Source organism: Dietzia sp. PP-33 (assembly GCF_033790845.1).
In the GTDB taxonomy this organism is placed as follows: Bacteria; Actinomycetota; Actinomycetes; order Mycobacteriales; family Mycobacteriaceae; genus Dietzia.
This window is the reverse complement of sequence record NZ_JAMYEI010000002.1, coordinates 226903-282157: the sequence shown is the minus strand read 5'-3', so window position 1 is coordinate 282157 and position 55255 is coordinate 226903. Positions and strand designations below refer to the sequence as shown.

Annotated in this window: 56 protein-coding genes; 20 read left to right on the top strand and 36 right to left on the bottom strand. The window is 69.8% G+C overall.

What is annotated here, in order from left to right; genetic code table 11:
* Nucleotides 1-2: 2 nt before the first annotated feature.
* The 6 genes from NJE57_RS05430 to NJE57_RS05405 all read right to left on the bottom strand — a co-directional run bounded on the left by NJE57_RS05430 (nucleotide 3) and on the right by NJE57_RS05405 (nucleotide 6787).
* Complete coding sequence (locus NJE57_RS05430; RefSeq protein WP_319027382.1) at nucleotides 3-1622, bottom strand: ATP-binding protein; 1620 nt, start codon at nucleotides 1620-1622, stop codon at nucleotides 3-5.
* Entirely contained in the window at nucleotides 1619-2260 is a 642-nt protein-coding gene (locus NJE57_RS05425) for a hypothetical protein (protein WP_319027381.1), read from the bottom strand. Before NJE57_RS05425 ends, NJE57_RS05430 begins: the two co-directional genes overlap by 4 nt.
* A 157-nt stretch (nucleotides 2261-2417) precedes the next feature.
* The gene (locus tag NJE57_RS05420) at nucleotides 2418-4244 is read right to left on the bottom strand and encodes a phosphoenolpyruvate carboxykinase (GTP) (protein WP_319027380.1); all 1827 of its coding nucleotides are present in this window, start codon (nucleotides 4242-4244) and stop codon (nucleotides 2418-2420) included.
* Between the two features lie 112 nt (nucleotides 4245-4356).
* Entirely contained in the window at nucleotides 4357-4770 is a 414-nt protein-coding gene (locus NJE57_RS05415; protein WP_319027379.1) for a DUF6802 family protein, read from the bottom strand.
* The gene (locus tag NJE57_RS05410; RefSeq protein WP_319027378.1) at nucleotides 4767-6155 is read right to left on the bottom strand and encodes a hypothetical protein; all 1389 of its coding nucleotides are present in this window, start codon (nucleotides 6153-6155) and stop codon (nucleotides 4767-4769) included. The genes NJE57_RS05415 and NJE57_RS05410 overlap by 4 nt, the downstream gene beginning before the upstream one ends.
* A complete protein-coding gene (locus NJE57_RS05405) occupies nucleotides 6152-6787 on the bottom strand; it encodes a hypothetical protein (protein WP_319027377.1) in 636 nt (211 codons plus the stop codon). Before NJE57_RS05405 ends, NJE57_RS05410 begins: the two co-directional genes overlap by 4 nt.
* Before the next feature lie 145 nt (nucleotides 6788-6932).
* Here NJE57_RS05405 and trmB point away from each other — a divergent pair, with 145 nt between their 5' ends.
* The 5 genes from trmB to NJE57_RS05380 all read left to right on the top strand — a co-directional run bounded on the left by trmB (nucleotide 6933) and on the right by NJE57_RS05380 (nucleotide 12775).
* Nucleotides 6933-7688, top strand: coding sequence for a tRNA (guanosine(46)-N7)-methyltransferase TrmB (trmB, locus tag NJE57_RS05400; RefSeq protein WP_319027376.1), 756 nt, complete (start codon nucleotides 6933-6935; stop codon nucleotides 7686-7688).
* A 70-nt stretch (nucleotides 7689-7758) separates the two neighbouring features.
* Nucleotides 7759-8433 (top strand): NYN domain-containing protein, encoded by a 675-nt coding sequence (locus NJE57_RS05395; protein ID WP_413464359.1) that lies wholly within the window; start codon nucleotides 7759-7761, stop codon nucleotides 8431-8433.
* 13 nt (nucleotides 8434-8446) lie between these two features.
* Nucleotides 8447-11035: an MMPL family transporter gene (locus tag NJE57_RS05390; RefSeq protein ID WP_319027375.1), complete on the top strand. Its 2589-nt coding sequence runs from the start codon at nucleotides 8447-8449 to the stop codon at nucleotides 11033-11035.
* A 64-nt stretch (nucleotides 11036-11099) separates the two neighbouring features.
* Nucleotides 11100-12407 (top strand): YbhN family protein, encoded by a 1308-nt coding sequence (locus tag NJE57_RS05385; protein ID WP_319027374.1) that lies wholly within the window; start codon nucleotides 11100-11102, stop codon nucleotides 12405-12407.
* A gap of 5 nt (nucleotides 12408-12412) precedes the next feature.
* Entirely contained in the window at nucleotides 12413-12775 is a 363-nt protein-coding gene (locus NJE57_RS05380; protein ID WP_319027373.1) for a DUF3054 domain-containing protein, read from the top strand.
* 25 nt (nucleotides 12776-12800) lie between these two features.
* Here NJE57_RS05380 and NJE57_RS05375 read toward each other — a convergent pair whose 3' ends face one another.
* On the bottom strand, nucleotides 12801-13853 hold the full coding sequence (locus tag NJE57_RS05375) for a glycoside hydrolase family 25 protein (protein ID WP_319027372.1): 1053 nt from the start codon (nucleotides 13851-13853) through the stop codon (nucleotides 12801-12803).
* 222 nt (nucleotides 13854-14075) lie between these two features.
* Here NJE57_RS05375 and NJE57_RS05370 point away from each other — a divergent pair, with 222 nt between their 5' ends.
* A complete protein-coding gene (locus NJE57_RS05370; protein WP_319027371.1) occupies nucleotides 14076-14348 on the top strand; it encodes a hypothetical protein in 273 nt (90 codons plus the stop codon).
* A gap of 41 nt (nucleotides 14349-14389) precedes the next feature.
* Here NJE57_RS05370 and NJE57_RS05365 read toward each other — a convergent pair whose 3' ends face one another.
* Both NJE57_RS05365 and NJE57_RS05360 read right to left on the bottom strand, forming a co-directional pair.
* On the bottom strand, nucleotides 14390-15079 hold the full coding sequence (locus NJE57_RS05365) for a pentapeptide repeat-containing protein (protein WP_319027370.1): 690 nt from the start codon (nucleotides 15077-15079) through the stop codon (nucleotides 14390-14392).
* Between the two features lie 26 nt (nucleotides 15080-15105).
* Nucleotides 15106-15573, bottom strand: coding sequence for a hypothetical protein (locus tag NJE57_RS05360; RefSeq protein WP_319027369.1), 468 nt, complete (start codon nucleotides 15571-15573; stop codon nucleotides 15106-15108).
* A 108-nt stretch (nucleotides 15574-15681) separates the two neighbouring features.
* Between NJE57_RS05360 and NJE57_RS05355 the strand changes: the two genes are divergently transcribed.
* The 7 genes from NJE57_RS05355 (at nucleotide 15682) to NJE57_RS05325 (ending at nucleotide 23848) form a co-directional block, all read left to right on the top strand.
* Nucleotides 15682-16194 (top strand): DUF4395 domain-containing protein, encoded by a 513-nt coding sequence (locus NJE57_RS05355; RefSeq protein ID WP_319027368.1) that lies wholly within the window; start codon nucleotides 15682-15684, stop codon nucleotides 16192-16194.
* 48 nt (nucleotides 16195-16242) lie between these two features.
* A complete protein-coding gene (locus tag NJE57_RS05350) occupies nucleotides 16243-16809 on the top strand; it encodes a hypothetical protein (RefSeq protein WP_319027367.1) in 567 nt (188 codons plus the stop codon).
* 48 nt (nucleotides 16810-16857) lie between these two features.
* Entirely contained in the window at nucleotides 16858-18879 is a 2022-nt protein-coding gene (locus NJE57_RS05345) for a M13 family metallopeptidase (protein ID WP_319027366.1), read from the top strand.
* A gap of 188 nt (nucleotides 18880-19067) precedes the next feature.
* The gene (ctaD, locus tag NJE57_RS05340) at nucleotides 19068-20750 is read left to right on the top strand and encodes a cytochrome c oxidase subunit I (RefSeq protein WP_319027528.1); all 1683 of its coding nucleotides are present in this window, start codon (nucleotides 19068-19070) and stop codon (nucleotides 20748-20750) included.
* Nucleotides 20751-20796: 46 nt separating this feature from the next.
* Nucleotides 20797-21873, top strand: coding sequence for a diacylglycerol kinase (locus tag NJE57_RS05335; RefSeq protein WP_319027365.1), 1077 nt, complete (start codon nucleotides 20797-20799; stop codon nucleotides 21871-21873).
* Nucleotides 21870-22841 (top strand): esterase/lipase family protein, encoded by a 972-nt coding sequence (locus NJE57_RS05330; protein WP_319027364.1) that lies wholly within the window; start codon nucleotides 21870-21872, stop codon nucleotides 22839-22841. The genes NJE57_RS05335 and NJE57_RS05330 overlap by 4 nt, the downstream gene beginning before the upstream one ends.
* Entirely contained in the window at nucleotides 22838-23848 is a 1011-nt protein-coding gene (locus NJE57_RS05325; protein ID WP_319027363.1) for an esterase/lipase family protein, read from the top strand. The genes NJE57_RS05330 and NJE57_RS05325 overlap by 4 nt, the downstream gene beginning before the upstream one ends.
* A 27-nt stretch (nucleotides 23849-23875) precedes the next feature.
* Here the strand turns inward: NJE57_RS05325 and NJE57_RS05320 are convergent, their stop codons facing one another.
* The 4 genes from NJE57_RS05320 to NJE57_RS05305 all read right to left on the bottom strand — a co-directional run bounded on the left by NJE57_RS05320 (nucleotide 23876) and on the right by NJE57_RS05305 (nucleotide 27971).
* Entirely contained in the window at nucleotides 23876-24799 is a 924-nt protein-coding gene (locus NJE57_RS05320) for a L,D-transpeptidase (RefSeq protein ID WP_319027362.1), read from the bottom strand.
* 115 nt (nucleotides 24800-24914) lie between these two features.
* On the bottom strand, nucleotides 24915-25811 hold the full coding sequence (locus NJE57_RS05315) for a L,D-transpeptidase (protein ID WP_319027361.1): 897 nt from the start codon (nucleotides 25809-25811) through the stop codon (nucleotides 24915-24917).
* 527 nt (nucleotides 25812-26338) lie between these two features.
* The gene (locus NJE57_RS05310) at nucleotides 26339-27271 is read right to left on the bottom strand and encodes a hypothetical protein (RefSeq protein ID WP_319027360.1); all 933 of its coding nucleotides are present in this window, start codon (nucleotides 27269-27271) and stop codon (nucleotides 26339-26341) included.
* A gap of 82 nt (nucleotides 27272-27353) precedes the next feature.
* A complete protein-coding gene (locus NJE57_RS05305) occupies nucleotides 27354-27971 on the bottom strand; it encodes a TetR family transcriptional regulator (protein WP_319027359.1) in 618 nt (205 codons plus the stop codon).
* Between the two features lie 97 nt (nucleotides 27972-28068).
* Here NJE57_RS05305 and NJE57_RS05300 point away from each other — a divergent pair, with 97 nt between their 5' ends.
* On the top strand, nucleotides 28069-28620 hold the full coding sequence (locus NJE57_RS05300) for a DUF2020 domain-containing protein (RefSeq protein ID WP_319027358.1): 552 nt from the start codon (nucleotides 28069-28071) through the stop codon (nucleotides 28618-28620).
* Nucleotides 28621-28639: 19 nt separating this feature from the next.
* Here the strand turns inward: NJE57_RS05300 and NJE57_RS05295 are convergent, their stop codons facing one another.
* The 7 genes from NJE57_RS05295 to NJE57_RS05265 form a co-directional block, all read right to left on the bottom strand.
* Entirely contained in the window at nucleotides 28640-28819 is a 180-nt protein-coding gene (locus tag NJE57_RS05295) for a hypothetical protein (RefSeq protein WP_319027527.1), read from the bottom strand.
* Nucleotides 28819-29643, bottom strand: coding sequence for a class E sortase (locus NJE57_RS05290; protein WP_319027357.1), 825 nt, complete (start codon nucleotides 29641-29643; stop codon nucleotides 28819-28821). Before NJE57_RS05290 ends, NJE57_RS05295 begins: the two co-directional genes overlap by 1 nt.
* The gene (locus NJE57_RS05285) at nucleotides 29640-30242 is read right to left on the bottom strand and encodes a TetR/AcrR family transcriptional regulator (protein WP_319027356.1); all 603 of its coding nucleotides are present in this window, start codon (nucleotides 30240-30242) and stop codon (nucleotides 29640-29642) included. Before NJE57_RS05285 ends, NJE57_RS05290 begins: the two co-directional genes overlap by 4 nt.
* Nucleotides 30243-30323: 81 nt before the next feature.
* Entirely contained in the window at nucleotides 30324-30569 is a 246-nt protein-coding gene (locus NJE57_RS05280; protein ID WP_319027355.1) for an antitoxin, read from the bottom strand.
* Nucleotides 30570-30681: 112 nt separating this feature from the next.
* Nucleotides 30682-30969 carry a GlsB/YeaQ/YmgE family stress response membrane protein gene (locus tag NJE57_RS05275; RefSeq protein ID WP_319027354.1) on the bottom strand — a complete coding sequence of 96 codons (288 nt, stop codon included), beginning with the start codon at nucleotides 30967-30969 and terminating at the stop codon, nucleotides 30682-30684.
* Nucleotides 30970-31141: 172 nt separating this feature from the next.
* Nucleotides 31142-31429 carry a GNAT family N-acetyltransferase gene (locus tag NJE57_RS05270; RefSeq protein ID WP_319027353.1) on the bottom strand — a complete coding sequence of 96 codons (288 nt, stop codon included), beginning with the start codon at nucleotides 31427-31429 and terminating at the stop codon, nucleotides 31142-31144.
* The gene (locus NJE57_RS05265; RefSeq protein ID WP_319027352.1) at nucleotides 31426-32322 is read right to left on the bottom strand and encodes a universal stress protein; all 897 of its coding nucleotides are present in this window, start codon (nucleotides 32320-32322) and stop codon (nucleotides 31426-31428) included. The genes NJE57_RS05270 and NJE57_RS05265 overlap by 4 nt, the downstream gene beginning before the upstream one ends.
* Nucleotides 32323-32598: 276 nt before the next feature.
* Between NJE57_RS05265 and NJE57_RS05260 the strand changes: the two genes are divergently transcribed.
* The 4 genes from NJE57_RS05260 (at nucleotide 32599) to NJE57_RS05245 (ending at nucleotide 37659) form a co-directional block, all read left to right on the top strand.
* Nucleotides 32599-33615 carry a pseudouridine synthase gene (locus NJE57_RS05260; RefSeq protein ID WP_319027351.1) on the top strand — a complete coding sequence of 339 codons (1017 nt, stop codon included), beginning with the start codon at nucleotides 32599-32601 and terminating at the stop codon, nucleotides 33613-33615.
* A 27-nt stretch (nucleotides 33616-33642) separates the two neighbouring features.
* On the top strand, nucleotides 33643-34410 hold the full coding sequence (locus NJE57_RS05255) for an ABC transporter ATP-binding protein (protein WP_319027350.1): 768 nt from the start codon (nucleotides 33643-33645) through the stop codon (nucleotides 34408-34410).
* Nucleotides 34410-36995, top strand: coding sequence for an ABC transporter permease (locus NJE57_RS05250; RefSeq protein WP_319027349.1), 2586 nt, complete (start codon nucleotides 34410-34412; stop codon nucleotides 36993-36995). Before NJE57_RS05255 ends, NJE57_RS05250 begins: the two co-directional genes overlap by 1 nt.
* Before the next feature lie 121 nt (nucleotides 36996-37116).
* Complete coding sequence (locus NJE57_RS05245) at nucleotides 37117-37659, top strand: hypothetical protein (protein WP_319027348.1); 543 nt, start codon at nucleotides 37117-37119, stop codon at nucleotides 37657-37659.
* A gap of 36 nt (nucleotides 37660-37695) precedes the next feature.
* Here the strand turns inward: NJE57_RS05245 and NJE57_RS05240 are convergent, their stop codons facing one another.
* From NJE57_RS05240 to NJE57_RS05190, 11 genes are all read right to left on the bottom strand, one after another.
* Complete coding sequence (locus NJE57_RS05240; protein ID WP_319027347.1) at nucleotides 37696-38343, bottom strand: A24 family peptidase; 648 nt, start codon at nucleotides 38341-38343, stop codon at nucleotides 37696-37698.
* A 16-nt stretch (nucleotides 38344-38359) separates the two neighbouring features.
* Nucleotides 38360-39256 carry a type II secretion system F family protein gene (locus tag NJE57_RS05235; RefSeq protein WP_319027346.1) on the bottom strand — a complete coding sequence of 299 codons (897 nt, stop codon included), beginning with the start codon at nucleotides 39254-39256 and terminating at the stop codon, nucleotides 38360-38362.
* A gap of 30 nt (nucleotides 39257-39286) precedes the next feature.
* Complete coding sequence (locus tag NJE57_RS05230) at nucleotides 39287-40243, bottom strand: type II secretion system F family protein (protein WP_319027345.1); 957 nt, start codon at nucleotides 40241-40243, stop codon at nucleotides 39287-39289.
* Complete coding sequence (locus tag NJE57_RS05225; protein WP_319027344.1) at nucleotides 40240-41757, bottom strand: CpaF family protein; 1518 nt, start codon at nucleotides 41755-41757, stop codon at nucleotides 40240-40242. Before NJE57_RS05225 ends, NJE57_RS05230 begins: the two co-directional genes overlap by 4 nt.
* A complete protein-coding gene (locus tag NJE57_RS05220) occupies nucleotides 41754-42995 on the bottom strand; it encodes an AAA family ATPase (RefSeq protein ID WP_319027343.1) in 1242 nt (413 codons plus the stop codon). The genes NJE57_RS05225 and NJE57_RS05220 overlap by 4 nt, the downstream gene beginning before the upstream one ends.
* Entirely contained in the window at nucleotides 42992-43714 is a 723-nt protein-coding gene (locus NJE57_RS05215; protein WP_319027342.1) for a Flp pilus assembly protein CpaB, read from the bottom strand. Before NJE57_RS05215 ends, NJE57_RS05220 begins: the two co-directional genes overlap by 4 nt.
* A 10-nt stretch (nucleotides 43715-43724) precedes the next feature.
* Nucleotides 43725-44624 (bottom strand): pilus assembly protein TadG-related protein, encoded by a 900-nt coding sequence (locus NJE57_RS05210; RefSeq protein WP_319027341.1) that lies wholly within the window; start codon nucleotides 44622-44624, stop codon nucleotides 43725-43727.
* 17 nt (nucleotides 44625-44641) lie between these two features.
* Entirely contained in the window at nucleotides 44642-45028 is a 387-nt protein-coding gene (locus tag NJE57_RS05205) for a TadE/TadG family type IV pilus assembly protein (RefSeq protein WP_319027340.1), read from the bottom strand.
* A gap of 89 nt (nucleotides 45029-45117) precedes the next feature.
* The gene (locus NJE57_RS05200) at nucleotides 45118-45336 is read right to left on the bottom strand and encodes a Flp family type IVb pilin (protein ID WP_319027339.1); all 219 of its coding nucleotides are present in this window, start codon (nucleotides 45334-45336) and stop codon (nucleotides 45118-45120) included.
* Between the two features lie 504 nt (nucleotides 45337-45840).
* A complete protein-coding gene (locus tag NJE57_RS05195) occupies nucleotides 45841-46437 on the bottom strand; it encodes a transcriptional regulator (protein WP_319027338.1) in 597 nt (198 codons plus the stop codon).
* 181 nt (nucleotides 46438-46618) lie between these two features.
* Nucleotides 46619-47860 (bottom strand): acyl-CoA desaturase, encoded by a 1242-nt coding sequence (locus NJE57_RS05190; RefSeq protein WP_319027337.1) that lies wholly within the window; start codon nucleotides 47858-47860, stop codon nucleotides 46619-46621.
* A 300-nt stretch (nucleotides 47861-48160) separates the two neighbouring features.
* Here NJE57_RS05190 and NJE57_RS05185 point away from each other — a divergent pair, with 300 nt between their 5' ends.
* The gene (locus NJE57_RS05185) at nucleotides 48161-48295 is read left to right on the top strand and encodes a hypothetical protein (RefSeq protein WP_319027336.1); all 135 of its coding nucleotides are present in this window, start codon (nucleotides 48161-48163) and stop codon (nucleotides 48293-48295) included.
* 84 nt (nucleotides 48296-48379) lie between these two features.
* On the opposite strand, the gene NJE57_RS05180 is transcribed toward NJE57_RS05185, so the two are convergent.
* Complete coding sequence (locus NJE57_RS05180; RefSeq protein ID WP_319027335.1) at nucleotides 48380-49240, bottom strand: mycofactocin-coupled SDR family oxidoreductase; 861 nt, start codon at nucleotides 49238-49240, stop codon at nucleotides 48380-48382.
* Between the two features lie 101 nt (nucleotides 49241-49341).
* On the opposite strand from NJE57_RS05180, the gene NJE57_RS05175 reads away from it, so the two are divergent.
* Nucleotides 49342-50760: an NYN domain-containing protein gene (locus NJE57_RS05175; RefSeq protein ID WP_319027334.1), complete on the top strand. Its 1419-nt coding sequence runs from the start codon at nucleotides 49342-49344 to the stop codon at nucleotides 50758-50760.
* Between the two features lie 9 nt (nucleotides 50761-50769).
* On the opposite strand, the gene NJE57_RS05170 is transcribed toward NJE57_RS05175, so the two are convergent.
* The 4 genes from NJE57_RS05170 to NJE57_RS05155 form a co-directional block, all read right to left on the bottom strand.
* Nucleotides 50770-52308 (bottom strand): HNH endonuclease, encoded by a 1539-nt coding sequence (locus NJE57_RS05170; RefSeq protein WP_319027333.1) that lies wholly within the window; start codon nucleotides 52306-52308, stop codon nucleotides 50770-50772.
* Between the two features lie 125 nt (nucleotides 52309-52433).
* Nucleotides 52434-52931: an SRPBCC domain-containing protein gene (locus NJE57_RS05165; RefSeq protein WP_319027332.1), complete on the bottom strand. Its 498-nt coding sequence runs from the start codon at nucleotides 52929-52931 to the stop codon at nucleotides 52434-52436.
* Between the two features lie 37 nt (nucleotides 52932-52968).
* Complete coding sequence (locus tag NJE57_RS05160) at nucleotides 52969-54210, bottom strand: alpha/beta hydrolase family protein (RefSeq protein WP_319027331.1); 1242 nt, start codon at nucleotides 54208-54210, stop codon at nucleotides 52969-52971.
* A 98-nt stretch (nucleotides 54211-54308) separates the two neighbouring features.
* Nucleotides 54309-55235 carry a PspA/IM30 family protein gene (locus NJE57_RS05155; protein ID WP_319027330.1) on the bottom strand — a complete coding sequence of 309 codons (927 nt, stop codon included), beginning with the start codon at nucleotides 55233-55235 and terminating at the stop codon, nucleotides 54309-54311.
* Nucleotides 55236-55255 lie beyond the last annotated feature (20 nt).

Below are 55255 nucleotides of genomic sequence, written 5' to 3'. Positions count from 1 at the left end.
CCTCAGGTCGTGTCCCCGGGTCCGCGGTTGCGGCGCCTGCGCACCGCCCCTCTGGGGTCGGCGTTCGTCGTGTCGTCGGTGTCGGTGCCGGCCTCGACGGCGGTCTCGGATTCGGTGGCGGCGACGAAGGGGACGACGATGCAGAACACGGCTCCCCCGCCCTTCGCGTTGTAGACGAACGCCCGGCCTCCGTGCGCGCGCGCGATCGTCGCGACGATAGCCAGCCCCAGGCCGGTTCCACCACGCCCGTCGCGCAACTGCCCGCGAGCGGTGTGGAAGCGCTCGAAGATGCTCTCCTCCTCGCCGGGCGGGACCCCCGGCCCGGTGTCGCGCACCCACCACAGCAGCCGGCGACGGTAGTTCTCGCGGCGGGGTGGTTCGGGCAGCGGGCCGGCCGCCAGGTCGTCGGCGACCGTCGGGTCCCCGGGGGCGATGACCCGGCAGCCGATCTCGATCGGATCGCCCGGGCGGGTGAACCGCACGGCGTTGGAACAGAACTGGACGAGAGCCTGGGTGATCCGGTGCTGGTCCAACAGCGCCACGCCCTCGGCGTACGGCAGTACCGACCACTCACGGTCCGCGATCACATCGATCTTGGCCTCGACGTCCACCACCAGATCGGCGACGTCGGTGGGGGCGGTGCGCAGGAAGTCGGGACGGTCGGCGCGTGCCAGGGTGAGCAGGTCCTCCACGATCCGGGTCATGCGGGACAGCTCGTCCTGCATGATGCGGGTGGTCTCGGCTCGTTCCCGGGGGTCCTCGGGCATGAGGTCCAGGTTCCCCTGGACCACGGTCAGCGGCGTGCGGAGCTCGTGACCGGCGTCGTCGAGGAACTCGCGTTGCGTCCGGTAGGCCTCCTCCACTCGTTCGAGCATGGCGTTGACCGTCTCGGCCAGGGAGACGATCTCGTCCGGACCGTCGGCGGGGACCCGCCGCGACAGGTCCGCCGCGGAGATGGTCTCCGCTGCTTCCCGGATCCGCCGGACGGGCACGAGCATCCGGCCGGCGAGGAACCACGCCACGAGAGCGGTGAGGACCATGCCGCCGGCACCCGTGCCCAGGAGCAGATCGGCGACACGGCCGGTGTCCTCGCGGTTCGGTGCGCCGCTGATGGCGACCACGACGTTCGTCGGCCCAGTCGGGCTGTCCACCCGCGCTTTGCGCCAGCGGATCGTGCCGTCGATGACACCGGAGCCTTCGTCGGACACGAGCCCGATCCGTTGGATCTGGGAGCGCGTGGCCGGCGGGAACAGGGGGTCCTCGTCCGAGGAGAACCTCGAGAGCGTGAACTGCGTGCCCGAGGTCTCGGCGGTCCCCACCAGGAGGAGTTCGGCGGACGGGTACTGCTGGGCCAGATAGGCGCGGATCAACTGCTCGGCCGTGGGGCTCTCCGACTCGAACGACGGCAGGATCCCCGCGCTGACGAAGGTGGAGAAGTCGGCGGCCTCCCGGTTGAGGCGTTGGTCGGTCGAACGCTCGGCGGTCAGGTTGAGCAACTGGAGCGTGAAGACCACCATCGCGGTGAACACCGCCGCAGCGGTGAGCGTGATCCCCAGCGTGATGCGCAGTCGCGCAGAGTTCCACCACCGTGCCGGGCGCGCGGCTCTGAACCGCGGGGTCACTCCGGTGACGAACGGTTGTCGGAGCGGGAGGTGTCCTGGTGGACCTCATAGCCGCGGGAATCGGCGGACGCGTGCGACGGAGGACCGGGGATGCCGGCGTGATCGGGGACTCCGGTGTCCGCGGCGTGCGGCGGTCGGTTCCCGGTGGTCCGGGGTGCGTCGGGATCGCGTGCTGACGTGGAGTCCGCGGCCCCCGTCGGGGGGCCACCGACGATGGTCGCCCGGGCATCCGTCCCGCCGCCGTCCCATTCGTCCGGAGTGGTGTCCGTCGCGGGGGAGGGGGCCTGCTCGGCCGACGGCGGGATGGGGATCTCGTTCGTCCACCGCCCCGCGGCCGGTGCCAGTGGGGGGAGGTCCTTCTCCGGTTCCGGCAGGAGGGAGAGGAAGCCCGGCATCGTTCCCGGAACCCTGACCATGGTCGCGCCGTCCCGTACCGTCAGGTGCGGCTTCGAGCCCTCGATGTCGGTACCACCGAGGTCGCCGGGATCGACCGGGACGGGCGCCGCGACCTCATTCACCACCCGGCCGTTCGTGGGAGCCGTGGCCTCCAGTGGACCGAGGACCACGACGGCAGCCGCGATCCCGAGCCCCCCCGCGATGACGGGGAGGGCCATCAGTCCGACTGCAGCGACCCTCATGTCGCTCCTCCACGCATGCGATCAGTGTATTGATGACGTGGCCACTGTCCCACCTATCGAACATATTGAGAAGAGGGATCGGTCACAAGATCGAGAACGGGCCGCGCCCGGCGAGGGTGCGGCCCGTTCTCAAGGGGACCCACAGGCGGCGTCGGCCTCAGCCGAGCCGCTCCTTGAGTGCGGCGAACTGCTCGTGCACCTCGGCCGGCACCTTGGGGCCGCAGAATTCGAGCCATTCGGTGATGAGCGGGAGTTCGCGGCGCCACTCCTCGGGGTCGATCGCCAGGGACTCCTCGACGTCCTTGATCGGGGTGTCGAGACCGGTGAGGTCGATGTCCGAGGCGCGGGCCGTGAAACCGGCGACGGTCTCGTCCGCCTCGACGCGGCCCTCGATGCGGTCCACGACCCACTTGAGGACCCGGCTGTTCTCGCCGAAGCCGGGCCAGAGGAAGCGGCCGTCCGCGCCCTTGCGGAACCAGTTGACCAGGAACACCTTGGGCATCTGGTCGCCGCCCCTGGCGCCCATGTCCACCCAGTGCTGGAAGTAGTCACCGACGTTGTATCCGATGAACGGCAGCATGGCCATCGGGTCGCGGCGGACCGCCCCGACCTGGCCCTCGGCGGCCGCGGTCTGCCCGGAGGAGAGCGTGGCGCCGATGTAGACACCGTGGTTCCACGAGTGGGCCTCGCTCACCAGTGGGACGGTGTCCGCGCGGCGACCTCCGAAGAGGATGGCGGAGATCGGCACGCCCTCGGGGGAGTTGAACTCGGGGGCGGTGACCGGGCACTGGTCGATCGGGACGCAGTAGCGGGAGTTCGGGTGCGCGGCGTTGCCGGCCCCGCCGTCACCGACCGGGGTCCAGTCGTTGCCGAGCCAGTCGATCAGGTGGTCCGGGGTCCCCTCGAGGTCCTCCCACCACACGTCGAGGTCGTCCGTGAGGGCGACGTTGGTGTAGATGGTGTTGCCGGCCTCCAGCGTCTTCATGGCGTTGGGGTTGGACGAGTAGTTGGTGCCGGGGGCGACCCCGAAGAACCCGAACTCGGGGTTGACGGCGTGGAGGCGACCGTCCTTGCCGAAGCGCATCCAGGCGATGTCGTCACCCACGACCTCGGCGCGCCAGCCCTCGATGGTGGGCTGCAGCATCGCGAGGTTGGTCTTGCCGCACGCGGATGGGAAGGCCGCGGCGATGAAGTAGACCTTGTCCTCCGGCGAGATGAGCTTGAGGATGAGCATGTGCTCGGCCATCCAGCCCTCGTCGCGGGCCATGGCGGAGGCGATGCGCAGGGCGAAGCACTTCTTGCCGAGCAGGGCGTTGCCGCCGTATCCCGAGCCGAAGGACCAGATCTCGCGGGACTCGGGGAAGTGCGTGATGTACTTCTCCTCGTTGCACGGCCACGGCACGTCCTTCTCGCCCGGCTCGAGCGGGGCGCCGACCGAGTGCAGGCCCTTGACGTAGGAGCCGTCCGGACCGATCGTTTCCAGCGCGGCGGTACCCATGCGCGTCATGATCTTCATGGAGACCACGACGTACGCCGAGTCGGTGAGCTCGATGCCGAGCTTCGGGTCCTCGGCCTCGAGCGGGCCCATGCAGTGCGGCACGACGTACATCGTGCGGCCCCGCATGCACCCGCGGTAGAGGCCCTCCATCATGGTGCGCATCTCGGCGGGGTCGCGCCAGTTGTTCGTGGGCCCGGCGCCCTCTTCGGTGGCCGAGCAGATGAACGTGCGCGACTCGACGCGGGCGACGTCCTTCGGGTCCGACTGTGCCAGGAAGGAGTTGGGCTTCTTGGCCTCGTCCAGCTTCACGAAGGTCCCGTGATCCACCAGCTCCGCGGTGAGGCGGTCCCACTCCGCGTCGGAGCCGTCCGCGAAGACGACCCGGTCCGGCTGGGTCAGATCGGCCACCTCCGCGATCCACGCGAGCATCTCCGCGTGATCGGTTGGCGCCTGACCCTCGAGGCCGGGAATGGTAGTGGTGGTCATCACAGCTCCTCGCGCATGGTGCATGGTATCGGTCACAGCCTATCGTCAACCCGGTGGTCTCGCCGCTTCCCGGCCCCGGAAACGGCCCCGACGTGAGCAATCCCTCAACTTTTTAGATGTGACCGTGGTCGGTGCGTTCCCATCGGGCGGGTGCCGGCGACGATTCCGGCGATCCGGGGCGGGCCTCGTTGGTGAAGCCGCCGAAGGGCACCCCCTCCGCCGGGTTGGCCAGTCGCCACGAGTCGTAGCTGCCGTCGAACCGGACGGTGGAGACGTGGTCGACGGTCCCGTCGCCGTCGACATCCGTGTAGACGGTGAGCCCCCGGTCGTCGCCCCGGGTGACGGCCTCCATGAATCCGTCGCCGTCCAGGTCCGCCTCGGGCGAGCCGAGATCGAGCACGCCGTCACCGACCGGCACGTGGAGTCCGAGAGACGACGCCTCCGCGAGCGGGGCGCCGTCGAGCCCGCAGACGTCGGGCATCGCGCGGTAGTCGGACGGCTCGGAACCGAAGAGGGGGTCGGTCATGAGGGGCTCCCTGTGGGGGCGGGGACGGGCGGGGTCGCGCCGGTGGGTCCCGCCACAGTAGCCGCGGCCGAGGAGGGTGGGGCGGGCACGGGTGGGCCGGACACCGGTGATGGGGGCGCCGGTGCCCGGCCCGCCTCACGCGACCGGCGGATACGCCGGTCCAGGTCTGCCACCCGGGGGCCCGGGTCGTGGGCGAAGCCGTCGGTGATGGTGGACTCCGCGGCCAGGATCCGGGCGCCGAGGGACTGCTCGACCTCGGCGCGGAGGGCGGCGAGCCGTTCGCTCACCACGGCGGCCGTGTGTGTGCGCAGGGTCTGGGTCCGCCGGACCGAGACCGTGGTCCACCCGAGCAACACCCCGCAGAGGAGTGCCAACGGGATGACGACCGTCGCCAGCCCGGGGACCTCGGCGAGCGGGGACAGGAGCATGCGCCCCACCCCGGTCCCGCCGGCCGCGCCCATCACCAGCACGAGCGACTCCTCTCCACGGTTGCCGGGTGGGCGCCCCGGGGAGATCCCCCCGGTCGGCGCGGGGATCCGGGGTGTCGACGGTGCCGCGGCCCCGAGGTGTCGGGCCACGAGCGAGTCCGCGCGCCGGTCGGCGCGGGCGATGGTGCCCGCGACCGCCGCGTCCGCGTCCGAGGCCAGTGCCCGGACGATCCCGTCCACCCGGGAACGGGGAGCCGCGGCGAGCTCCTCCCGCGCGCGGCTGCCCAGGTCACGCATCGAGCGGTGGAGGTCCTGCACCACCTCCATCCGCAGCGCCTGCACGTCCTGACGCAGTGACTGCGAGCGCGAGGTGATCGCCTCCGTCCGCCGGGCGAGGAGCCAGTCGACGGTCGCCGTCGCCGTCGCCGCCGGCGCTGCGACGGCGACGGGAGCGCTCGTCCGTCTCGTCTCCGTCCGGCGTGCGCCCGCGCGCGTATCCGCCCCGCGTCCGCCGGGGGTCGGCACCACGTCCCCGAGTAGAGCGCCCGCGGCGGCGGGATCGTCGCCGTCGAGAACCCGGACCGGTACCGACACCCCGGCCTCGACGAGGCGCCGGGTGGTGACGTCGAGCGTCTCGGCGAGGGCCCCGGGGTCGCACGAGCGGACGCCTCCGGCCAGGGCCACCGCCAACGGGAGGCGCGAGGCCACGCCGCGGGCGATCTCGAGGTCGTCGGGTCGGATGGGACACACGGCGTCGACGACGAGGACCGCCCCGTCCGGTCGGTCGTCGGGCCCCGCGTCGACGAGGACACGGATCTCGTGGCCACTATCGTCGGACGCCCGGCCCGCGGCCGCGGTCAGCGCCCGGGCCACCGACGGCACAGCGGAGTCCCTGGGTCCGAGAACCGCCACGGTCCGCGCCCGCCGTCCGGTCGACTCCGACCGGGTCGCGTTCATGCGTGGCCCCGCCCGGCGAGTGCGCACAGCGCGGCCTCGGCGAGATCGCCGACCTCGGGATGGACCGTGAGCCTCTCCAGTTCCGCCTCGAGCCGGGCGGTCCGGACCGCGGTGAGGCCGTGCAGGGCCCGGTCGACGAAGGAGACGATGACGTCGAGCGATCCGTCGGCCGCCCGGCGGGCGTCGACCGCGGGAAGACCGCGCGCCCATCGGGGCGGTTCCGCGCGGTCGACTCCGGTGGCGACCACCAGCAGGGGGTGCGCCCGCGGGCGGCGCATCCAGGCCTCCTCGTGTCGACAGGGTGCCGTGCGTAGACAGACGATCTCGACGTCGGGGGGCGCCCCGGCCGGCCGGGCGGGCGCGGCCAGGACGTCCAGGTCGTCGATCGTGGGCCGCCATCCCCTGCGTGTCCGGAGGGCCGCGGCGAGGGTGCGTCTGCCCGAACCGAGCCCTCCGCGGACGCGGAGGTCCGCCGGGGCGTCGAAGCGGGCGAGGGCGAGTTCGAGCTCCCTCAGGCCGGTGCCGCCGTTCTCTCCCGCGGAACCGACGATCCGCCGGACCCGCGAGGCGGGATCGGTGGTGGTCGGCTGCCCCGCGGTCCGCAGCGCGGTGTCCTGGGTCACGATCGGCACCGGGTAATGGTGTCGCGGCCGGGCTCCCGCGGCAAGACCTTCCCCCAGGCAGCGTGGTGTGCGGGTGCGGATCGGCAGGCCGGGGACACGACCCGCCGGGGCGCCGGATTCGGAACCCGGCCGCGGGCTGCGGGATGATGGCCCGGTGAACCAGAGCGAGAGCCCCGGACCGGTGGACGGCGCGGACCAGAGCGGTGAGACCGCGGACGACGACGCACGACTGTTCCCCCGGGTGACGGCCTACCGGTTCCGGCGCGGCACCCTGCGTCCGGGACAGCAGCGCAACTGGGAGGAGCACTGGCCGACCTACGGTCGCAACGTCGCGGACCACATCGTCGACCAGCAGGCCCTGTTCGGTCGCGTCGCGCCGCTGATCGTGGAGATCGGCTCCGGGACCGGGACGTCCACGGCCGCGATGGCGGCCGAGGAGCCGGACGTGGACGTGATCGCGGTGGAGGTCTACCAGCCGGGTCTGGCCCAACTGCTCGGGATGATCCTGCGCGAGGGACTCGAGAACGTCCGGATGATCCGCGGCGACGGCGTGGACGTGCTCACCAACATGATCGCGCCGGCGAGCCTGACCGGGGTCCGCGTGTTCTTCCCGGACCCGTGGCCCAAGGCCCGCCACCACAAGCGGCGCCTCCTGCAGTCGGGCACGTTCGATCTGATCGCCTCGCGCCTCCGTCCCGGGGGTGTGCTCCACGTGGCCACCGACCACGCCGACTACGCGGAGTGGATCGCCCGGACCGGGGACGCCGAACCCGCACTGGAGCGGCTCGACTCCGCGACCGGGGCCGGGCACGTACCGTTCAGTCTGAAAAGACCCGTGACGAAGTTCGAGGGCAAGGGTCTGCAGGAGGAGCGAGTGATCAACGAGTTCCTCTGGCGTCGTAGAGACTGACAAGCCCCTATATACGAGAAGACCGCGTCTACAGAAGACCGTGTTTACTAGAAGACCGAGGCAGCAGACGATGATCCCACCTGACGGACCGGACGGCACCGAGATGCCGGACGTGGTGACCCCCGACGCGCCGGGACTGGTGCTGCTCGTCTGGGACGCGCCCAACGTCGACATGGGTCTGGGGTCGATCCTCGGCGGTCGTCCCACGGCCGTGTACCGCCCCCGCTTCGACGCCCTCGGTCGGTGGCTCCTCGGATACGCCGCCGAGCTGTCGGTGACCACAAACGACACCCTCGAGGCCGAGGCGACCGTCTTCACCAACATCGTCCCGGGCACCTCGGACAACGTCCGCCCCTGGGTCGAGGCGCTGCGCAACGTCGGCTTCGCCGTCTTCGCCAAGCCCAAGACAAGCGAGGACTCCGATGTCGACGACGACATGCTGGAGCACATCGACCGGCGCGCCGAATCCGGTCGACTCGCGGGCATCGTGGTGGCGTCGGCTGACGGACAGGCGTTCCGAGAGCCGCTGGAGGAGCTGGCGGACGAGGTCCCCGTCACCGTCATCGGTTTCCGGGAGCACGCCACCTGGGCCGTCCAGCACGACACGATCACCTTCCTCGACCTGGAGGACATCCCCGGCGTGTTCCGGGAGCCCCTGCCCCGGGTCAGCCTCGAGAACCTGCCCGACGAGGGCGCCTGGCTGCAGCCGCTCCGGCCGCTCACAGCCCTGCTCAACTCGCGTTAGGAGCGCGTTTTCCGTGTTCAACTCACTCGGGCGGTTCGTCGCCCACCGCCGCGTCCTCGTCCTGGTGTTCATGGTCCTGGTCATGGCCGCCCTCAGCATCGCGGGCAGCATGTTCGGCAAGCCCTTCGGTCAGGGCGGCTTCGAGGACCCGGAGAGCGGGTGGGCGACCGCCGAGCAGCTCGAGCAGGAGGCGTACGGCCGCGACGCGCTCGGCGACGTCGTCGTCTCCTATCACGCCCCCGAAGGGACGTCGGTCGACGATCCGGCCTTCCAGGACCCCGTCCGGTCCTCCCTCGAGACCATCCGCAGTGAGTTCCCGGACCAGGTCACCGGTGTCACCAGCTACGTCTTCAACCAGTCCCCGGCCCTGGTCAACAGGGACGAGGGGATCGCGGTCGCCTCGATCCAGCTGGCGGGGGAGGACGAGGAGATCCTCGAGAACTTCCGGGTGATCGAGGACCGGATCGCCGTGGACGGTATCCAGACCGATGTGGCGGGCGTCCAGGCCGTCGCCGGCGCGCTACAGGACGGTATGGACGCCGACCTCGTGCGCGCCGAACTCATCGCACTGCCCCTGGTGTTCATCCTGCTCATCGTGGTGTTCGGCGGCGTTGTTGCCGCGTTCCTTCCGGTGGCCGTGGGTGTCCTGACGATCCTCGGGTCGATCGGCGCTCTGCACCTGCTGTCGATGATCACCCCGGTGAACTCGTTCGCCCAGAACGTCGTCACGCTGATCGGCCTGGGGTTGGCGATCGACTACGGGCTGTTCGTCGTGAGCCGGTACCGGGAGGAGATGGCGGAGGGGTATCCACCTGTCGTCGCCGTGCGCAGAGCCGTCGCGACCGCCGGCCGCACCGTGGTGTTCTCTGCGGTGATGGTGGCCGTGACCCTGTCCGGGCTGCTGATCTTCCCCCAGGCCTTCCTCAAATCCGTGGCCTATGGAGCGATCGCCGCGGTCTTCCTGGCCGCGCTGCTCTCGGTGACACTGCTGCCGGCGGTGCTGGTCCTGCTGGGCCACCGCGTCGACATGCTCGGCATCAAGCGTATGCAGAGGCACCGCACCCGCGAGCAGGTGGAGAACGGGGTGTTCGGCCGCGTGGCCGACTTCTCCATGAAGCACCCGGTGGCCGTGGCGGTGCCCGTCGTAGTGGTCCTGGTGGCGCTGATCATCCCGTTCTCCGGGGTCAAGTTCGGCGGCATCAACGAGACCTACCTCCCGCCGGACAACACCACCCGCGTCGCCCAGGAACAGTACGACCAGAACTTCCCGGGCACGCGCACCGACCCCGTCAAGCTCGTCGTGATCGGTTCGGACGGCACCACGCTCTCGCAGATCCGCGCGGAGGCCAACGAGGCGCCCGGGCTGACCGGGCCGTTCCAGTTCGCCCGCTCCGGGCAGCAGGACGATCAGGGTCGCGACGTCGTGGTGCTGCAATCCGGCCTGGTCGATCGCAACGCCCCGGCCGAGACCGTCGAGTACCTCCAGCAGTTCCCCATCCCCGCCGGTACCGAGGTCCACGTGGGCGGCAACCCGGCCCAGGAATCCGACTCGGTCGACGCACTGGTCGACGGACTGCCGTGGTTCGTGCTGTACGTGCTGATCGCCACCACCGTCCTGATGTTCCTGGCGTTCGGGTCGCTGGTGTTGCCGATCAAGGCCGCGATCATGAACCTGCTGGGCCTGGGTGCCACGCTCGGGATCCTCACCTGGATCTTCGTCGACGGTCATCTCTCCGACCTGCTGGGCTTCACCCCGGGACCACTCACCTCGCCGGTGGTGGTGCTGCTCATGGCGATCATCTACGGGTTGTCCACCGACTACGAGGTGTTCCTGGTGTCCCGGATGGTCGAGGCCCGGTCCCGTGGCGCCAAGACAGCCCCGGCCATCCGCAGCGGTGTGGCCAACACCGGGCGGATCATCACCTCCGCGGCGCTGATCCTCATCGTGGTGACCGGGGCGTTCGCGTTCTCGGAGATCGTGATGATGAAGTACATCGCGTACGGCATGATCGCCGCCCTGATCATCGACGCCACGGTCATCCGCATGCTGCTGGTGCCCGCGGTCATGCAGATGTTGGGTCCCGACTGCTGGTGGGCTCCCAAGTGGATGAAGCGCGTGCAGGAGCGGATCGGACTGGGCGAGGCCGAACTCGACGACGAGCCGGAACACCTCACCGGGGAAACCGTTCCCGGCGCGTCGGCGGGAGCGGATGACCGGGTCCCGGCTACCTCCGCCGCAGGCCCCGCCACAGCGTTCGGCGCTACCGCCGGCACCGCGACCATCGCCGCGACTCCCGCCGCTCCCGCTGGTCTCGCGAGCGACAAAGGTTCCGCGGTCCCGGTGCCCGAGGCCGAGCCGCACACCGAGCCCGAGCCGCACACCGAGCCGGAGCCGCACACCGAGCCCGAGCCCCGCCTCGAGGCTCGTCCCGAGCCCGAGCGCGAGCGCGAGCCCGAGCCTGAACCCGAGCCGGAGCCCGAGCCCAGGCCCGGTCCGCGGTCCGTGGCCCGTCGGCGCGACGACGGTCCCGGCGAGAAGATCCCCGCGGCCGAGCTGATCGCCCGCCTGCGGAGCGAGCGTGAGCAGGGGCGCGACGAGTGAGACCCGGCCGGGCCCGGCGGAGTGGAGTCTGGGCCGGGCCGGGGTTCAGGGTTATGGTGACGGCATGAAGGGTACGGAAGGCGCCGTGGTGCGACGTCGTATCCGGATGATCGTGGTCAACCCGTGGTTCAAGGCCATCGCGACACTCGCCGTACTGGGTTTCATCCTCTACTGGCTTCGCGGGCAGATGCCGTTCTTCGCCGAGGGCTTCTCCGCGGTCGCCCGTCCACACTGGGGTTGGATCGTGGCGGCGCTGGTGTTCGCGTACCTGTCCATGTCCAGCTACGGCTCGGTGCAGAAGGTCCTGTTGCGGTCGGCCGGTGTCAGGGTGGGGTACTGGGAGAGCGTGGGCCTGGTGTTCTCAGCAAACGCGTTCTCCACCTGCATCCCCGGCGGCCAGGTGTTCGGAACCACCCTGACCTACCGCAAGACCCGACAGTGGGGCGCGACCCGGGTGGTGGCGTCGTGGCAGCTGGTGATCTCCGGTGTCCTGTCGACGGTCGGCATCGTGTCGCTGGCGCTGCTCGGGTTCTTTCTGGTGGGCACGGTGTCCAACCCGTTCCTTCTGGTGATGTCCGCGTTCGGCCTCGTGGGGATCGTGGTGGTGGTGCAGTGGGCCGCCCGGAACCCGGAGAAGATCGAGGGTTCCCTGCTGTCGTTGCTGGCGTGGGTCAACGTCCGTCGCCGCAAGCCTGCCGACCACGGCGCCGCCGCGGTGCGCAAGGTCGTGGAGCAGGCCGACGCGGTCGATCTGACCAAGACGCAACTCTCCAGGGCCTTCGCGTTCTCCCTGCTCAACTGGGTCGCCGACATCGGATGCCTGTGGGCGGCCGCCAACGCGGTCGGCGCGCAGCACAGCATCGGCGGCCTGTGCATCGCGTACGTGACCGGCAAGATCGTGGCGTCCGCGCCGATCACCCCCGGCGGGCTCGGGACGGTCGAACTGGCACTGATCACCACCCTCACCGCTGGCGGGCTCGGTGCGCATCAGGCGTTCGCGACGGTCTTCGTCTACCGCATCGTGAGCTTCGTCCTGGTGGCTCTGGCCGGCTGGGTGGTCTTCTTCCTGTTCTACCGTGGTGCGGTCGACATCGATCCCGATGCCACGCCCGGCGACGGCGATCGTTCGGACGGGACCACCTCGCCGTCGTCGCCCACCCAGTCCAACCGGACGGCCGTCGCCGCCGCCCCGCCGGCGGGGATGGCCGCGATGTGGCCGATGCAGGGCCCCCCGTGGCGCCCGACCGTCCACCACGACTCCGGTCCGATCCCCCTCGTGCGCGTCCGCGACGACGGGGCGCGCGATGACGTGACCGGGCAGAGCTCGTGCTCGGTGAGTGGCACCGAGTGCCGTGACGAGGGAGAGCGGTGACCCGCATGGCTCTCCCCCTGGCGCTCCTGACCGACGCGGTGCTGGTGATGGTGTTCGCGACCTTCGGTCGGGGCGCTCACTCGGAGGGGCTCGGCATCGGGCAGGTGTGGGGCACGGCGTGGCCGTTCCTCGTCGGGCTCCTGCTGGGCTGGGTCGCCGTCCTGGCCGCCCGCCGGGACCCTCGGACCGTCCGCTCGGGAGTCCCGGTGTGGATCGTCACCGTCGCAGGCGGAATGGTGATCCGCGGGCTCGGAGACGGGCGTGTGCCGCACTGGAGCTTCATGATCGTCGCCGCGGTCGCCACCGGGGTGTTCCTCCTGGGCTGGCGCGCGCTGCGTGCGGTGCTGTCGCGGCGCCGGTCGTCCTGACCACGGCCGGTGCCGGGCGCCCCGACTAGCGGAACTCGGGCGGGATCTGGTCGAGCAGCTCGGGCGGGACGGTGACGGTCTCGGGCAGTCGGACACCGTCGGGGGCGGGCAGGCCCTCCGGGATCGTGATGGTGACCGGCTCCGCGTGACCTCCGGCGATGGGTGCGGGCGCGGGGTCGAGGACCGGTGCGGGCGCAGGCGCGGGTGCGGGTGCGGGGGCCATCTCGGGCGCGGGCTCGGGTTCGGGCGCCGGTGCGGGTTCAGGGGCCGGTTCGATCGTTGGCGCCTCGCCCGGGGTGACGGGGCCGACCCAGGGCGCGAGGTCCTCGCGCGTGCCGGCGAAGACGTTGAGGTCGACGGGACCGGTGAAGCCCGGCACCTCGCCGGTCTCGGCGCGCTGCCAGAACAACCACTCGCTCCAGCCGCCGATCACGGGCAGCGTCGGTTCCGACACCCCGTACTCGGCCAACCACAGCGGATACTCGGAGAACTGCGTGGTGTTGTCCATCCGTTCGATCCAGAAGAAGCGGTACGTGTAGATGATCGGGGTCCGCCCGGTGAGGTGCTGGAGCTCGGTGAGGAAGACGCGTGTCCACTCGATGAGCTCGCCCGGGTTCTTGCCCTCGTCGGTCTCGATGTCCAGCACCGGCGGCAGCTGCTGGCCGCCCACCGACTGCAGACGCGTGGCGAAAGCGCGCGCCTGCACGAGGGGGTCCATCGCGGGTCGGGCCTTGTGGTAGCTGCCCACGGACATCCCGGACGCGCGGGCCTGGTCGACGTCCGCCTCGTAGTAGCGGTTCGCGGGGCCGGTGCCCTCGGTGGCCTTGACAAAGGCGAAGGACTGACCGGACGTGGCGGCGGCGTGCCAGTCGACTGCGGCACCGTGCGGGTGCTGCCAGCTGGCGGAGTCCACGCCGTGGGCCAGGCCGTCGAACGCGGGGGAGAGGGGGACGACCGCGTCGGCGCGGGGGGACATGACGACGACGAGGAGGCCGAGCGCCAGGGCGGCGGCGGAGGCGAGGGCCACGAGGAGGCGGGGCAGGAGGGCACGACGGGCTGGCGGGCCGACAGGTGTCATGAGGGGAGTATCAATTAGTAACACCAGTCACACAAGCAACTTGCGCAACTTTTCTCATATTTGCCGCCGGGGCTCGGTAGAGGGGGTGGCGCCGAGGGCCCGAGAGGGTGGTGTAGGTCACGGATCTGTCACAACCCGTAACACGCTGTCCCACCAGTGCGATCCGCGGCGTGTCGGCCCTATCCTGGGGTTGTCCCACCGACCCCGTCGGGAGTACCCCTCATGTCCGATGCAATCGATCTGTCGACCCCTCGCTACCGCCACGACCTCGTCGCCGAGGTCGACGGGCCGGATGACGATGCCGTCCTCGAGGTGACGGTCGCCGAGACCGTGGTCCTCGACGAGAACGGCGCCGGGCCCGGCGTGCCGGAGCTCGTCCTGCGGACCGGCGTCGACGGCATCACCCTCACCGATCGCGACCAGGTCCTGCAGCTCCAGGCCATGATCAACCGGGCCGTCAACCAGTGGCGCGAGGCTGCCTCCCACCTGGCCTGAGCCGCCCGACCCGGCCTCCCTGCCCGGTCGCCCGGGCGCGGTCACTCCACCCGGATCCCCGCCTCGCCGATCAGCGCCAGTCCCACTCCCAGGACCTGCTCCGGCGAGATGATCGCCCCGCGGAGGGCGGACGCCCCGCGCACGTCCTCGAGGTCGGCCCCACGCAGGTCCGCGGCCGCGAAGGTGGCGCGCTCGACGGTCGCTCCCCTCAGGTCGGCGCCGTCGGTCGACAGGTCCGCGACCTGTGCCTCCAGCAGGTCGGCCTGCCTGCAGCGGGTCGCGGACAGGCGCACCCTCTGGAGCCGGGCCATCCGCAGGTTGATCATGTCCGCATGACAGTCCTCGAAGGAGACGTCGGTCAGCCTGGCGTCGGACAGGACGATGCCGGTGAGCCGGCATCCGACGAACCTGACCCGCGTCAGCGAGGCGCCGTCGGCGACCATCCCGGAGAGGTCGCAACCGCTGACCACCACGTCGGTCAGCCGCAGGGAGTCGGCCCGGGCGCTGCTCAGGCGGATGCCCTCCAGTATCGACTCGCGGACCTCCGCGCCGCCGAGGTGGGCCACGCCCTCGTCCGGGGAGGGGGCGTGGTCGGCGGTGGCCCACACCCCGTCCCACAACCCGTCGGGTTCGAGGTCGCGGTGCGGTGGCTGGAGCTGCTCGCGCCGCGGCACGGACGGGGGCGTGGGCGGTCGGGGCGAGCCGGATCGGCGGCGCAGGGGTGGGGGCACGGGCGCAAGCCTAGGTGGGGGGTACGTCAGTCCAGATCGCAGAGTCGGCTGAACTGTGCCCACTGCTCGTCGACGGCCGAGGAGGCCACGGAGGGTTGGGCGACCAGTCCGGAGATCCGGCTCGCCACCGCCGACAGGGCGTTGTCCCCGACGCCGTCGGCCAGGCGCCGCACCTCCGCGGAACCCGCCTCGGAGTCGCCCTGCCCGGTGACCAGGCGGTGGACCGGCTCGACGAGGAGCTCGCATCCGGGCGTCGCGTCCGGGCCGGGGGAGGGGGCCGGGGCCCCGGCGGTCCCGGAGGTCTCGGAAATCGGGGGTTCGGGGGTGCCGGGGGGTTCGCCCTCGATCGTGGTTCCGGGAGTGCCGGATTCCGCGCCGGTCGTCGACTGCTCACCCGGTGTGACCTGCCCGCACCCGATCACGGCCAGGGCGAGACCGGCAGCGGTGACGAACACGGCGTGGGTCCGGCGGACTCCTGGTCTCCGGGGTGGCATGTCCTGCACGATAACCGGGCTGGGCCGGATCCGGGTGAAGGCGTACTCTGGTCGGCATAACTAGACAGGTCTGTCTATTCTTGAGGTGGAGTAATAAGGAGGTCGGGCATGAGCCTGCGAGAGGTGTTCGCTTTCCCGGAGGTCGTCAACGACTACGCCGCCCGGTGCACCGCCGGGCTCGTGGTGGCGCTCGCGCTGGTGACGATTCTCGCGCCGCAGCCGGCGCAGAACTGGCTGGCGGCGGCGCTCGTCGTCGGCTTCGCGCTCCGGGTGGCCGGCGGGCCGCGGTACTCGCCGTTCGGCCGGCTCTCGGTTCACGTGCTGGCCCCGCGGGTCAGCGCCGAGCCCAGGATGGTCGCCGGTGCGCCCAAGCGGTTCGCCCAGACGATCGGTCTGGTGATGTCCTCGGTCGCTCTCGGGCTGTTCCTGGGCGGGTTGACCGCGGCCGGGATCACGGTCCTGGGTGTGCTGGTTGCCGCCGCCCTCGCCGAGGCGGTCCTGGGCTTCTGCCTCGGTTGCTGGATGTACGGGCAGCTGCAGCGGGTCGGGCTCGTCTCGGAGGACGCCTGCGTGGACTGCGCTGACATCTGGGCCCGGCCCGGGATGGCCGCGCGCAACTGAGACCGGCTCGCGACCGTGTTGTCGCTGCACCGCGTTAGGGTCGTACTCATGACCACTCCGTCCGAGAACCCCGACCCCTACGGCGGCGACCCCGACGGCTACGGCTCGGCCTACGGATCGGCTTACGGCCAGCAGCCCTATTCGGGAGGGCCGTTCTCCCCGGACGCGCAGCCGTATGGGGTCCGGTCTCCGTACGGAGACCCTCCCTACGGCGCCCAGCCGTATGAGAACCGGCCGTACGGAAACCAGCCCTACGCGGGCCAGCCTTTCGGGCCCCAGTCCTACGGGGCCCAGCCGTACGGCGTTCACCCCTACGGTGGCCCGGGTCACGCTGCGATGCAGCCGTACGGGCCGAACTCGTACGGCCCACATCCCGGCGCCTCGCGCAAGGAGCCGGCACTGTCGCTTGTGCTGTCCTTCTTCCTCCCCGGTCTCGGCACCGTGATCAACGGCCAGACGGGCAAGGGAATCGGCATCATGGCCGGGTACTTCCTCGGCATGCTGCTATCGGTGGTGCTGATCGGAATCCCGATCATGCTCGGCTTCTGGGTCTGGGGAATGATCGACGGGTACTCGGGCGCCAAGGAGTACAACGCCAGGAACGGTCTCGGCTGACTGGCGCGGGGCGCTGTCCCCGGGCCGGACCTTCCGTAACCTGGTCGCATGACAGCGACCGAGATCCCCACCGCCGACGCTCCCCGCCCCTCGGGCCTCGACCTGCAGTACGTCGACCGGGACGTCCGGCCCCAGGACGACCTCTACCAGCACGTCAACGGCACCTGGATCCGTGACCACCGGATCCCCGCGGACCGCCCGATCGACGGTGCCTTCCTCGCGCTGCGCGACCTGTCGGAGGAGCGGGTGCGCGACATCATCACCGACGCCCCGGTGGAGTCCCGGATCGGGTCGTTCTACGCGTCCTTCATGGACACCGATGCGGTCGAGGCGGCAGGTGTGGCCGCGATCGCGCCGGACCTCGAGGAGATCGACGGCGCGACCGACGCCGATGCGCTCGCGCTGGCGATGGCGCGACTGGAGAAGGTGGGCGTGGCCGGTCTGGTCGGCGCCTACGTGAACAACGACGCCAAGAACTCCACTGAGTACATCCTCTACCTGGTGCAGTACGGCATCGGCCTGCCGGACGAGTCGTTCTACCGTGAGGACCAGTACGCGGAACTGCGCGAGCAGTACACCGACCACATCGCGCGCATGTTCGTGCTCGCGGACCTGTCCTCCGAGGACGAGGCGCGGGCCCGCGCCGATCGGATCGTGGCGCTGGAGACCCGCATCGCCGCCGCCCACTGGGACGTGGTCGCCAGGCGCGACGCCGACAAGACCTACAACCCCGTCACCTGGGACGAGCTCCCCGGTCTGGCGCCGGGCTTCCCGTGGCACGACTGGGCCCGTGAGGTGGGCGGCACCGAGGAGACCTTCGGCCGGATCGTGGCGATGCAGCCGGACTTCCTCACCGCTGTCGCCGAGCTGTGGGCGACCGAGCCGCTCGAGACGTGGAAGGAGTGGCTGCGTTGGCGGGTTCTCGACTCGCGCGCGCCCTACCTGACCACCGACCTGGTGGAGGAGGACTTCCGGTTCTACGGCACGGCGATGTCCGGCACCGAGGAGATCAAGGCCCGCTGGAAGCGCGGGGTCGGCGCGGTGGAGGGGGCGCTCGGCGAGGAGGTGGGCAAGGAGTACGTGGCCCGCCACTTCCCGCCCGGGCACAAGGCGCGGATGGTGGAACTGGTCGAGAACCTCACCGCCGCCTACCGGTACTCGATCGAGCGGCTGCCGTGGATGACACCGGCGACCCGCGAGCGGGCGCAGGCCAAGCTCGAGGCGTTCGTGCCCAAGATCGGCTACCCCGACAAGTGGCGCGACTACTCGGCCCTGGAGGTCCGGCCGGACGATCTGCTCGGCAACGTGCGACGGTCAGCGGAGTTCGAGCACGGGTTCGAGCTGGGCAAGCTCGGCGGCCCGGTCGACCGCGACGAGTGGCACATGACGCCGCAGACGGTCAACGCCTACTACAACCCGGTGATGAACGAGATCGTGTTCCCGGCGGCCATCCTGCAGCCCCCGTTCTTCGACGCCGACGCGGACGACGCCGCCAACTACGGCGCGATCGGTGCGGTGATCGGCCACGAGATCGGCCACGGGTTCGACGACCAGGGGTCGAAGTACGACGGCGAGGGCAACCTCGTCGACTGGTGGACCGACGAGGACCGCGATTCCTTCGGCACCCGGGTGGACGCACTGATCGCGCAGTACCAGGGCCTGACCCCGGACGGCCTGGACCCCGAGAAGGACCACGTCAACGGGGCGTTCACAGTGGGCGAGAACATCGGCGACCTCGGCGGGCTGACCATCGCGCTGCTGGCATACCGACTGGCACAAGGTTCGAATGGGCAGGGCTCCGACGGGCAGCCGGCCCAGGGTACTGACGTGGGGCCGGAGATCGACGGCATGACCGGCATCCAGCGGCTCATCACCTCGTGGGCGATCGTGTGGCGCACCAAGACCCGCGCCGAGGAGGCCGCACGCCGACTGGCCGTGGACCCGCACTCCCCGCCGGAGTTCCGCTGCAACCAGGTGGTGCGCAACCTCGACGACTTCCACGCCGCCTTCGGGGTCACCGAGGACGACGGACTGTGGCTGGCTCCCGAGGAGCGCGTCAGCATCTGGTGAGCCGATTGGGCTAGTGCCGGTGTGGCACGCGTCATAGTATGTGGGCGCGGGTCAGCGTGCGCTGCACGGCGTCTGCTGTCCGCCCGCAGACGCCGTGGCAGGGAGGATCCATGTCTCAGACTCTCGAACCGCCGGCCAGGCAGCAACTCGCCGCCGCCGAGACCCCTGCGGTGACGCGGCCGCTCAGAATGTCTTGGTGGGAACTGTTCACCACGACCGACCACAAGAAGATCGGCGTGATGTACATCGTCACGTGCTTCGTCTTCTTCTTCATCGGCGGGCTCATGGCCCTGCTCATGCGCGCGGAGCTGTTCGTCCCCGGGATGCAGTTCCTGTCCAACGAGCAGTACAATCAGCTGTTCACCATGCACGGCACGGTGATGCTGCTGCTGTACGGCACCCCGATCGTTGTCGGGTTCGCGAACTACATCATGCCGCTGCAGATCGGTTCGCCCGATGTGGCGTTCCCGCGCCTGAACGCCTTCGGCTACTGGCTGTTCGCGGCGGGTGGCACGGTCATGCTCTCGGGCTTCCTGACACCCGGCGGTGCCGCCGCCTTCGGCTGGACCATGTACTCACCGCTGTCGAGCCAGGAGTACTCGCCGCAGGTCGGGGCGGACCTGTGGATCCTCGGCGTGGGCATCGGCGGGATCGGCACCATCCTCGGTGCGGTCAACTTCGTCACCACCATCATCTGCCTGCGCGCACCGGGCATGACCATGTTCCGGATGCCGATCTTCACGTGGAACGTCCTCGTCACCTCGGTCCTGATCCTGCTGATCTTCCCGCTGCTCACCGCCGCCGCCCTCGGCGTCTTCTACGACCGCCAGTTCGGCGGCCGCATCTTCTCCGCCGGCAACGGCGGAGCCATCCTGTGGCAGCACCTGTTCTGGTTCTTCGGCCACCCCGAGGTGTACGTCCTGGCCCTTCCGTTCTTCGGGATCATCACCGAGATCCTGCCGGTCTTCTCCCGCAAACCGCTCTTCGGTTACGCCGGGCTGGTCTTCGCCACCCTGGCAATCGCGGCGCTGTCCATGGCGGTATGGGCCCACCACATGTTCGTCACCGGCGCCGTGCTGCTGCCGTTCTTCTCCTTCATGACCTACCTGATCGCGGTGCCGACGGGTGTCAAGTTCTTCAACTGGATCGGCACCATGTGGCGCGGCAAGATGACCTTCGAGACGCCGATGCTCTTCGCCCTGGGATTCCTGATCTCCTTCCTGTTCGGCGGCCTGACGGGCATCATGCTCGCGTCTCCCCCGATCGACTTCCACGTGCACGATTCGTACTTCGTCGTGGCGCACTTCCACTACGTGCTCTTCGGCACGATCGTCTTTGCCACCTTCGCCGGTGTGTACTTCTGGTTCCCCAAGATGACGGGCCGGATGCTCGACGAGAAGCTGGGCAAATGGCACTTCTGGCTGACCTTCATCGGCTTCCACACCACGTTCCTGGTGCAGCACTGGCTGGGCAACCAGGGCATGCCCCGCCGCTACGCCGACTACCTGGCCACGGACAACTTCACGGTCCTCAACCAGATCTCCACCGTCGGCTCGTTCATCCTCGGCATCGCGATGCTGCCGTTCATCTGGAACGTCATCAAGAGCTGGCGCTACGGCGAGATAGTCACGGTCGACGACCCGTGGGGTGCGGGTAACTCGCTGGAGTGGGCGACCTCCTGTCCGCCGCCGCGCCACAACTTCGCGGTGCTGCCGCGGATCCGCTCCGAGCGGCCCGCGTTCGAGCTGCACTACCCGCACATGAGCGAGCGGATGCGGGCCGAGGCCCACGTCGGCGGCCGGGCCGATGCGCGTGACCCGGATTCCTCCAAGGACGTGGCGCAACGCGGGACGTCGCCCAACACGCGGTGAGTCGAAGCACGGCCCCGTCGGCGGTGCGGCCGCTAAGGTCCCGATCATGACGCTGACAGTCGTGGAGTGGTCGACGGGATACCTCGGGCGGATGGCGGTCGGGGCGATCGACGCCCGACCGGAGCTGGACCTGGTGGGTGTGTACGTCTCGGATCCGGCCAAGGTGGGCGTCGACGCCGGACGGCTCGCCGGTATGGATCGCGACCTGGGTGTGGTCGCCACAGGCGACCGCGCGGCGCTGCTCGCCCTGGAACCGGACGTGGTGGTCTACACCGCCGAGACCGAGACCCGCTTCATGGGTGCGATCGAGGACTTCACCGAGTTCCTGCGGGCGGGTGTCGACGTGGTGGCCTCCGGTCCGGTGCTGTTGCAGTACCCGCACGGCACGTTGCCCGAGGAGATGATCGAGGCGCTCGCCGCAGCCGGCCGCGAGGGTGGGGCTACGTTGCACGTCAACGGCATCGACCCCGGTTTCGCCAACGACGTCCTGCCCCTGGCGATGACCAGCCTGTCCCGGCGCATCGACCTGATCAGGGTGGGGGAGATCGCCGACTACTCGGTGTACCACCAGGGCGAGACCATGCGGCGGTTGTTCGGGTTCGGCCGGTCCATGGACACCCTCCCGCCGTTGCTGCGACCGGGGATGCTCGCCGCGGGGTGGGGATCGGTGGTCCGGCAGCTCGCCGCAGCGCTGGACGTCACCCTCGACGAGCCCCTGGTCGAACGGCACGAACGCCTGCCCGCTCACCGCGACCTGTCACTGTTGGCGTGTGAGGTCCCCGCCGGGACGCAGGCGGCACTGCGGTTCGAGGTGGTGGGACAGGTCGCCGGCGAGGACCGCATCGTGCTGGAACACGTCACCCGCACCGCCGACGATCAGGCCCCGGACTGGCCCAGGCCTGATCACGGCGACGGCTGCTACCGCATCGAGATCTCCGGAGAGCCGGAGATGCGGGTGGAGTTCACCCACCACGCCGAGCACGGCGACCACAACCAATCCGGCATGCTCGTCACCGCGATGAGGCTGGTCAACGCGGTCGAGGCCGTGGTCGCAGCGGACCCCGGGCTGGTATACGCGAAGGACCTGCCGATGATCACCGGTCGTGGCTTAATGAAAAGATGAACATAAAGCGCGCCGCCCGCGCCGCGGCGGCCTCGGTGGCCGCTACAGCCCTCGTACTGACGGGCGCGGGTGCCGCCCACGCCACGGACCCGACGGCCCGGGCGCCGATCCCCGTGCCCTACAGCTTCCTGACCGGAGCTGCCATGGCGGCCACCCAACCCGGGGCCACGTTGCCGGGTGCCAATGACTGGAACTGCCGGCCCTCCCCCGCCAAGCCCCGCCCGGTCGTCCTGGTGCACGGCACCTCCGGAGGCGCGGTGACCAACTGGGCCACCTACGGTCCGCTGCTGCACAACGAGGGCTACTGCGTCTTCGTGCTGACCTACGGCGCGCTGCCGGGCACGCCGTGGCCGGTCAGCGAGCTGGGTGGGTTGTCCGACATCGCCGGGGTCTCGGTTCCACAGGTCGGGGAGTTCGTCGACCGGGTGTTGGCGGCCACCGGGGCTCAGCAGGTCGACCTGGTGGGTCACTCGCAGGGGACGATCGTCTCGGGCCTGGTGGCGAAGGTCGGGCGCCCGGGCAAGGTGAACACCGTCGCCGCGATCGCCCCGCTGTGGGAGGGCTCCGGCGGTGGTATGCGCAGGTCGCTGGACGGCGTACCGGGCCTCTCGGACCAGCTCGGTCAGATCCCCGCCCTGGCCCAGATGTCACCGGGTTCCGAGGTGCTACAGACGTTGTGGGCCGGAGGAACGCCCTACGCTCCCGGGGTTCGCTACCTGAACGCGGTGACCCGCTACGACCAGCTGGTCACGCCCTATACCTCGGGCCTGGTGCCCGGGCCGATGACGACCAACGTGGTGATCCAGGACGGCTGCGAGCAGAATCGCGCCGAGCACCTGGCAATCGCCTCCGACCCGAGGACCGCTGACTTCGTACTGAACGCGCTCGATTCCGCCAACCCGCGTGAGCCGCGGTGCGAGGCGATCGCCCCGTACCTGGGGCCGATCCCGGCCCTGCCGGGCTCGTGACCGCACGCCGGGCGGTCCCGGGGATCGCGGGACTGGCGGCGGCCGCGCTCCTCGTCGTCGTCGCCCCCGGATCGGTCACGGCGGCTCCCACCACAGCGACTCCGACCACGGCTTCTCCCACCACAGCGACTCCCACCACAGTGCAGGTCCCCTGGCGGTGGTGGGACGGAGGTGCCCACCAGCTCACCAACGGATTCGCTGACCCGCCCGGGATCAACCGTGACGACTGCCGTCCGAGTGCCCGCCATCCCGTGCCGGTGATACTCGTCCACGGCACCGGGCTCAACGGCGGCAACTCGTGGGCCACCTTCGGGGCCGCCCTGGCCGCCGAGGGCTACTGCGTGTGGGCGCCGACCGTTGGGGCCCCGCCCGGGCCGGGCGGTGGTCCGGGATCCCTCGGCGGCCTCGACTCGCTCACCGGGGCCTCCGCACCGCAGCTCGTCGCCGAGATCGACCGCATCCGCTCACTGACCGGGGCGGAGGAGGTCGACCTGGTGGGACACTCGCAGGGCGCGATCATCGCCTCCTACGTCGCGGCCACGAGCCGGTCCGACGCGGTGCGCACCGTCGTCACACTGGGCGCGGACCCGGCGCGGTCGGGGGAGGGGCCGCCGCAGTTCGTCACCGACGCACTCGAGGTGCTCTCACCAGGAACCGCGCGGCGTGACGCCGAGGCCACCCTCGCGTGGCTCGGCGACGAGGGCGTGCCGTTCGCGCGCGGGGTCCGGTACGTGGCCGTGGTCTCGGACTACGACGAGCTCACCGGCCCCGTCACCGCGCCCGTGGTACCCGACTTCGTGGACCTGCGAGTGATCCGGCTGCAGGACGGCTGCGAGGTCGACCGCTCCGGACACCTGACCGTGCTCGCCTCGCCGCGGGCGGTGGACCTGGTGGTCGATGCGTTGGGCGGTGACGGCGGCGCCGGCACGGGCACCACGGACAGTCCACCGAGGTGTGTGCCCGCCGACGGGATCGTGGGCGTCCTCGCTCCCGTGCCGCCGCGGTAGCGAGGACGCCCGGGCCGTCGGCCTAGGTCAGTAGTTCCAGTCACCCTGGCCGTCGAAGGCTCCGAACTGCCGACCGGGACCGTTCTTGACGATGATCGGGTCCCCGTTGCGCGAGTTCTCGTAGTACCAGCGTGCGTCCTCGGGGCTGATGTTGATGCAGCCGTGCGAGACGTTGCGGACGCCCTGGTCGGCGATCGACCACGGCGCGGAGTGGATGTAGATGCCGTCGTAGCTCATCCGGACCGCGTCGTTGACGATCGAGTTGTACCCGCCGTCCTCGATGCGCAGACCGAAGGCCTCCGAGTTCATCCGCACCTCACGGCCGCGCTGGCCCGTGTAGTAGACGCCGTTGTAGGTCTCCCAACCGGGCATGCCGGCAGATGCGCGCATGGTGCGCACGTGCTGACCGTTGCGCGTCACGGTGATGTGCTTGGTGCGGTCGTCGTACTCCGCGATCAGCGCGTCGCCGGTGCGGAAGGCCTGCTGCCGCTTGCCGCCGGCCCAGATGGTGACCGAGGTGTTGACCGGCCAGAAGTTGTGCGGACGCCACCGCACCTCGGAGTTGTTGACCCAGTAGAACTTCCCGGCCACCGGGGGTTCGGTGCGGATGCCGAGCGTGGCCTCCGCGCGGGCCCGGTCCGCGATGGGCCGGTCGAAGTAGAACATGACCGGCTGTGCCACACCGACCACCTCGTTCTGCGTGGGGAAGATGTTGACGTTGCCGTATTCGGGCGCGGGACGGTCGGGACCGATCACCGGGTAGGTGAGCACCGGCATCGCCCCGACACCCGGAATGAGCGGGGTGGGCAACGGCGCGTTCTCCAGCTGCGGGACTCCGGGAGGGCTCAGCGGCATCACGGACTGCGCGTTCGCCGCCGGGGCAAGCCCCAGGACGAGTGCGACCGCAGCGAGGATCGAGGCGAGGACCGGGATCCGGGACGAACGGGTCATTGCTACTCCTGGGAGGGACGGAGACGAGGGGTTCCTCTCAGCCTAGGCGGAGGACTCTCTTAGAGTGTCGCGCGCCATACCGATTGTGTTTCACCCCGACCCGCGGGTGAGCTCGTCAGTAGTTCCAGTCGCCCTGACCGTCGAAGGCACCGAACTGCCGTCCCGGGCCGCCCACCACGATGAACGGGTCTCCGTTGCGCGTGTTGTCGTAGTACCAGGCCGCATCCTCGGGGCTGAGGTTGATGCACCCGTGCGAGACATTTCGCACACCCTGGTCGGCCACCGACCACGGCGCGGAGTGGATGAAGATGCCGTCATAGCTCAGCCGCACACCGTCGCGGACGGTCGTGTCGTAACCGCCGGCGGTCCTGGACAGGCCCCACGTGGAGGAGTCCATCCGGACCTCACGGGCGCGCCAGCCGTTGTAGTAGACGCCGTTGTGGGTGGGGTAGGCATCCCGTCCCGCGGAGGCCCTCATCGTCCGGACGACCTGGCCGTTGCGCGTCACGGTGACCAGATGGGTGGCGTCGTCGTACGTGGAGACGATGGCGTCACCGGTGCGGAACACGTTCTCCCGACCGCCGGCCCACACCGTGACCGAGGTGTTCGCGGGCCAGAACTCGTGTGGCCGCCAGCGAAGTTCCGCGTCGCCGACCCAGTAGAACCTGCCCTCGACGGCCGGTGCGGTACGGATGCCCACGGCGGCCTCCGCCCGGGCGCGGTCGGCGACGGGGCGGTCGAACCGGATCATGACGGGCTGCGCCACGCCCACGGTCTCGTCGCGGGTGGGGTAGACGGAGGTCACCACGGCGTCGATGGCGGGCCGCGACGGAGCCGGGACGGGGATCGTGAGTATCGGCTGCGAGGCCAGCCCCGGGAGCGGCGGGGCCCAGACAGGCGCCGACTCCAGGCCGGGCACGGCGACGGACTGCGCCGATGCGGCGGGGGCGAGGCCCACGACGAGGCCGGTGGTGACCAGGAGCGTCGCGAACAAGCGGGATCGGCGGGACATCGTTCTCCTTCGGCCGCGGGTCGGCGGGCGGCGGTTGTGCGAAACCTCATGCGTCACACAGGAAACATCAGCAACAGTACCTCGATATCGGACCCGGTGGGTACCCGTCGCGTGGCGACGGCTCTGTCGGCTCGCCGGGGCAGGCCGGGCACGGTTCCAACGTTCATTGGTAACGGCGCTGACAGAACCGCAGGTAGATACCCTGGGTGCCCTTGTTGACCAAAAGTCAACACAAGAGCCGCTGTTCATAGGGTTGCCCGGGCGGCAGGTGCAACATAGAGTTCCCATGGTCACCGGCGGGGGGTTGCGGTGGCGAGGTGAAGTGCGGACGAGGGGCTGTTACTTCACAAGTAGGGGCCGGTCTTCGTACCGGGGCACCTGGGGGGGGTGCCGGCCCGCCGCCTTTCGAGGCGAGCGAGGAAGCCGGATCGCGCGCTGCGCAGTCCGCGAGATGGGAACGGCGTCGGATGCTGAGGGGCTCCGGCGCCGTTTTCCATTTCCCGTGTGCCGATCGTGTTGTCCCGGGATCAGGTGAGAATCGTCTGGGCGACCCTGTGCAGGCCCGCGAGCGCCCGCGCCTCGGTCTCGGGGGAGCGCGAAGTCTCCGGACTGATCAGCGTGACGTGCCACAGGTCGTTGTCCGCGACGAGGATCGTGTGGACCTCGACACCTCCGCCGGTCGGGTCCGCGGTGCAGTCGATGTAGGCCGTGCCGAGCTGGGGTTGCACCGGCGCGGGCGCCTCCGGAGCGGCCGGGACGGATGCCTCGACGGTCGACGCCTGCGTTCCCCGTATCTCCGAACAGGCGTACCGCGCGCCCAACAGCGCTGCCTGGCCACCGAGAGCGGCCTGCGGGCCTCCGGGGGGCTTGACGGCACCGGCCGCGAAGGTGTCGGGTACGTAGTCGCGCTCGTCCTGGGCGGTCGCGGCGGTGGTCGTGGCGGTCGTCGGGGTGGGTGTGGGAGTGGGGGAGACGTCCGTGGTCGTCTCGGCGGGGTCGGGTACCTCCAGTGGCTCCGTCTCGGCCTGCTGAGATTCCGACTGCTGAGATTCCGACTGCTGAGATTCGGACTGCTCCGATTCGGATTGCTGAGATTCGGACTGCTGCATCTCGTACAGGGCCGGCGACCCCGGACCGCCGTAGGTGCACAACAGGCCCAGGTCACCGGAGCCGATGGGGTCGACCTCTGGCATGTCTGCGTCGGTGAGCTCGATGAGCCGCTCGGTCGAGAGGTCGAGGAGCTCGCACGCGTTCAACCGCACGTCGGTGTCCGGACGCCCCTCCACCATCGCCGCCGCGACCTCGGGCTGCGGGTTCGGCGTGATCCTCGGGGGGCCGGTCTCGGACGAGTCGGAGAAGCCGGGCGCCGAGCATCCTGAGGCGGCGACGACGGTCGCCAGGGCGACGGACCCCAGGACGACACGTGCCCCGGCGCGGGGGCGGGGTCGCTGCGGTCGCATGGGCTGATCCTACGGCGTGGACTGCGGGTCCCCGCCCCCGACCAGCCAGGGACAGGCCTGCGACCAGCCCGGGAACGGCGTGCTACCGGCCCGTCACCTCGGTGGCGCGGGTGATGGCGTCGAACGATTCGCGGATCCGGTCCTCGAGCAGCGTCGGCGACTCGTCGGTGCGCCACTGCTCGACCGCCACCCGGACGATCGCGATGGAGGCCGCCGCCACCGTCGCCGCCTCGACGGATCCGGGTTCCCGGCCCTCACGGCGGGCCACCAGGGTGGCGAGCTCGTCCTCGGTGCGGGCCAGGATCGCGTGCACCTCGGTCCGGACCCCCGGTTCCCGCCGCCACATGTCGTGGAACCGATTGAACAGCGGGGTCTCCTGCCGGGCCCTCGAGACCTGCAGCCACAGGAGTCGGGCGAGCGCGGCCAGTGTGGGCACGGACCGGTCGGTGAGGAACAGGCGCACCGCCTCGCGGTCCGGGGGGAAGGCGTCCGGGATGCACGCGGCCGCCTTGGACGGGAAGTAGTTGAAGAAGGTTCGGCGGGACACGTTGGCGGCCCTGGCGATCTCGTCCACGGTCACGGCGTCGAGCCCCCGCTCGAGGACCAGGTCCAACGTGATGGCCGAGATGGTCTCGCGCAGCTCCCGGCGGCGGTCCTCGGCGCGGTCGACGCCCGGGGCCTGGGTGGGTGAACCGGTCATGGTGGCCAGCCTCCCTGTAGGTGGTCGTCGAGCGTGGGTGGTCCCCCGTCCGGTGCGCATCACCTTACCCAGCGGCGCGGGTCCTATCCTGGGCATCATGCGTATCGCCGCCTCGACCCTCATCGCGCCCGTGTCCGTGGTACTGCTGGGTGTGCTGGCGGGCTGTGGCGGCGGGGACACCGGTTCCGCGCCGGAGATGGGGACGATCCAGACCGCGCCCCCGGAGACGAGCGAGCCGGAGATCCCCGGGGTCGAGCCGGTGACGGTCGCCGAGTGTCCGTACCTGTCGGTCGACGAGGTCTCCCGCCTCAACGGTGAACTGGCCACCGAGGTCCGGATCGACGACCGCGTCGATCCCGCCGCCTGCTTCTTCTACAGCGCGGACGGAACCGTCCAGCTCACGACCACCGTCCACTCGGTCGCGTCGGAGGAGCGGGCCACCCAGCTGGTGGACGACTCGGCACCCGTGGGCGAGTCCGAGCGCTCCGATGTCGAGGGTGGGTGGACCGGCGGTCGCACCGGTGGCCCGGGTGGCGCCCTGGTGGTGCTGGCCCGGGGCGAGCAGGTCCTCGCCGTGCAGTCGACGCAGGAGCAGTCGATCAAGGCGCAGCGGGTGGCCGAACTCGTGGCGCCCCGGGTCGTGGACTAGGTCGTCCGTCCTGGCGGGCCTACCGTGATCCTGCACCCGGGGCCGGGTCGACAGAGACCTCCGAATACGGCATCAGCGACTCGACCGCGGGGAAGACGACCTCCATGAGCAGAAGGAACGCCGCCGCCAGGAGGACCAGGACCAGCAGGACCCGGACCGGGGTGGGGCCGGGGAGTCTCCGGTAGAGCCACGCGTACATCATCGACCCCCGAGCTCGGCGGGGACGGATCCGGCGACCCGGGGTTCGGTCCGTTCGAGCACCGCGTGGACCACGAGTCGCTCCGCCGCCGAGTACTGCGGATGGCACGTGGTGAGCGTGGTCAGGGGCAGCAGGTCCGGCGACGCGGGCCCGGCGCGCCCCGGCACCGCGTCGATCACCCACACGTCCTCCGGGCGGACCACCGAGACGCCGGACAGGCCCTCGTACCTTCCGGAGGTCGCGCGTGCGGCCAGCTCCGCGGGCAGACAACCGGCGGCCCGGTCCCGTGCCGAGACCGGGTCGGGGGCGTCCACGGGCAGGACGCGGTAGATCAGCCACTGATCCGCCGTCGCGTACACCAGGGCGTCGCACGTGCGCAGGGCGTCCAGGTCGTTGAACGGGGCACCGCGGCCCACCCGGTGGCCCGCCACGGCGAAGTTCCCCGGCTCGCCGGGCGCCTGCGTCCCGGTGTAGTGCCCGGGCCCGATCTCCAGGGCGGCGTCGCCGGTCCCTGCGACCACCGCGAACCGGTAGTCCGAGCCGAAAGCGGGAATGTACAGGCGTGCGAACGCGGTGCCCTCGGTCAGGCCCCCAGGCCCCCGTGCGGTGGAGCCCGGCGCGTCGGGTCCCGCGTCCTCGGCGTTCAGCCCGCTCTCGCGCGGATTGTCCGAGGCGCCCCAGCGCCTGTCCAGTTCCAGGTCGGCGGCGGACTGGGCGCGCGCCGCGTCCAGATCGGTCCACCACACCTGGTAGGCCACGAACATCGCCAGGACGACGCCGAGCGTCACCAGTGCCTCGCCCAGTACGCCTGCCGCGCGTCTCACGAGGGTTCCGTGACCATCCCCAGGATGAGCTCGGCCATGCTGCGCGCCGTCATCGCCGAGGTCTCTACCTCCCCGAGCATGGCGGCGGTGACGGAGCCGTCGTGGAGGATCGCCAGCCGGTCGGCCAGGTCCTCGATGTTGTCCGGGTCCTGTAGACCCATCCCCGCCAGCTCCGAGCGCAGGGTCGAGGCGACCCATTCCCGCTGGTCGGTGACGGCGGCCCGGATGGCGCGTTCACCGTCCGAGCAGGGGCTGGGGAACTCCACGGCGGCGGCGAGGTGGCAGGAACCGGGGGTCGCGGGTTCCACCCGTTCGCGGACGATGTCGAACAGCGCGAGGATCCGGCCGCGGGAGTCCGCAGCGGCGTCCGCGCGGCGCTGCCACAGGTCGCGGTCCCGTTCGGCCATCGCGCGCAGGTACGCCACCACCAGTTCGTCCTTGGACCCGTAGGTGTTGTAGAGGCTGGCCTTGGCGACCCGAGACTCCTTGAGGATCCGGTCGATGCCCACTGCCCGGATCCCGTCGGTGGAGAACAGACGGGTCGCCGTCGCCAGGAGCCGCTCCCGCGGTCCGGGCTTGGTCGACCGTGTGCTCGTCACAGGGAACAGACTATCGGCTGTGACAACAGACTCGGGCGGGGCCGGTGCCGCGTGATGCGACACCGGCCCCGATCGCCCGGCTCAGGCCGGGGGCTGCCCGCCGGCGGTCCGACCCTCGCCGTTGCCGGGGTTCGTCGGGTCATCGGCTGCGGCGTCCGGCCTGCGGCCGGTGAGGAACTCGCCGGCCTTGTCCTGGACGGAGTCCGTGTGACTGGCGTGCTTGCCGCCGGTGCGCTTGTCGAAGAGGTCGCCGGCCTTGGCGAGGGCCGAGTCGACCTTGTCCGGGTTCTTGCGCGCGGCGCTTCTGATCTTGTTCATGAAACCCATGACGGATCCTCTCTGTCGATTCCGGCCTGCATCGATGCAGGCCGGCCGAACACGAACGGCCCGGCCCCGATGGATCGGGGCCGGGCCGTCGGCACGCTCGGTGCTGAACTGATCAGACCCGGGTGCCACGCTTGCTGCGGCCGGTGACGAGGCTGACGAGCCAGATCACGAGGCAGGCGCCGACGATGGCGGCGATGACGCCGGGAATGGAGAACGCCTCCGGCATCGCGCCGCCCTCGCTGCTGGTGAAGAACGAGACGATCCAGCCGACGATGAAGGCACCGACGATGCCGGCGACGATGTTGGCGAGGATGCCCATCTGGGCGTCACGCTTCATGATCTTGGAGGCGATCCAGCCGGCGAGTCCGCCGATGATGATCCAGGCGATGATGGTCCACATGGTGTAATCCTTTCCCGAGAGATACTCGGCCCGTGTGCGAGCCGCCCTCACAGCAGAACACGGGATAGCCACAACCGCCTCCGGTCGGGGCGTGTGTGGCGTTAATCGTCGCTTATTCGTTACCGGCCCGCGCCACGGATGTCATGTGAACAGGCTGGTGAAACGGGGTGTGTCAGGCGAGTTCGGCGGACTCCGGGTTCTTCTCGATGTAGCGCTGGACGAATGAGCAGGCGGGCCGCACGCGCAGACCCTCCTCGTGGGTGACACGCAGGGCCTCCTCGATCATCCGGCCCGCGAGACCGCGGCCGCCGAACTCGGAGGCGACGACCGTGTGGGGGAACGTCCGCACGCCGTCCGCGTCCGCGAAGTCGGCGTACCCCGCCACCACGTCGTCGACCAGGATCTCGAACCGGCCGGCCGCGAGGTCCCGACGTACCTGAACGCTGCCTGCGGCGCTCATGAGTGTGACTCCGGACGGACGACCATCACCGGGCAGGGCGCAGCCTGCAGGAGCGCCCGGCTGGTCGAGCCCAGGACCATGCCCGTGAACCCCCCGCGCCCGTGGGAACCGACGACGACGAGCTGGGCGTTCTCCGCCTGCTCCACGAGTGCACGGACCGCCCGGTCGCGGGTGACGAACCGTTCGACCCGGACCTCGGGGTAGCGGTCGGAGAAGCCGGCGAGGCGCTCGGACAGGGTCTGGAACTGCTGCTCCTCCAGTTGCTTCCAGTCCTCCTCCGTCAGCGCGATCCCGGCGGCCGCGGCCTGGACCTGCGGGTCCATCCAGGTGTGGACGGCGATGAGCGTGGTGTCGCGGGCCGAGGCCTCGGCGAAGGCCCACTCGGTGGCCTTGGCGCTCGTCTCGGAACCGTCGACGCCCACCACTACCGGGCCCGAGCGTTCGAGATCGTCGGTGTCCTCACGGGTCACCACCACCGGGCAGAACGCGTGACTGGCCACCGAGGCGGAGACCGAACCCAGGACCATGCCCTTGATCCCGCCCAGGCCGCGCGAGCCCAGGACGATCATCTTGGACTTGCGGGAGTAGTCGATCAGGACCTGCGCGGGGTTGCCCTCGACGACCGCGTGCGAGACCTCGATCTCCGGCGCGATCTTGAGCGCGGTCGCGCGGGACTGCTCGATGATCGGCAGACACTCCTTCTCCAACTCGTCGTAGACGGGTTGGGGCGGGACCATGCCCTCGGCGAACATCGCCGCGGGCATGGTGTAACTGGTCACCAGCACGAGCGGGATCCGCCGGGTTGCGGCGGTGTGGGCGGCGTACGCGACGGCGCCGGTCGAGGCTGCTGAGCCGTCGACTCCGACGACCACGGAATTCTCGAGTGAAGCCATGCCCCGAGGATACCGCCGTCCCCGATTCGGGGACGTGTTCTCAGAACTCGGCCGTGTGTCTCAGAACTCGTCGGGGAAGGGGGCGTTGGACGGGTACGCCATGTTGAAGCTGCCCTGGAACGCCGGGAGGAGGGCGCGGCCGGGGCCGAAGAGGAAGAAGTCGACCACAGCGTCGATCATGGGTGCTCCTGGGTGTGGTGGGTCAGCTGGCATAGAAGTGATGCATGAGGTGGGTGGTGCGAATGGTGAGTGTATCCCAGCGACTAGACTCTGCCTATGCCGAAGCCCGGACGGCCCCGCCGGCCCCTGCCGCTGCGTGACGGCGTGGACCCGGTCCGGATCCGGCTCGCCGACCCCGGTCAGGGGCCACGCAGCATCCCCGAGGAGCTCCGCCGCCGTTTTCCCGACCGGCTCGCCGAGCTCGAGGCCGCCCTCGCGTCCGGGCAGGTGGTGACCGCCGACGGCGAGGCCGTCACCGACGCCACGCGGCGGCACCGGGGGATGGACGTGTGGACGTACCGGACCCCCGAGCCGGAGATCGAGGTGCCCTTCGAGATCGAGATCCTTCACCGGGACGACCGCCTCGTCGTCGTCGACAAGCCCCATTTCCTGGCCACCACCCCCCGTGCCGGTCACATCACCCAGACCGCACTGGTGCGCCTACGCCGCGATCTCGGACTGGAGGACCTGGCGCCCGTGCACCGACTCGACCGTCTCACCGCCGGCGTCCTGGTGTTCACCGTCGACCCCGCCCACCGCGCCGCCTACCAGGACCTCTTCGCCGCCCGGCGGGTCGACAAGACCTACCTCGCCGTGGCTCCCGCCCCGGACGGGACGCCGCGGGTGCGCGAGCGGTCCAGCCGGATCGTCAAGACGCGCGGGGTGTTGCAGGCCGCGGAGGTGGACGGACAGCCGGACGCGCACACGCGGATCACGTTGGTCGCGACGCACGACCCGGAGCCGGGGCGAGGGGAGTCGGGCACGCCGCTCGGCCTGTACCGCCTCGAGCCCACGACCGGGCGCACCCACCAGCTGCGCGTGCACATGAACGCGCTCGGCAGCCCGATCCTCGGAGACGACCTGTACCCGCGCGTGCGGACGATCGAACCCGGGGACTTCTCCGGACCGCTGCAGCTGCTCGCGGAATCCATCGGGTTCACCGACCCGATCTCCGGGGACGCACGCGAGTTCACCACCCGCAGGACGTTGGAGTCGTGGCCGTGGGGGCGGGCTCAGGGTGAGAACCCGGGCAATCCCCCATCGGCACCGGCTACGAAGTCCTGCATGCTTTAGGTCGACCACCATGATCCAGGGGAGCAGATGACCACGCAGGCCGAGACCCAGCACCGGGCGGAGGGCGCGGCACTCGCGGCCGTCGCCACAGACCTCGTCATGACCTACGGCGAGGGCGAGACCGAGGTCCGCGCGCTGGACCACGTGAGCGCCTCGTTCGAACGCGGACGGTTCACCGCGATCATGGGGCCCTCCGGCTCCGGCAAGTCCACCCTCATGCACTGCATGGCGGGACTGGACCGCCCCACGTCCGGCTCGGTGCGGATCGGGGAGACCGAGATCGTCGGGCTGGCGGACAAGGAGCTCACCGCGCTGCGACGCGACCGCATCGGCTTCGTCTTCCAGTCCTTCAACCTCGTCCCCACCCTGACCGCCGAGGAGAACATCACCCTCCCGCAGGACATCGCGGGCCACGCGATCGACCGCGCGTGGTTCGACGAGGTGATCGGGCGGCTGGGGATCAAGGACCGTCTCTCGCACCGGCCGGCGGAGCTGTCCGGGGGCCAGCAGCAGCGCGTCGCCTGCGCGCGTGCGCTGGTCGGCCGCCCGGACATCCTGTTCGGCGACGAGCCCACCGGCAACCTCGACTCCACCTCGTCGGCGGAGGTGCTGTCGATCCTGCGCAGCGCCGCCGACGACTTCCAGCAGACCGTCGTGATAGTCACCCACGACCCGCGGGCCGCCACCTACGCCGACCGCGTCCTGCTGCTCGCCGACGGCCGGGTCGTGCGTGAACTGGCCAATCCCACCGCCGATGAGATCCTGGCGGCCATGGGCGCGCTCGAGGAGCGGTGATGGCCCGCGATCGTCACTCCGGACGTCACTCCGCAGGTCACGCCCCCAGCCATACCCGCCCGATGCTCCGGGTCTCGCTGCGCAACATCGCAGCGCACAAGCTCCGCCTGGTCCTGTCGGTGCTGGCCGTGGTGCTCGGCACCGCGTTCGTCACCGGCTCGCTGGTGTTCACCTCGACACTCAAGAGCACCTTCGACGGGTTGCTCGACCAGGGCACGCAGGACCTGTCCGCCATGATCGAACCCGAGGACCCGCGGGGCGCCGGCGTGCCGTTCGAAGTGGCCGACCGCGCGCTCGAACTGCCGGGCGTCGAGGCGGTCACCCCCGGCGTGAGCGGCACCGTGGTGCTGTTCAACGCCGACGGCACGCCCTACCAGTCCGGCGGCGCCCCGTCGGAGGGCCTGGAATGGGTCGAGCCCGAGGAGGCCGTGGGCAGCAGCAGCTGGCTGACCGAGGGCAGGGCCCCCGCCGGCGACGACGAGGTCGTCCTGCCCGCGTCGGTGCTGGAGGGCGCGGGGCTGTCCATCGGCGACTCCGCGCAGGTGTACACCACCTCGCAGGGGATGCTCGACGTCGTCGTCGTCGGGTCCTACTCCTCCGAGACCGACGTGGGCGGATACGTCGGCGTCGGATTCAGCTCGGAACGGGCTCGCGCGCTGTTCACCGACGGCGAGAACGCCAGCGACATCTCGGTCAAGGCGGCTCCCGGCGTGAGTCAGGAGGAGGTGCGCGACACCCTCGCCGCCGAGTTCCCCGAGTACGAGGTGAGTACCGGGGCCGAGGTCAAGGAGAGGCTCTCCGAGCAGCTGTCGACCATCCTGGACTTCGTCAACTACTTCTTCGTGGCCTTCGGCCTGATCGCCCTGCTGGTGGGCACGTTCATCATCTACAACACCTTCTCCATGCTGGTCGCGCAGCGGTTGCGTGAGCTCGCCCTGCTGCGGGCGATCGGTGCGACGCGCGGCCAGCTCACCCGATCCGTGCTGGCCGAGGCCGCGCTGACCGGACTGGTCGGCTCCGCGCTCGGCGTCCTGGCCGGGTTCGGGCTCGCCAAGGTGATCTTCACGGTCCTCGACGCCTTCGACCTGGGCATCCCGTCCGGGGCGCTGGCGCTCACCCCGATGTCCGTGATCACCCCGCTCGTGCTGGGGTTCGTCGTGACCGTGTTCTCCGCGTGGGCCCCCGCCCGACGTGCCGGTCGCGTCGCCCCCGTCCAGGGCATGCGGGTTGGCGCCGCCTCCGCGGAGGCCGGCGGTGCCTGGCGCACCTCCGTCGGGGTCCTCGCCGTGGTCAGCGGCATCATGCTGGCCCTGATCGGCACCTGGCAGGACACCACCAGGAGCGGCGCGATCACGGTGGGCGTCGGCGCCGCCGCGCTGATCGTGGGCAGCTTCCTGGTGATGCCCGCGCTGGCCAGGCCCATCGCCGGCGGCATCGGACGACTCATCGGAGCGCCCTTCGGTGCCGTCGGCAAGCTCGCCGCCACCAACGCCGGTCGCAACACCCGTAGAACCGCCGCCACGGCGTTCGCCCTCACCCTGGGGCTGACCCTGGTCGCGGCGTTCGGCACCCTCGGCGCCACCACCAAGGAGAGCGTGAGCGGGCTGATCGACCAGGGGATCACCGCCGACGTCATAGTCCAAGGCGTGGCCTCCCAGGGCCCGCCCACCCCGCTGGCCGGCGGGATCGAGGACCGGATCGCGGACGTCGACGGGGTGGGCGACGTGGCCTGGCTGGCGTTCGGCTTCGGCCAGCTCGGCGGCGAACCCCAGGCGATCGCCGCCGCCGGCGGGCCTGTGGGGGAACTGCTCGACGTGACTGTGGTCGACGGTTCACTCGAGCCGCAGGAGGACTCCCTCGTGGTCTCCCGCGAGGTCGCCAGGGACGAGGGGTGGTCCATGGGCGCCCGCGTGCCGCTCGTCGGCCCCGACGGCTCCGAGTCCACGCTCCGGGTGACCGGCGTGTACTCCGACGCCCAGATCCTCGGCCCCTTCTACACCGGTATGGACGTCTACGACCGGCTGGTGCCGGAGAACCTGCGCTCCACCGCGATCGTGCTGGCCAAGGCCGGCGAGGGCACGTCGTCGGATGAGGTGTTGGGGGCGGTCACCGAGGAACTCACCGACATCCCCATCGCGACCGTGCAGAGCAAGCAGCAGTATATCGACGTCCAGTCGGGCGGGATCGACCAGCTGCTCACGATCATCTACGCCCTGCTCGGTCTGGCCCTGGTGATCGCGGTGCTGGGCATTGTCAACACCCTGGCGCTGTCGGTGATCGAGCGGCGCACGGAGATCGGCATGCTCCGGGCCGTGGGGATGCAGCGGTCCCAGGTCCGACGGGTGATCAACCTCGAATCCACTCAGATCGCGGTGTTCGGGGCGCTGGTCGGCGCGGCCGTGGGCGTCTACCTGGGCTGGGCCTTTGTCTCCGTGCTCGCCGACAGCGGGCTGAGCGAGACCACCATCCCGTGGGGGACCATCGGGATCGTGCTGGTGGCCTCGGCGTTCGTGGGTGTGCTGGCCTCGCTGTGGCCGGCGCACCGGGCCGCCAAGACCGAGCCGTTGGAGGCGATCGCGGACTAGTCGAGAGTTCGCCGAGAGGGCGGTTCCGGGGAAACGGGTCGACAACAGCGGTAGCGTGTGTCCTAGATCACACTTAGGGTGGGCCGCGGCCCGCCCCTATCGTTCAGGAAGAAGACCCACGATGCACCCCACTCTCACCCGGCTTCTGGCGGGATCCGCAGCGGCACTGCTCACCACCGCTGCGCTGGCGGTTCCCGCTCAGGCACAGACCGAGATCGACCTTCCGGACCCCTGCGACGTCAACTACTTCGAAGAGCAGGACATGTGGGAGATCTCCTGGGGCTCGCCGTTCTACTCGAACACGACGGTATTCGACGACTCCTCGTATGGCGGACTCGTCGACATCAACGGAAACGGTGTTCCCGGCTACATCGCTGACTACTCGGGAGACTGGAGCTGGCTCTATGTGACCCGGGCGCAGCTCAACGAGCCGGGCGGCGTCCGTGTCGACTACACCTTCGAGGACGGGACCACGTGGCGCGCGGAAGTGGTCCCGGACATCAACGGGTGCCCGGCCGCCAAGTGGACGCCGAATCCCGTAGATGAACCCGACGAGGGTGGCTCTGCTACCGGTTCACTCGGTTCGCTGTTCGGCAGCGCGCAGAGCACCGATGAGGGTGATGGCGAGACGAACGGGGTCGTTGACGCGGGTAGCGTCGGCTGACCCGCGCTAGGCTCGGCTGCGGCGTGCCAAGGGAAGTCAGCCGCCGACCGAGAGCCACGCAGCCGCCGCCGCACCGGCGATCATCGCGGGACCGAACGCGATGCCGGTGTGGCGGTCGGCTCTACGGCTGAGGAGCAGGATGAGAGCGACGACCGCGTTGATCGCGAACGCGGCCAGGGTTCCGACCAGCACGTAGTACCAGCCCAGCCAGCCCAGGAACGCCCCCAGCACGCCGGCCAGTTTGACGTCGCCCAGGCCCAGCCCAGAGGGGTTGATGAACGCCAGGGTGAAGTAGAAGGCGAGTAGAGCCAGGGCCGCGGCGGCGGCGCGCCCGAGGGCGCCCCAGTCGCCGGTCACCGCGGACGACGTGGCCAGCGCCGCGAACAGGATCGGGTACATGGGGACGACGACGAGGTCGGGTAGTCGGTGCACGGCCAGGTCGATCGCCACGAGGAGCCCACACGCCACCGCCAGCGCGGCGAAGGCGACCAGTTCGGGCACGTTCTCGGCCAGCGCGGCGGCCCCGGCCCCAACGGCGGCCGCCAGGGCCACGTGGACGCCGCTACGCAGCCAGAGGGAGTCGGACTCGGCGATGGTCCGGATCCACCCGGTCAGCGCCGCGGCGAGTGCCCCGCACACCACCGCGGTGAGCAAGATGGTCAGGGGCGCGGCGGTCAGGGGCACGCGGCTATCACGGGCATCAGGAGAAGGCCTCCATCATGTTCATCGCGGTCGGGCCGAGGAGCACGATGAACAGTACCGGCAGGATGCACAGCATCAGCGGGAAGATCACCTTGACCGGGATTTGCATCGCCTTCTCCTCGGCACGCTGGCGGCGCTTGCTCCGTAGCTCGGAGGCCTGTGTGCGCAGGACGTCGGCGATCGAGATGCCGTAGGCGTCGGCCTGGATGATGGCGCGGACGAAGCGGCGCAAGTCCGCGACATCGGTCCGGCGGGCCAGCGATTCGTAGGCGTGACGGCGAAGCTGGCCCACCTGGATTTCCTGCAGCGTGCGTGAGAACTCGTCAGCGAGTGGACCCTTGCCGTTCTTCGCGGCCCGCGCCATGGCGGAGTCGAAGCCCAGCCCGGCCTCCACCGCGATGGTCATCTGGTCCAGGGTGTCGGCCAGCTCGAGCTGGATGGCCTGACTGCGCTCCTGCCCGCGGCTGTGCAAGAGAAGTTCCGGGAGGAAGTAGCACGCCAGGGTGACGGCCAGTGCCAGCAGCAGCGGCAGCGCGCCGGTGGTGCTGGAGACGAACGCCAGGCTCAGCACCACCGCCCCGAGACCCAGCACCTGCTTGGCCACCAGCAATTTGTCCAGCGGCCAGCCCTGCGGCCTGCCGGCCTTGATCAGCAGTCTGTCGAGCATCCGGATCGACGGTGCCGGGGTCAGCTTCCGCGCGATCGTGGACAGCGAGCCGCTGGAATCCTCCTCGCCCGGGAGGTCGGCCTCCGGGGCCTGCTCGGGGTGCATCCCGCGGTGGAGGTTGAGTACCGTGCGTTGGCGGACGCGCCCGGGGCCGGCGAAGACGGCCCAGCTCAGCAGGAACACCGAGCCGGCCAAGGTCAGGACGGCCAGCAGTGCGATCGGTGCCACGGCGTGCTCCTCTCAGAACGTGATTGGCCTTCAGAATTTGATGCTGACGACCTTGCGCAGCCAGAGTGCACCCACAACTAGCAGGACCACGCTGACGCAGATAAGGGTGTAACCCAGTAGGCCTTCAGTGAACTTGGAGATGTACTCGGGGTTCGTCATGAACAGGAATCCGGAAATTCCGAACGGCAGCGCCATGAGTACGTAGGCCGAGAGCTTGCCCTCGGCGGCGAGAGCCTGGACCTGGCGGCGGATCTGATTGCGCTCCCGGATGGTGTGGCCGACGCCGTCGAGGACTTCGGCAAGGTTGCCACCGACCTCGCGGTTGATGGCGATGGCCTGGGTGACCCACTCGAAGTCCTCGCTGCCCATTCGGCGGGCGGTCTCCTCCAACGCGGGCGCGAGATCGCGGCCGACGCGGGTCTCGTTGATGATGCGGGCGAACTCCTCCGAGGTGGGCTCCTCGGCCTCGCGGGCCACCGAGGCCAGGGCCTGCAGCAGGCTGTGGCCGGCTCGCAGACTGCTGGCCATCAGCTGCAGGGAGTCGTCCAACTGGTCGGCGAAAGCTGACCGCCGACGAGACGCTCGGATGTCGAGCGCGAACTTGGCTGCGATCGGCGTGAGTGCGGCCAGGAAGAGACCCGTCACCGGTCCTACCGCGACCAACCCCAGAGCGAACGTCACCACGGCGGCGATCCCCACCAGGAAGACGAAGTCCTGCAGGCTCATCTTCACCCCGGCCCGTTCCAACGCGCCGGCCCCCGGGGCGCCACGGCGGCTCAGGGTGGTGTCGATGGCCGTGGTGGCTGCCGTCGCCGTGCGCGAGATGATCCCGGGACCCTCATGGATGCCCGGCCGGCGACGGGCGCGGGGGACGCGGCCCGGGCGCGGGGATAAGAGCAGGAACGTACCGATCAGCAGCGCTAGCGACAGCGAAGCCACCCCGAGACCAGCCGGGGAGGCCAGGACCTGGCCGACCGAACCGTTCATCGGTTCTTCCCGGTGTTCCCGGTGGGCGTGGGTACCGCAAACACCCGGGGCGAGAGGGTGATGCCCATCTCCGCGAACTGGTCGGTGAAGCGCGGACGCACCCCGGTGGAGACCGGTTTGCCGAGGAACTTCCCGTCGGGTCCCACGCCCGCGGAATAGTCGAACAGGAACGCGTCCTGCAGAGTGACCGTCTGGCCCTCCATTCCCTGGACCTCGGTCACCGCCGTGACCCGCCGGGTGCCGTCACGCAATCGGGTCAGCTGGATGATCACGTCCACGGCAGAGGCGATCTGCTCCCGGATGGCCCGCAATGGCAGGTCCATCCCGGCCATGAGCACCAAGGTCTCCAGGCGCGCGACCGCGTCGCGGGGGGAGTTGGCGTGCACGGTCGACAGTGACCCATCGTGGCCGGTGTTCATGGCCTGCAGCATGTCCAGGGTCTCTCCGCCGCGGACCTCGCCCACCACGATCCTGTCGGGGCGCATACGCAGCGAGTTACGCACCAGGTCGCGGATGCTGATCTCACCCTTGCCCTCGATGTTCGCGGGCCGGGCCTCTAGGCGGACCACGTGGTCCTGCTGCATTTGCAGCTCGACCGCGTCCTCGATGGTGACGATCCGCTCGGACTCGGGGATGAACGAGGACAGGACGTTGAGCAGCGTGGTCTTACCGCTTCCGGTGCCGCCGGAAACGATGATGTTGAGCCGGGCCTGGACGCACGCCCGTAGGAGTTCGGACATCTCCGGGGTGAGCGTGCCGAACCCGATCAGGTCGTTGACCTTGAAGGGGTCCTTGGAGAACTTTCGGATGGTCAGAGATGAACCGTTGACCGCCAGCGGGGGGATCACGGCGTTGACGCGCGATCCGTCCGCCAGACGTGCGTCGACCAGGGGCGAGGACTCGTCGATGCGCCGCCCGATCCGAGAGACGATCCTCTCGATGACCTGTCGCAGGTGCTCCTCGGATGTGAAGCGGGCGGCGCTCCGGGTCAGGCGGCCGCGCTGCTCGATGTAGATCATGTCCGGGCCGTTGACCATGATCTCGGTGACAGTGGGGTCCGCCAGGAGTCGTTCGAGAGGGCCGTGCCCCAGAACGTCGTCCTGGATGTCGCTGATGAGCCGCTGCCGCTGTTCCGCGGTCAGGGGAACCGTCTCGTCCTCGACGACCTTGTTGAGTTCTGTACGCACCAGGGCGTGCAGCTGATCCTCGGTGAGAGACGGGTTGTTGAGCCTGGCCCCCACCCGCTCGAACAGCGCAGCGGACGCGCGATCCTTGAGTGCGATCAGCGCGTCGGGCTCCGGCTGCGCCGAGGGGGACGGTGGGGCTGAGGGGGCCGGTAGCTTTGCGGCCTGTGAGACACGCGCGGGCCTGGCGGCGGCCCCGGGGGCAGTCGGGGCTGGCTGAGCAGCAATGTCCTCTGCGCCTGCAGAGGGCGCCGCGGTCGCGGGAGAGGTGTCAGATCCCAGTGCGGGGCTCTCACCACGGGCGGCGCGTAGGCGGTCGCTCAGGCTCATTGTGCACCTTTTCGACGAAGTCGGTGACGGCCGCCGAAGCCGGGACCGGCCGTGGCCTTCGCGGGTCGGGGGTCTCTCATGGGGGCGGGGGTGAAGCGGTCCACCAGGTGTCGCAGCTTCTTGGTCATGGGATCGCGGGCTTCGCTCAGCAGTAGCGGGACGCCTTGATTCATGGAGACCGCAGCGGCGCGTGATCGAGGCAGGACCAGGTCTACGCCTGTTCCGATGGTCGCCTCTACGTCTGACCGGGTAAGACCCGAGTGGGTGTCAGCGAAGTTCACCACCACGTGGCGGCGTTCGAACGCCATCCCCAGGTCGCGAAGGATGTCCAGTTCCTTGCGTAGCCCCCGCACCCCGGGAACATCCATGCTGGTGAGCAGGACCAGGTCGTCGGTCAGATCGAGCGCCGCGAGGGTGTGGTCGGTGAGCGCCGGGGCGGTGTCGATCACGACGTACCGGAATTCCGACGCCAGTGTCTGGAGTAGGTGGGTGAGCTCTTCCACTCCCACCAGGTCCGCCTCGGCCGGCGAATGTGGGCCGCACACAACGGCCAAACCGGTCTCGTGCTGCGTCAGGAACGTCTTGAGGACCATCGAGTCGCGGGCGGCGACCCCCTGCACCACGTCCACGAGGGTGTGTTCGGGCGAGAGATTGAGCGCGTTGGCCACGTCTCCGAACTGCAGGTCCAGGTCCACCAGGACCGTGGAGTGCGGTTCGGATCGAGCGAGTCCTACAGCGAGGTTGGTGGCGATCGTCGTCTTGCCCACCCCGCCCTTCGGCGAGACCACGCTGAGCACCCGGCCCCGGCCAGACTGCGAGCCCTGGCCGGGGTCGGCGCCGTCCCCCTGCCCTGCGGGCGAGCGCTGCCGGGTGACCCTGAGGGCGCGATCGAGTGCCTGACGGATCTCGTCCTCGTCTGATTCGGTGGGGACGATGTCGCTCACCCCCGCCCGCATCGCGCCAAGGCCCAGCTCGGCGGCCCGATCGCTGACCAAGACCACGGCGATACCGGGGCACTCGACGTTCAGCCGGGTCGCAAGCTCCAGTGCCGCCTCCGTCCCGGAGCGCTCGTCGATCACTACGACCTCGGGGACCGCTCCGTCCTCTAGCAGTTGGAACAACTGTGCGGGGCCCGCAGGAAGCGGTCCGGGGGGCAGTGCCGGTATTGGTTGGCCGGTGGCGGCCCGGAACCGGTCGCGGAGGTCGACGAAGTCAGTAGCCAGCAGGATGTTGTTCATCGGTACACGTTCCCGGGGTTGACGATGCGGGTGCCGTCCTGAGGGGTTTCGGCGTCCTCCAGAGAGAGCCAGATGGAGCCGTTCTCGCCGGCAAAGACGACCTTCTCGGCGTCCGGCGCCGTCAGAGCCAGGGTCACCAGCACACTTCCCTCGTACACGGGAGCGTCTGCGGGATCGTCGGAGGTCTCCTCGTTCGAACCCGAGGACGGCAGGCCACCTTGAACTCGCAGGACGAGAACCTTGTGGAGCATCAGGTGCGTCTCTTCACCGATCGTGGCGAACACTCCCACGGTGTCACCTGGGGTGACTGTGCCGCCCACGACTCGCGAGGAGTCCAGGGGGACCGCCACCTGGTGGAAGCCCTCGGGGGCCGGAATGCCGCCGAACTGCTGGAGGGACTGCAGCGACGCGAAGCGTCCGGAGAGCAACTGTTCCCCGGTGGCGAGGTCGGTGGCGGCGACCATGGTCCCGAGCTCCGTCAGATCGGTCACCGAACCCGGGCCCACCGCTGCGGCAGGAAGTTCGCGCTCCTCGACCAACTCGCCGAGTGCCGAGGCGGGGGTCCCCTCGGCGATCGGCGCGATCGCGACCAGGACGCTCACCGGTTGGAGGTCGGCCATCGCCCGTTCGTCCGCCGCGCCGACGTAGCGCAGTAGGAGTACGGCGCCGAGAAGCGCCAAGAGGACGGCGGCGAGCACTGCTACGAGACGACGGTTCACTTCAGCTCACTTAATTGTCTGGGAGGAGATAGACGGCGCTGGCACCGAGGTTCTGCGTGCTCGGCCCGTACTGGAAGTCGTCCGAGCGATCGAGAAACTCAGTGAAGTAGCCCTTGATGCACCGTTCATTGCCGCTGCACGGGCTGTTCCAGCGCGCGCCGGACAGGTGATATCCGGTGATCGTGAAGGCCGCGTAGTTGTATACGCGGTAGTAGGCGTTGTTTCCCTGTCCTCGGTACTGGTCGAAGAGGGGCAGGAGAATCGTCTTGTTGTGAAGGGACGACATACAACTCGTGCCGCCCTTGTTGCCGGGGGCGCCCTGCACTTCCTGGCCGATCCGGCTGAACGCTTGGCACGTCCCTGCATTCGGAGCGAGCCAGCCAAACCCTCCGGGGACCAGATTTCCTTGAGGCACGGGACAATCGGTGTTCGAGGTCTTGGCGAAGTCGATAGTCCGCTCGACCGTGTCCGACGGTTTCCCCCCGCCGGTCTGTGCCCAGAACTCGCACACGTAGAAAGCGAGCGGAAGCGCAGCAGTTCCACTGATCGGAGAGCCCCACCCTGCTGTGCTGGTGGCGCCGACTTCCGATTCGTCGATCCCCAGTACTGGGGCGAACAGGTGCTCCCGGGTCCCGGATGTATCGACGGTGACCTTCCCGGCCGAGGCGACGAGGTCGACCGATACCGTGTTGTCGGCCTGTGAAGTGTTCATGTCGACGAGCTGGCCCGCAGTGGTTCTGGCTCGGGTGGTCTCACAGTTGTTCCTGGAGCAGTCTTGTGCGATCGCGAGGGCAGCGGCGTCCGCGCCCATTTGCAATTTCTGACGGTCGGAGTGGACAGCTGCGATGTCGATCGAGATGGCAGCGAAGCCGAGCAGCGGGACCATTAGTAACGCCACGAGGACACTCACGGCTCCGCGATCGCCACTCAGCCGTTGCATCGCATGCTCCCACTGCCGGTGAGGGTGAAGTCGTCGAGTGGGAGGAACCCGCTGAGCAGCTCGAACGGGTAGTTGACCGTGACCGTGGCGGTAGGTGTCGAATCCTCGGGCGCGCAGTTGATCGGGTCAACCGTGATCTGCGAATCGGGGATGTCGAGCCCGGAAGCCGCGAAGATTACCGCGGACTTCGCGGCGGTCACATCGTTCTGCAGTGCCATCACGCGGACGCCGTCACGGGCGGCGTTGGAGAGCGTGGTCTGGATGTTGTAGGCGCGGCCGAATTCGATGATCCCGATCACCAGCGTGAGCAGAATCGGGACGACCAGGGCGAACTCCACGGCCGCGGCTCCGCGGTCACGGAGGGGACTGGTCATGGTTTGTCCTCGAGGGGGAAGGGGGGAACCGACTCCGGCGCAGCGCCCACATGCGGTGGGTGCTGCGCCGGAAGTCAGGCTTCGGACTTCTAGGCCGCTGCGGCGCCAGAGGGAAGCCGATCCGAAATGTTGTCGAACAGGGTCTCCAGCTGGCCACCCAGTGCGGTGACGGCCACGATGATCACAACCGCAATCAGGCCGACCATCAGGCCGTACTCCACGGCCGTCGCGCCGCGGTCCTTGCGGTCCTCGAAGCGGTCCCCGACGAGGGCGAAGAGGGTGAAGAGGTAGGTAGCTGCCTGGCTCATGATGAACCGTCCTTCTCTGGTGCGGGGGCCGAGCGGCCCGAGGGGAGGGGCGTCCGATTCGGTGTGAATCAGTGACGCTGATCACTATTACACAGTTTCCTCAGATATCAAAGCAAACTGATTAATTCAGTGCCTCAGTTCACGGAACCGGAGCGTGTAGCGCCAGATCTGGCCCGGCCTGAGGCTGCCGGAGGACGCGTCCCTCACCGTTCTGATCCGTACGGGGCTGCAACTGAACGGTGCACACTTCAAGCCGCACAGTGGTTGTCGACGGTCATGGTCTCGGAGTGTCGCCAGGGTGGCGGCAACGGAGATCGCGACGCGAAAGCACGGGAGGGGTGGTGAGGGGTGCGTCTGCGAACCGACCTTAGTCTGTGAGAAGCCTGTACGTCTACATAGGTAAGGGTAAGTGGGGGTACGACGGGGTGCTGGACGGCCGTGACGCTGGTGAGGCGACACGCATGACGGAACCGACCGTCCGTCTCAGACGACTGGTAGAGGGAGTCAGCGCAGGAGACCGAAGAGGCGTCCGCCGCGGTGCTCGTGGCGCGAGAGCGCGGAACCGAGCAGATGGGCGTCGTGCTCGTGGTCGACCTCGGTGCCGGCCAACCGTCCGACGGTGCGCTCCCAGAGCAGTCCTTCGTACACGGCGAGGAGGTCCAGGGCGGCCGCGGCGGGATCACGCAGGCCGGCAGCGTCGAGCGGCCCGGCGAGGTCGCTCGGGTCGAGCAGGGCGGCCACGAGGTCGGTGGTGTCGTCCTTGCCGGTGAGCTCCATGATCAGCGCGGAGCGGGCCGCGAGTTCGCCGCGGTAGTCGGCGAGGAGGCCCTCGATCATGCGGGTGAGCATCGACAGGACGTCGTCGGCGTCGGAGGAGGCCAGCTCCTGGATCCCGGAGACCTCGACGAACCCACGCAGGAGCGAGGTGAGCCGGTCGACGGTGAGGGAGAGGAGTTGCGCGCGGGTCCGGCAGTAGTAGGAGGTGGAGCCTGAGGGCAGGCCGGCCTCGGAGTCCACGGCACGGTGGGTCAGCGCGCGGACGCCGTCCCTGGCCACCACCTCGATCGCCGAATCGGCGATGAGCATGCGCCGGTCCTCCATGGTGGCTCCCGTCGTCGTCGTACACGTGGCTGAGGCTCGACCGCTGTAGCGCGGGCCGTCGACGCCTGGCGCCGACTAGGGGGTCAGCCTATCGCCGGAAACGTGCCGGAGGCGGGGAAACAACACCACGCCCCGACACCGGTTTCGGTGTCGGGGCGTGGAGTGTGGGAGACCCGGTGGGTCAGGCCGCCGGGGCGACCTTGCGGGAGCGGCGCGAACGCGTGTACTCGAGAGCCGTCTGCAGACCGGCCCGCTGGCCCTCACCCTGTGCCTTGAGGGGCTTGGGAAGATCCGCGAACATGCGCTCGGAGTGGGTCTCCGGGGCGTCGTCCGCAGTGCGACGGAGCATGTGGTTGGGCAGCGACATCTTGGCGATCGTCCTCCACGCCTTGAAGTACTGCACCGGGAGCGGGCCCGCCACGTAGGGCAGGTCGTACTTGCGGCACACCTCGCGCACCCGGACCGACGCCTCGGCCAGGCGGTTGGACGACATGTCGGGGTAGATGTGGTGCTCGATCTGGTACGACAGGTTTCCCGAGAGGAAGTCGACGACCGGCCCACCGGTGAGGTTGGCGGAGCCGAGCATCTGCCGCAGGTACCACTCGGCCCGCGTCTCGTTCTCCACGTCCTTCTTGGTGAACTTCTCGGCGCCGTCCGGGAAGTGGCCGCAGAAGATCACCGCGTTGGTCCACACGTTGCGGATGCCGTTGGCGGCCATGTTCGCCGTGATCGTGGACTTCCACCCCTTGCGGGACAGGGCCGGGTAGAAGACGTAGTCCTTAGCGAGCTGGCGTCCGGCCTTCCTGGCGAAGAGCCCGAGCTTGTTCATGGTCTCGCGGCGGTCGTCGCGCCCCTTGGCCACCTTGCCCAGCTCGAGGTGCTGGATGCCGACGCCCCACTGGAACAGCAGCGCGAGGGCCGCGTTGTAGGCGAGGTTGCCGTAGTAGAAGGGGTGCCAGCGCTGGTCGCGCGTCACCCGGAGCACGCCGTACCCGACGTCGTCGTCCATGCCGACGATGTTGGTGTACTTGTGGTGGATGTAGTTGTGGGTGGCTTTCCAGTGCTCGGCGGTGCCGACGATGTCCCACTCCCACGTGGTGGAGTGGATCTCCGGATCGTTCATCCAGTCCCACTGCCCGTGCATGATGTTGTGCCCGAGCTCCATGTTCTCGATGATCTTGGAGAGCCCGAGTGCGCCGGCGCCGATCGCCCACGCCGTGCGGTTGCGCGAACCGACCATGAGCAGTGCGCGGGAGCTCAGCTCGAGGGCCCGCTGGAAGCGGATCGTGTTGTGGATGTACGTGGCGTCCCGCTCGCCCAGGGAGCCGATGATGTCCTTCCGGATCTGCTCGAGCTCGTCGCCCAGAGCCTCGATGTCGGCCTCGGAGAGGTGTGCGAATTCCGGGATGTCGGTGATAGCCATGAACCTACGGTATCGTAAGTTACGGTCCCGTAGGTAGGTTTAGTTGCAACAGTCACATGGGAACATGTATGGGTGCCGCGTCATCGTCGCTTCCCGGGCTCTCCGGTGGAGGCGTGACGACGACGAACGTGCTTACGATGTCACGGTTGTGTAACGTCGGGGTGGTTGATGACGACAGACAGGTTGTCACGTGCCACTGGCGGTCTGACGAGCGATGCTCGGACCGGCCGTGGCGGGGAACAGAGCATACGAGAACACCAGACGTACGTACGTCAGTACGAACCACCGAGGGGACCCATCATGAGCAGCAGCAGCAGTGTCAACGACATCTTCCTCCAGGCGATCCAGCCCATCGTCGACATCTTCTGGACCCTGGTGTGGACCGCCACCGGGTCCACCGTGAGCGTGCCGCGTCCGGTCGCTCCCACGACCTGAGCGATCAGAACCGGGTAGAGCCCGACACACGCCGGCCCGCCTCTTACGCGAGAGGCGGGCCGGCGTGTGTCGTCTGTGCGCCGGTCAGGTGCCGAACTTCTCGCTGCCGCCGAGGTCGATGGGGATCGACGCGCCGGTGATGCCCGCGCCGGCGTCGCTGCACAGGTAGACGGCCATCGACGCGATGGCCGACGCCTCCACCCACGGCTCGGGCATCTGGTTCATACCGGCGAAGGTCTCCGCGGCGTCCTCGAGCGTGGCGCCCTCGCCGCCGGTCATCATGGCGATCATCGACGGGTTGTCGATCATCGGGGTGCGCACGTTGCCGGGATGGATCGAATTGCACCGCACCCCCGAGAAGCCGAGCTCACCGGCCAGGGACTTGGCCAGGCCCCGGACCGCCCACTTGGAGGTCGTGTAGCTGGCGGTGAACGGTGCGCCGCGCAGGCCCACCATCGAGCTGACGATCACCACTGCTCCGCCCCGGCCGGAGGCCAGAATGTGGGGGATCGCGACGGTGGTGGTGACCCAGGTGCCCTTGAGGTTGATGTCGAGCGTGGTGTCCCACTCCTCTTCGGTGCGCTCCCACGAGGCGGTGGGCTCGGGCGAGACTCCCGCGTTCGCCACCACGAAGTCGAGTCCCCCCAGCTCCGCCACCCCCGCGTCGACGATATTCTGCATGCCCGGCAGGTCCCGCACGTCCACCTGCCCGGTCACGCACCGCCGACCGAGCGCACGGACGGCGTCCGCGGTGGCCTCCAGGTCCTCCGGGTTCGCCATCGGGTAGGGGACGGTCTCGATGTCGCGGCACAGGTCCAGGGCGATCACGTCGCACCCTGCGGCCGCGAACGCCTCGCAGTGGGCCCGGCCCTGCCCGCGGGCGGCTCCGGTGACCAGGACGACCCTGCCGGTGAGCTCGGGCGGGGTCGTGTTGGGGTTCGACATGGTGAGAGTCCTTCGGTGTTCGGCGGCGGGCCTCTGCGGGGTCGTCCGCCCTGCGGCATGCTGGAAGTCCAACGTATACAGACTGATTGGTAGTGATCATCATGCTGCAAAGGACTCTGGTCCTCGTGGATACGTCATATCTACTGGCTAGCTTTTACAACTCATGGGAGGAGGGTGCGCGTGGCCAATTGGAGATATCCCTGGCCACGGTCGTACACCGATTAGATCAGGTAGCCCACGGACTCGTGGATCAGCCCGTTCAGCGACAGAACTGGTACGACGGGATCCCGGACTCCGGTCCGCACCGCTATCAGCGCACCCTCCGGGTGATCGAGGGCGTGCAGCTGCGCGCCGGGCAGCTCATCGAATGGGGCGACCGCCGGACCCAGAAGGCCGTGGACACCCTCCTGGTGGCGGACATGATCCAGGCCGCCTACAAGGGTCAGTGCGCGGACATGGTGCTGGTCACCGGGGACGCGGACATGATCCCGGGGGTGCGGGTGGCCGTGGAATCCGGCGTGCGGATGCATCTGGTGGGCTTCGGCTGGGATTCCATCTCCTCGGCGCTGCGACATGCCTGCGATACCACCACGGTTCTGGATCCACGGACCGATTTCCATGACGCCATGCAGATCAGGGTTCTCGAGGGTCCGATCCCGCCGAAGGTGCGGACGACGACGGTGCGGCCCACCACGCCGGGAGACGACGCCAACGAGCCCGAACCCGAGGGCGAGGAGTCGGTGGGGATGGTCGAGGTGCACCTCCGGTCCGATCGCGCCGCCGCCACCTCGGTCGCCGACGAGACCAAACTGACGATCGCCGACGAGGAGTGGGCCGCCGACGCCGAGGAACTCGCGGCCGACGAAGAGGACTGTGCGGCACTCACCGAGTCCGACGGCGCACGCACGGGCAGTGGAGTCGGCGGTGGCGCCCCGGCCGCGGGAACGGACACGGACGGGGTCGAGACAGCGGTGCCCGGCCCGCGGCCGTCCGATGTGACCCCGCCGCCGGCCGGCCAGGGAGGCGAAGGGCAGCAGGAAGCTGAGCCCCGGGACCAGCAGTCCCGATCACGGACGCGCGCCCGGACCCTGTCCGACCAGACCCCACCGGCCGAGGAGGCGCCGTCTCCGGGGCCGCCACCGACACCGGGACCGACGCCGGGCACCGCGACAAACGGCTCCTCCCGGCCCAGCCCGTCGATGATGGCCCCGCACCGCCGCCCGCTTCGGTCCAAGTTCGTCCCCCTGTCCGAGGAGGTGTGGACCTCCTCCGGCGAGCAGACTCCGTTCGACGTGGGCCAGCAGTACGCCATGTGGTGGTACGAGCAGGCCGCGACCGAGGACCAGCGTGACCAGGCGCACCTGCTGTCCGGGGGTGTGCTCCCACCTGTGGTGGACCGCCCGCTGCTGCAGTTCGCGTGCCAGATGCTCAACGAGTTCACCCTGACCGAGGCCCAGCGGGTGCGCTTGCGCGACGGATTCCACGAGGGGATCCGCGCAGTCCTACTCAAGCACCGCTGAGTCGGGTCGTCAGAAGGGCGGAGGGTCGTGGTCGTGGACGTCCGGCCCGTCGTCACGCGCCGCCGCCGCGTTCTCGCGACGCTCGGCCGCGAGCCGGCACGCTCGCCGGTACCAGTAGGTGCTGAGGGGCCGCGGACGGAGCCAGGGCCGCTCGGCGGAGCCGGGTTCGGGAGGCGGTTCGGATCCGTTTCTCGTCCGGTCCCGCCACTGTGCCAGGGGGCCGTCGGGGTGAGTGGTGATGGTGTGGCCACTCTCGGTGGCGATCACCAGTGTCCCGTCCCGCAGGAGCTGGTAGTACCAGGTGTGGAAGGTCTTGAACCTGTGGTGGCTTCGGCACAGGCACATGAGGTTGGCCTCCACTGTCTGTCCGCCGTGACCCGGGTCCGAGTGGTCGAAGGGGACGACATGATCCACATCGCAGTCCTCTGCGGGGACCGAGCAGCCGGGGTGCCGGCAGGTGCCGTCACGGAGGCGGATCCGGCGGGCGAGCTCCGCGCTGATCCGGTAGCGGCGCGCACCGGCGGCGGAGTCCGCGGCTCCGGCCTCGGGATCGGGTAGCGAGATGTGCGCGCCCACGCTGCGGGCGAGCAGGGCGATGAGCGCGTCGATCGACGCCGGCCCACCCCGCGGGAGGTAGACCTCCGGTTCCTCGCCCGGTGTGCGCGGGGCCAGGATCGTGATGGTCGGACGGATCCGCGGCGCGGGGGCGGTCCCGGGATGATCGGGCCCGTCGCTCTGGTCGCCCGTGCCGAGGATCGCGTCGACCAGCGCGTCAGCGCGATGCTCGGCGCGGGTACGAGCGTGCGGATCGTACGGCTGCCCGGTGCCGCGCAGGACGGCGTCGATGCGGGCTTCCTTGGCGCGGTCGAGCCGCTCACGGGCGGCGCCCTCCAGCACGTCGTGGATCGCTGTCGCCTCGGTCGAGGTGAGGTGAGCACGCAGCTCGGACATGCCGTCAACCCCGCGCCGCACGCTGACCCGACGCTCACGCGCCGCGGCGGTGCACCGGGCCCGGACCCCCTCCGGGTCGAAGGCCGCGATGATGCTGTCGGTCTTGGCCAGTATCGCGTTTCGGCCAGGCCGCTCGCCCGACTCGATGGAGTCCAGCAACCAGTCCACGACCAGGCGGTGAACGGCGTCCAGGACGGAGGGGTCGACCGTCCTCATCTGTCGGACGAGCATCCCCGCCGTGCGCTCGTCCAGTAGGCCGGACTCCATCGCCTCGACGATCGCCGGGAACCCGGTCACGAGGTCCCTGGCCAGTGAGAGCATCGCCGACGCGCGGTGGTGGTGGACGCCGTAGGCTGCCACCAGTTCCGCGCAGGCGACGACAAAGGGGTCGAGTATTGCGGGGTCGCGCGGGCGCTCCGGACCGTCGGGATCGTAGTAGCCGGCCTCGAGGTCGCGGACCAGTTGCTCCTCCTCGCACAGTTCCAGGAGTTCGTGGCAGGCCCGAAGTCGGGCGGCGGCGGCGCGGTTCTCGGCCCGGAGCGCGTCGAGAGCGGCCATCCCGGCCGCCCCGATCCCGGACCCGCGTTCTGTCGCCACCTGCCTCACCCCTTCCCGGTGCGCCACCCGATCGCTCGTGTGTTCGATATGGGAAAACCGTAGCAAGGGGGTCCGACACGGCGCCTTCACCTGCGCCGGTGGGGTCGAACTGGTGCCCGGCGGAGTCAGCCGCCCAGGAGATCGCGGTAGTAACCGGACAGGCCGGGGTGGTAGTCGGGCTCGAAGCGCAGCGCGTCCGGATCCCTGCCCGCCTCCGCCTCGACCAACCGGTCAAGGTAGAAATCCCAACCGGGACCGATGTCGGATGCGGACTCGGCGTCTGCGATGTCCTGTTCCAGGGAGAGGACGGCCTCGTCGTCGTCGCCCTCGATCCTCACGGTGAGAAGCCACCCGTCCGGGCCGCCGGTCCTGACGACGAGGAGGGTCGGCGCGTCACAGGTCACCACCTCGACCCCGTCGACGGGGTCGCCCTCCTCGGCGGTCATCGTGAGCTGGACGGTGCCGGACGCCGGGTCGCCCGACCACGGGCCGATCCACCGGGCCGTGCGGGCCGGGTCGGTGACGGCGGCCCATGCCTGCTCACGGGATACGGGCAGGCGGCGGGAGAACACGACCGCACCCGAGTCGTCGAGATGGCCGGAGGCCGTGGGCGTGGTGGACATGGCGTCTCCTCGCGAGCGGTGAGGCGCCACAGGCCTGTCAGCGCAGCGCCGGCATCAGCGTATCGCGCATCGGCGCGATGAACCGGCCGAAGTTGTCCCAGTTGTGCAGGCCGGTGGGCAGGTAGTCCACGCGCGCGGGGATGCCGAGATCGTCCAGTCGCCGGTCCATCTCGACCGTGCAGGCGTGGGTGGCGATCTCCAGCCCGGTGCCCTGGGTGAACCGGAGCAGATCGCGGCCGTTGCGGTCCCACTCGGTGGCGTCGGGCATACCCGTCGCGGTGGCGAAGTACAGGGTCTTACCGCGCAATTCCTCGGCGTGGAGCACTCCGTCGTTCTCGGCGTAGGCCGGGTCGGTCCGCGGACCCCACAGGTTGGAGATGGTGCCGCCCCGGGTCTCGGTGACGATCTTGGCCAGCAGGAATCCGAGGTCATCGCGGGCGGTGTAGCACCCGGCGATCGCTCCGACGGCGGAGTACAGGTCCGGTCGGTGCTCGGCGAGGGTCACCGCGCTGGCCGCTCCCATCGACAGGCCGGCCACGCCGCGCGTGCCGGTGAACGGGAGCTCGCCCGATTCGAGCAGCGGCGGGAGCTCCTCGGTGAGGAAGGTCTGCCACTTGTTGCGGCTGAGGACTGGGTCGTCGTTCTGCCAGTCCGCATGTAGCGAGCCGTCGGCGCGCGCCGGCATGACCAGGGTGACGTGCTCTCCGGCGAAGGCGTCCTGCACGTTGCCCGGCAGGAGCCACCCGCTGGGTGACGGCGAGTCGACACCGTCCAGGAGGTAGAGCATCGGCGCCGGGGCGTCCGAGGCGGGCCGCCAGATCTCCACCGGCAGGACGCGGTTCATGGACTCCGACGCGATCCACCAGCGCTCGAAGCGGGTGTCGCCACCGGCCACGCGCGGGTCACCGATCTCCCTGTGCCGGACCTCGGAGACGGTGACCGGCTCGGCCTCCATCCCGATCGGCGGGGTGGCCAGGGTGTTCTGCGACCCGGTGCCCAGCGGCGGCAGGGTTCCGAGACCCGCCAGCGAGTTCGTCCCGGTGGACCCGGTCGAACCGATGGTCGCCGAACCGGCGCCAGCGCTGGACGGGTCGACGCTGCCGCCCACGTCGTTGATCGAGCCGATGTTGCCCGAGGAACCCGACGAGCCCGGCAGTGACTGCGCGACGGCCGGTGCCGCCGTACCCCCGAGCAGCACGAGGGCCAGGGCCGGGACGAGCGCCCGGGAGAGCCCCGGCGCGAACGAGCGGTGTGCGGAGGGCGAGCGGCGGTGGGACACGGGGCTCCTAGGTCGAGCGGGACGGGATGCGACCGTCGAACTGACCCGAGACGGCGACCTCACGACGATAGTTCGCGCACCCCGCCGCGCGCGACCCGTTACTCCCTGGTGTCCCGGGGCAGGGTGGGGCCGGAGAGGTCGGAGGCGCCCGGCTGCGGAGTCGCCTCCTCCGGGTCCGTCGGGGTCCTGTGCTCGGTGGGATCCCCGTCGCTTGCGTCACCGGGGCCTGCCTCGCCCTCGGTCAGCTGGCGGTCCGTGCCGGCCGGTGAGCCGGAGCCCTCCACGGCCGCGTCGCCACCGCTCAGGCCCATGGACGCGCGAATCTGCTCGAGCTTGCTCTTGCCCTCCGACTCGCGGGTGAACGCGGCGGCGTCGAGCTGGGCGGTCGACGGGCCGCCGGTAGCCTCGGCGAGTTCCTGCTTGCCGAGCGCCGTGGTGTAGCGCCCCTCGATCTTGGCCCTGATCTCGTCGAACGTCGGTGAGTTCCCGCCGCCGGCGCCCTCCAGTGAGGACATGGAGTCGACGGTGCGGTGCTGCATCTCGGCCTGGGTGGCCTGCAGCAGGAGCTGATCCTCCTGGGCCAGCGTCTCGCGCAGCCGCTGATCGGACTCCTTCACCGCCTGCTTGGCCTGCTCCGCCGCCTGGACCGCCTGTCCGTGCAGCTGGCGGGTGTTGTCCAGGTCCTGCTCCAGCGTGACCAAACGGCCCGCCAGCTGCTCGGCCTGCGTGTCGAACTGGGCGGCCCTGGCGGAGTCGCCCTCGGCCCGCGCGGATTCGGCCACCTGCAGGGTCTGCCGGATCTGCCCCTGCACCTCGTCGAGCTGCCGGGACTTGGTAGCCATCGCTATCTCGAGCTGTTTGGCGTTGCCTATCACCGCGGCCGCCTGGTCGGAGACCGACTTGTGCTGCTGCCGGGCGTTGTCCATGGCCTGGCGGACGAGGATCTTGGGATCCGCGTTGTCGTCGACCTTCTTGTCGAGTGAGGCCTTGAAGTAGTTCCAGCCCTTGGAGAACGGGTTCGGCATGACGGGGTCCTTTGTGTCGC

What these genes read in the sequence shown, in the direction of transcription:
- NJE57_RS05425 (WP_319027381.1), bottom strand. Translation starts at nt 2,260, where the DNA reads ATGAGGGTCGCTGCAGTCGGACTGATGGCCCTCCCCGTCATCGCGGGG.
- NJE57_RS05420 (WP_319027380.1), bottom strand. Translation starts at nt 4,244, where the DNA reads ATGACCACCACTACCATTCCCGGCCTCGAGGGTCAGGCGCCAACCGAT.
- NJE57_RS05415 (WP_319027379.1), bottom strand. Translation starts at nt 4,770, where the DNA reads ATGACCGACCCCCTCTTCGGTTCCGAGCCGTCCGACTACCGCGCGATG.
- NJE57_RS05410 (WP_319027378.1), bottom strand. Translation starts at nt 6,155, where the DNA reads ATGAACGCGACCCGGTCGGAGTCGACCGGACGGCGGGCGCGGACCGTG.
- NJE57_RS05395 (WP_413464359.1), top strand. Translation starts at nt 7,759, where the DNA reads ATGATCCCACCTGACGGACCGGACGGCACCGAGATGCCGGACGTGGTG.
- NJE57_RS05385 (WP_319027374.1), top strand. Translation starts at nt 11,100, where the DNA reads ATGAAGGGTACGGAAGGCGCCGTGGTGCGACGTCGTATCCGGATGATC.
- NJE57_RS05380 (WP_319027373.1), top strand. Translation starts at nt 12,413, where the DNA reads ATGGCTCTCCCCCTGGCGCTCCTGACCGACGCGGTGCTGGTGATGGTG.
- NJE57_RS05375 (WP_319027372.1), bottom strand. Translation starts at nt 13,853, where the DNA reads ATGACACCTGTCGGCCCGCCAGCCCGTCGTGCCCTCCTGCCCCGCCTC.
- NJE57_RS05370 (WP_319027371.1), top strand. Translation starts at nt 14,076, where the DNA reads ATGTCCGATGCAATCGATCTGTCGACCCCTCGCTACCGCCACGACCTC.
- NJE57_RS05360 (WP_319027369.1), bottom strand. Translation starts at nt 15,573, where the DNA reads ATGCCACCCCGGAGACCAGGAGTCCGCCGGACCCACGCCGTGTTCGTC.
- NJE57_RS05355 (WP_319027368.1), top strand. Translation starts at nt 15,682, where the DNA reads ATGAGCCTGCGAGAGGTGTTCGCTTTCCCGGAGGTCGTCAACGACTAC.
- NJE57_RS05350 (WP_319027367.1), top strand. Translation starts at nt 16,243, where the DNA reads ATGACCACTCCGTCCGAGAACCCCGACCCCTACGGCGGCGACCCCGAC.
- NJE57_RS05345 (WP_319027366.1), top strand. Translation starts at nt 16,858, where the DNA reads ATGACAGCGACCGAGATCCCCACCGCCGACGCTCCCCGCCCCTCGGGC.
- ctaD (WP_319027528.1), top strand. Translation starts at nt 19,068, where the DNA reads ATGTCTTGGTGGGAACTGTTCACCACGACCGACCACAAGAAGATCGGC.
- NJE57_RS05335 (WP_319027365.1), top strand. Translation starts at nt 20,797, where the DNA reads ATGACGCTGACAGTCGTGGAGTGGTCGACGGGATACCTCGGGCGGATG.
- NJE57_RS05330 (WP_319027364.1), top strand. Translation starts at nt 21,870, where the DNA reads ATGAACATAAAGCGCGCCGCCCGCGCCGCGGCGGCCTCGGTGGCCGCT.
- NJE57_RS05320 (WP_319027362.1), bottom strand. Translation starts at nt 24,799, where the DNA reads ATGACCCGTTCGTCCCGGATCCCGGTCCTCGCCTCGATCCTCGCTGCG.
- NJE57_RS05315 (WP_319027361.1), bottom strand. Translation starts at nt 25,811, where the DNA reads ATGTCCCGCCGATCCCGCTTGTTCGCGACGCTCCTGGTCACCACCGGC.
- NJE57_RS05310 (WP_319027360.1), bottom strand. Translation starts at nt 27,271, where the DNA reads ATGCGACCGCAGCGACCCCGCCCCCGCGCCGGGGCACGTGTCGTCCTG.
- NJE57_RS05305 (WP_319027359.1), bottom strand. Translation starts at nt 27,971, where the DNA reads ATGACCGGTTCACCCACCCAGGCCCCGGGCGTCGACCGCGCCGAGGAC.
- NJE57_RS05300 (WP_319027358.1), top strand. Translation starts at nt 28,069, where the DNA reads ATGCGTATCGCCGCCTCGACCCTCATCGCGCCCGTGTCCGTGGTACTG.
- NJE57_RS05295 (WP_319027527.1), bottom strand. Translation starts at nt 28,819, where the DNA reads ATGTACGCGTGGCTCTACCGGAGACTCCCCGGCCCCACCCCGGTCCGG.
- NJE57_RS05280 (WP_319027355.1), bottom strand. Translation starts at nt 30,569, where the DNA reads ATGGGTTTCATGAACAAGATCAGAAGCGCCGCGCGCAAGAACCCGGAC.
- NJE57_RS05275 (WP_319027354.1), bottom strand. Translation starts at nt 30,969, where the DNA reads ATGTGGACCATCATCGCCTGGATCATCATCGGCGGACTCGCCGGCTGG.
- NJE57_RS05270 (WP_319027353.1), bottom strand. Translation starts at nt 31,429, where the DNA reads ATGAGCGCCGCAGGCAGCGTTCAGGTACGTCGGGACCTCGCGGCCGGC.
- NJE57_RS05265 (WP_319027352.1), bottom strand. Translation starts at nt 32,322, where the DNA reads ATGGCTTCACTCGAGAATTCCGTGGTCGTCGGAGTCGACGGCTCAGCA.
- NJE57_RS05260 (WP_319027351.1), top strand. Translation starts at nt 32,599, where the DNA reads ATGCCGAAGCCCGGACGGCCCCGCCGGCCCCTGCCGCTGCGTGACGGC.
- NJE57_RS05255 (WP_319027350.1), top strand. Translation starts at nt 33,643, where the DNA reads ATGACCACGCAGGCCGAGACCCAGCACCGGGCGGAGGGCGCGGCACTC.
- NJE57_RS05250 (WP_319027349.1), top strand. Translation starts at nt 34,410, where the DNA reads ATGGCCCGCGATCGTCACTCCGGACGTCACTCCGCAGGTCACGCCCCC.
- NJE57_RS05245 (WP_319027348.1), top strand. Translation starts at nt 37,117, where the DNA reads ATGCACCCCACTCTCACCCGGCTTCTGGCGGGATCCGCAGCGGCACTG.
- NJE57_RS05230 (WP_319027345.1), bottom strand. Translation starts at nt 40,243, where the DNA reads ATGAACGGTTCGGTCGGCCAGGTCCTGGCCTCCCCGGCTGGTCTCGGG.
- NJE57_RS05225 (WP_319027344.1), bottom strand. Translation starts at nt 41,757, where the DNA reads ATGAGCCTGAGCGACCGCCTACGCGCCGCCCGTGGTGAGAGCCCCGCA.
- NJE57_RS05220 (WP_319027343.1), bottom strand. Translation starts at nt 42,995, where the DNA reads ATGAACAACATCCTGCTGGCTACTGACTTCGTCGACCTCCGCGACCGG.
- NJE57_RS05205 (WP_319027340.1), bottom strand. Translation starts at nt 45,028, where the DNA reads ATGACCAGTCCCCTCCGTGACCGCGGAGCCGCGGCCGTGGAGTTCGCC.
- NJE57_RS05200 (WP_319027339.1), bottom strand. Translation starts at nt 45,336, where the DNA reads ATGAGCCAGGCAGCTACCTACCTCTTCACCCTCTTCGCCCTCGTCGGG.
- NJE57_RS05195 (WP_319027338.1), bottom strand. Translation starts at nt 46,437, where the DNA reads ATGGAGGACCGGCGCATGCTCATCGCCGATTCGGCGATCGAGGTGGTG.
- NJE57_RS05190 (WP_319027337.1), bottom strand. Translation starts at nt 47,860, where the DNA reads ATGGCTATCACCGACATCCCGGAATTCGCACACCTCTCCGAGGCCGAC.
- NJE57_RS05185 (WP_319027336.1), top strand. Translation starts at nt 48,161, where the DNA reads ATGAGCAGCAGCAGCAGTGTCAACGACATCTTCCTCCAGGCGATCCAG.
- NJE57_RS05180 (WP_319027335.1), bottom strand. Translation starts at nt 49,240, where the DNA reads ATGTCGAACCCCAACACGACCCCGCCCGAGCTCACCGGCAGGGTCGTC.
- NJE57_RS05175 (WP_319027334.1), top strand. Translation starts at nt 49,342, where the DNA reads ATGCTGCAAAGGACTCTGGTCCTCGTGGATACGTCATATCTACTGGCT.
- NJE57_RS05165 (WP_319027332.1), bottom strand. Translation starts at nt 52,931, where the DNA reads ATGTCCACCACGCCCACGGCCTCCGGCCATCTCGACGACTCGGGTGCG.
- NJE57_RS05155 (WP_319027330.1), bottom strand. Translation starts at nt 55,235, where the DNA reads ATGCCGAACCCGTTCTCCAAGGGCTGGAACTACTTCAAGGCCTCACTC.